This window comes from Sulfitobacter sp. 1A12157, from assembly GCF_043557345.1.
GTDB lineage: Bacteria > Pseudomonadota > Alphaproteobacteria > Rhodobacterales > Rhodobacteraceae > Sulfitobacter.
In genome coordinates, this window is sequence record NZ_JBIFFV010000006.1 from 1 (window position 1) to 55,471 (window position 55,471).

Consider the following 55,471-nt stretch of genomic DNA (forward strand, 5'->3'; position numbering starts at 1 on the left):
TTGATAAAGTCGGACATAAGGTCGGACTTACCATCGGAAAGAAACAAAGATCAGACGGCCGCCCCCGGAGGCTTACGATATTTTTAAAACCTGACGATCTATTCCGTCGTGTTGCAGCTCGCGAAACCTTAGCAATGTTGCGAGCCAAATTACACGCCACTAAGGCTTTAAGGTTGCGTGACGGAGCCAAATAGTGTACCTTAGAATGAAGCGATGGCATCCTGTTTGCGGGCAGCAGACTTCGATCTCGGCAGCACGTTTAAGCTACATGCATAGGCTCAAAAAGACTCAAACACCTCGATTTGAGCTTCACTGCAGAGAGAGGTCTCAACTTTAAGACCTTTACTTGAACAGGCTCTATGCTTCGCATAATTTTTTGATCTTACGTACTCAGTGAATGAGATTGAGACCATCGGCCCGATAGGGTCGAACTGCGTAGCAGCTTTCAAACTATAGATGCTCGTTCCTCGCATCACTCGTTTGTTCGTTCCTCTCAAACTCCAAGAACCTTAACCACATTTAAAGCTTTTTTTAAGTTCTAGTCTTTATACCATTTTAGATTCAATAAATAACTCGATCCGACAGGATCGACCTGCCTAGCAGGTTATATGAGAAAAGATGCTCGTTCCTCGCATCATTCGTTTGTTCGTTCCTCTCAAACTCATACGACTATAAAATATTCACTTTAAACCTAAATCCTCTTAAGAACTAAAATTTTCAAATATCGCGTAGCGACTGCGCGAAGAATGAGTGCAGTATATATATACGTCAGCGCTTTTGTTCCAGGCGGCCACAATCGCCCGCCGCTTACAGACCAGCGCCCCATCTCACCGCCCGCACTCATATATCCCATCTTATTCTATAGAAACGCCGCAGTGTCGCGGCGTTACGGTGAGGCGTAGCAGCGAGCGAGAGGCACCAGTAGTGCGAAAATCAAATTTACGTAATCATAATAACTTTCAATTTAGGAGTCCGATTTATGCCTTCAACCGTCGAAACCATCTGCGCTTCACCAAAGTGCGTCGAAACGTTCAAGTTCAAATCCAATAAGAAGTTTTGCTCGAAGCAATGCAGAGACTCTGCTGGGCACATCAAGAGAATTTGCCATGAACCTAGGGATTTGAAGGTATTGCGAAAGCGAACTGACAAACGGGACGCAATCGAGGCATTCGATACGTCTTATAGGCTTGCAGAAGTATTCTTCGATCTCGTAACCGATCAAGAACGATTGAGCCTATGTTGGGAGGTTTTACTCCAAGCCCATCGTGGGAACACACGGCTGCGCAGAGCAATAACAACCCCCAAACTGCTGCGCCCGGAATGCGATAAAAAAATGATGTTGGTAAGTGGTATATCAATCGCAAGAAACATCGCTCAAATCATAGATAGGCTATGCAAACAGGTATTCGGAACTGGAACCGCCCAAACGCTTCGGGAAGGATCCTTCGAAATTAAGGAAGGTGTCGATCTAACTAGTATAGATGTATCATCGCTAATAAGTCGAAAGCAAAAGTTCTCGCCCGCCCCATACCCCAGTATAACGTGCCTCACGGCCAAACTATCTCAAAAGCCGTACTGGGTAAGCGCATACTACAAACAGGTCATTGAGCTGGATAAGAGAATCCCAGTTGCAGCCTAAGTTCGGCTGCCGAAACTGCTTCACCAAAGTGTTTATTGATAGTAAATCTCCCATAATCAATTTCAGGTGACCGATAGGGTATACCCTGGCGGACAAGAGCACTTGCCCACCCTACCCTGCACGTTAGCATTGGTTTGCCTCAACGGACATGCTATTATACGGACACTACCCTAAGGGACGATTCTGTACATGCATCAAACAATTCTATACGCTCGCGTATCAACCACTGATCAAACCGCACAGCATCAGCTGTCCCATGCAGAGAATGCGGGATTCAAGATTGACCGTGTCATCACTGATGACGGCATAAGTGGAGTTGCCATCCCCTTCCGCGACCGGCCTGAAGCTAAGCGACTGTTCGACATACTGCGGGCCGGTGACGTGCTGGTCGTCCGATGGGTGGACCGACTAGGCCGTAACTATGATGACGTTACTACTACAATACGCACCTTTGTACGAAAGGGAGTCATCATCCGGACTGTCATCAACAACTTTACATTTGATGGCTCTACAACAGACCCGATTCAGAAGGCCGTTAGGGATGCACTCATCGCCTTCATGGCAGCAACTGCACAGGCTCAGGCAGAAGCTACCAAAGAAGCCCAGAAAGCTGGCATTCTTCACGCGAGGGCAGACAGAACAAAGTATCGAGGGAAGAAGCCAAGTTTTGACCAGGCAACTTTCGAGAAGGTGCAAAGGCTACTAGAACTGGGAAGCCAATCTATCAGCAGCATTGCACGTGATTGCAACCTCTCACGACAGACTGTTCTGCGAATTAGAGACGACCCTGGGAATGCACGGAAGGCATTGAACAGATGGAACAGCTAGCAACTATCCTTTTGTCGAGTTCTCAAAAGTTCCTTAGGCCGCGAACAGATCGAGGTGGAACTCGGAATCTCCGGAAGGTAGCTTGCCGCTAACCTAACCCCCGCTCAATGCGACGATGCTTAAATTTAGAAACCAACCAGGACGCAATGACGAACTTTATAATCAAAGAACCAAGTATTGTCTTTGTTCACTTACCAAAAACTGGTGGAACGTCCGTGAGAGAAGCATTGGGCGAACTCGAAGGGCGGTACTTTGGACATATTCCAGAGAAATTTCGAAAACGGCGATGCCTAGCAATTGTCCGTGAACCCAGGGCTCGGTTCCTGTCCGCGTTTCGGATGTTCAAGTTCGGCAACAAGCTCGACGATGATTATTACGGCAAGCCGCGATGGCCCGACCTTTCAATTTCAGAAGCGCTAGATGTGCTGGAAGACCCTTGGATAGGCTTTGATAGAAGCTATCGAAGCCTACCATGGAATCTCAAGCATCACATTATTCCGCAGACGCATGAGTTTAACTGCCTACACCACGTAGATACAGTCCTAAGATTCGAAACACTAGAACAGGACTTCACTCGATTCTGTGCAGAACAGGGGATATCTGCCGAACTGCCTAGCCTTCGCGCCTCGCGCGGGAGTAGAGAAGATGAGGGCGTATGGAGCGCTAGGGATGAAGAGCGATTTAACCGGTTGTTTGCGGACGACTATCGCGCGCTTAACTACGCCCCCCACCTTACTACCGACAAGAAAAGACAATATGATTTTAGCTGCCTAAAACCTCAGACAGACACAGTCTATGATCTTTGGTCCACTTATTTTTCAGACGAAAAAATTTTCATAGATGAGGCTGCAAGGGCGCTTCCGGATGATACCTGCGCACTCGAACCATTTGCGGATGAGATCATCCCGGGGAAGCCAACTAACGCTTGGGCTGGGAGGTCCAAGAATCTGGTGGTACATTTTCAAAAGCTTCAACCGGAATTTTCTGGTGCTTCCCGCCTGTCGCACCTGCTGGCATGTACGATCGTTGTGCTGCGCAGAGCCCCGAACTGCACGAAAGCCCTTAGGCTCTTTTGGCGAATTATGGACGAACAATTCGAGGCAATCCGTTCGGAGCTTTCCCTCCGCTGGCTAGTTTCAGTAGCGGATACAGTCGCGGATATGGGCCGAAGCCCGGGGGAACGAGCGGTCGGTATGAATGCCAGTATATACGCGAATACCGCGAAACTGCATGAGACCGAACTTAAGCTTTTTTACCCCAAACGCCCCTGGCCACCCCGCAAAAGATTTTCAACAGGGAGCAACCTTTTTGACGGAATGTTGACCTATTGGACCGAGAAAGGCGACATGATCGATAATATGTTTCGCCGGTCATTGGATATCGCTGCCCTAGAGCCAACTGCTGGAAAAATCTTAATCGAGGTGATCGAAAGATTAAGCCTCGGCCCGACGGTTTACCGAAGGTTCAAGCGCATATCTGGAGTGAAGGGCCCGCCAATGATAGACGATAAAATTAGAGAACGAATCCAGCGGATAATGAAGAAAAATGCCTGACTTGATTGCAGATAATCGTAGCGGCTCTGATATGAACTTTACTTCTAGGCCGGCGCTATGTGTGACGATAGGATGAATAAGGGGCGGAAACCAGACATTCTGTGCATAGGTGCGCAGAAAGCAGGAACCTCATGGCTGCATGTCACCTTAGCTTCGCGCGAGGACGTTTGGGTGCCGCCGTTCAAAGAACTGCATTTCTTTGACCATAAGTTCATCGCTGAATGTCGACGGTGGGCACCGTGGCATGTAAAGCAAGGATTGAAATCTGCCCGTGATCGGCATCTGAAGCAGACCCTGCCCCCTGACGAATCTTATTTGGAATACCTAGATCGCCTCCAAACCCCTCCAATTTTGAACGGTACGTGGTACAAGTATGTTTTCTCGAGAGCGTCGGAAAACCAGAAGTGCCTTGATGTCACACCCGAATATTCTTGTATCCCAGACGAGGGCGTCGATTTTTTCAAGCGCTTTTTGCCGCATAGCAAGCTAATCTACATCATTCGGAATCCTCTGGATCGCCTGAAATCTCAGTTGGGGATGAATGCACATCGTAGGAAGAAACTACCGTCTTCCTTAGAAGATTGGAATGAACTGTTAGAAATGCCCGCACTCCAAACCAGAGGCGACTACCTCAACTACATCCCTCGGTGGAGCTCACGATTTACAGCCGAGCAGCTGTTATTCCTACCTTTTGGACGAATAAAGAGCGACCCTCACGGCACCCTTCGGACGATTGAGCAGCACTGCGACTTGCCCCCTGCCGATTATCCTCATGCTGAAGAGAAGGTTCACCGGACGGAACCGATCAACATGCCCGAAATGGTTATCGCGCGCTTGAATGAACTAGCAGCACCGCAGAACCAATTCATACGGGATCATTTCGGCGAAGCCTTCTATAAAGATACATGAGTGTCCAACATGCTGAATGCTATACGCGGTGCCAGGAGATTCATTCTCAGTGGAAATCTCTTGCTAACTACGCGCCAATGAAACATTCGGCATGGATCCAATCGCAGAAAGGTCGAGCTCATATTGAACGTCCATACGCGTCTGAAGCTCATCGTCTATCTGAACAATCTCGGTCAAAAGCTTTGCGTTCTTTAAATGCTCGCAAGCTTTGCTTGAAATATCATGCCGCGTGCGGCGATCAAGAAGATCGTTTTCGATGCCTAGGAGAGATGAGAAGAACGAAGGCATTATTTCATCAGGTTTTTCAAAATTCCACACTGTTACCTCTGCTCTTGGGCATGCATCTCTTATGCGTGTTACGAGATTAGCCCAGGAGTGTACCGGAGTAGCCCCAGTAATGGGCGCAGTTAAAAAATCCTCATCAGCAAGAAGCGAGGTGAAACATTCCGCCTGGGGTGCTATCGCCAAATGTATTTTAATATCTCGATCTGAAAAAGCATGGCCGATGTTTTGAACCCGACGTTTTGCTTTTGGGAACATAGTTTTCTTAGTAAGCATATCCTCTAATGGACCTAATAGCGCGTGCTCGCTAATAACAATATGCTGAAATTTATCGAGGGCCTTCTTACCCTTTAGAACGGGCTCTATCGCATTTTGCAACAATCCTAAGTTGTCAGTTGCAACTATCGCTGCCCGAAGATGTTCTACATACTCTTTGCGAGATATTGCTTTAGTAGAGACGCTTGTTAGAAGCTTTCGCAAATGGTCTGAAACGCAATCTGTAACACTCGTCGCGACTCGATTTGCTCCTAAATGGACCGAAGCCGTTCTCTGATTAGAGGTCATCTAACTCAGGGAACCCATGCTGGGAAATAGTATCGCGGCCTTCAGCAATTGATCTGGCAGTTGCAGCTTGCTGTGTAGCTTGATGAATGAGAATTTTGTATTTTAGCTCCAACGCAGCGAGACCCGGTTGAAGTCGTGTTAATTCATCACTGGTTAACCCGCTCGCGGCGTCATCCGAAGCTACGATCTCGTGGAGAAGTTCCGTGACTTCCTTTAAGCGAACTTGGATTAACTCACTATTCTCCGGTCTGAAGTTGTTTATCTTTAGCGAAATTTGGTTGTCTTCAGTGTCGATACTTAGCTGAAAAGTCATAGTTTACTTCCGTAGCCTGCACTATCTGCGCTACACATCTTTAGCATAGCTCTCCGGGTTACTTCCATCCGTTTTCCTTGTGAGGCTTCAAGTTCTAACCTGGCATTGCTGCGGGCTAAGTGGAACACCCTTGCTGTACTTGCCCCCCCCCCACCTGTGTCATCTTTCCCGGCCTCAAGGGGACATGTTCATCGTATGGTCATCCCGTCGGTGAAAACCAATATGCCTGCCTTGGTAGTAGAACATACCAGTACGGCTAATCTTTTTAGTTAAGTCAACTGATCCATGCGTCCTTCTAAAAGGACCTTACTGAACCGCATCGAGATCATCTGCAAACCTAGCTATGCGTTCCAGCTTGCTCATCTGCCAACCGTCACGACCTCACCGCGCAAGAGGCATCAAGCGCCTTCGTCGGAAGGCTGGCCTTCGAGCGCCAACAAGCGCAAGTAATAGTCACGCGATTCGTCAATAAACCCAAACAACTTAACGTACATTATCAGTATTGCCTCCAGTTTTCTCACGCGTTCGCTTTCAGTCATCGAGCAATCCTCCTGCATCGGTCTACGTTCGTCACAAAAGGTTAAAACATTATTAACTAGCAGCGGTTCTTCTCATCTGAAATTTGAAAATAGCGCCTCAGAGACGGCGGTCGAACGCGACACCCACTTTGGCGTAGCTAGACCCAAATCCCGTCACTCATACCCAAAAGCTTCCATCATCCTCTGCTCAGCATACACGAAAGCAGCTTCTACCCGACTACCAGGAGCATCCGGAAACTTCTCCATGATGCGGAGCCGTAGTTCACTCTTCGTGTTTTCAATTTCGTTGAAGATAAGATACTGATATACGCAGATAGCATAGTACTCGATCTCGGTCTGATCTTCGGACCAAGGCACTGACCTTCCCTCTCTAAACCGCTGATCCTGTTCCGCAGAATTTCTTGGCATGGGCAAGCGTCGATTTACCCAAGCCTGAAGTACTCTTTCATTGATTAAGCCCATACCCCCTTAGACCTCGCCTAAGCGGTTACAGACCGCTTCAGCGGCGCCAGATTCTAAAAATCTCCAAAGGGTATTACCGCCACGGTCTCCGCCCATGTCACCCCACCGTTCACTGCGGATGATGTAGTGGAAGAGCGCTCTAAGCTGTCGGATCGTTAGATACTGAGCGCCACCCAGGGTATCTAGAAGTTTATGGAAAACTGCACTGCCCTCTCCTGCCTCCAAGTCCTTGCACACGAAACCGCAGACATATCCGGCTGAGAGAAAAAGCTGCCATTCCGACCAATCGACCGGACGGCCAAAACCATCAGTAGTTTCATACTTTTCGATCAAGCATTGCAGCACCCAGCGCATGTGGCGAACTTGGTTCACACTGACCTTTTCTTCAATGCTGTCCGAAGAACTGTCGAAACTTAAACAAGGATCATCTGAAAGAGGCAGTATTTTTCGTTTCATATCTCTTTTTCTATTCTCTGTCATCATAAACTACTTTGTGGCTAGCTTCTATAAAATCTCGTCGCGATGAATATCGGAACTACAAGACCGTTACCGATAAATTAAATTTTCAAAACCCATGATGATGGTCGCTGGTATGAAATTTTTCTCGGGGCTAGCGAATAAATTTTTTGCATTTAGAAGAAAGTCCGCCGAGCAACTACAACTTTTCAAAAGTTGTTGAGAAAACACACTAGTACCACGTCTTTTGCATCCAGGCCTTCAGAATTTCGCCATCAAAGCCAGCGCCATACCGAGCAGCGACCTCTGTAGAGCTATGACCTAAAAGAACTTTCGAAATTTCTTCAGGGCATCCGGTACTGCGAAGCTCATCTTTCTTCTTATGGCGAAGACTATGCACTGTCTTCTTTGGCTCGGTAATAACTTTCCGGACGTATTTCATCAGCGCGGCACTACACGCAGTGTTACCCCCACCCCGCCCATACCTTGCAAACACGGGGTTAGAAGCGACTTTGCCAGCCATGCATCTCTCAAGCGCCTTTGAAGCCCGTGGCGATAATGGGATGCGGCGGCGACTACTTTTAGTCTTGAGCGAACGTATCTCGTTGTCTTGGATCGTCAGACAATGTTTTCGTAAATCTACGTCTTTGACTTGAAGCCCAGAGATTTCAGCGATCCTTGCACCCGTGTCGCTCAGCAGCATGTAGATTAAATGCAAATCGGTCTTCGGAGGTATAGATCGTAAGATCGTTTCCGCTTCCACCTTAGACAATGGGAGGCGGTCGCCTTTGTTATTCCCCGCGCCCTTTACTTTAAGGTTGTGAAACGGATTTACAACATTCACACCCTTCTCGTTAATAGCATAGTTTATTACAGCTTTTACGATGTTGATGTATCTAACCGCACTGTTTGCAGACACTCGCTGAAGCAGTTGATCTCTGTATTGAGTTGCGTCAGCCCTGCTTAAGAAATGTATGGAACGCCTCTTCACCTTATTAATCCCCAGCGCGCTTAGAAGATCACTTTCTGCTCGACGAAGGGAATTTGCCATTTTTTTATTGTTCGATGCTCCCTTGAAGTTTTGGTAGATTTCGAAGGCTTCAGACAACGAAACGCATGGTTCCTCAGGGCTTAATCTGGCCCCGTGTAGAGGCGGCAGGTTTGCGGACTGTAGCCAACCTCTGGAGATGCCGCCTGGTAAGTCGTTCCGATTGAAGTCGGCGAGAATTTCCGCAGCTCGGTCTCCGAAGTGCTGACGAACCATTACCAAAGTCTTCTCTCGAGGACCTCTAGCACGGCATTGGTCAAAAACCGCCTCGACTTCCCCCTCAACCTCGGGAAGTGCCCGTAGCATGCTTCTGTAGTCGCCCCCTAGATAGCGATACACATGCGTCTTGCCCAAGATTTCGACTAAATCCTTTGGAACGTTCCGGCGGAACTCATACGCGCCCGAACTTCTCTGACGAACATAGCGAGGAAGTTTGGTCATTGAATATCCTGATGCAACAGGCGCCGAGAAGCTACACCTATGCCCATGAGGGGCGCAAAAAGGATACAATATTTTTCGCTGAACTTCTAGATCATTGTTATAAAACAACAACCTAGTGACATATGGCTCCGGCGGTAGGGATCGAACCTACGACCAATTGATTAACAGTCAACTGCTCTACCGCTGAGCTACGCCGGAATGCCTATGTCTGTCTTTCGGGCAACGCCCTCGGACAGCGGCTCTTTAACGCGGGCGGTCCCGGGTGCGCAAGAGCAATTGGCCGATTGAAGCGAATTTTTTTCGATTATCTGCAAACGCTCCTGAAATGCGCCCCTCGGCCCGGTTCCACACCGGGGTCGGGCGTCACAGGTCCGTGACACACCTCCCCCGGCGCTGAGGGCTGCGCGGGTTACGGGTGAAACTGGGCTCGTATGAACAACCTAGTGTCTTGAAAGGGAAAACATGACCCTCCTATCCCCCTACCAGCCGCAGATGCTCTCGCTTTTCCGCAGCATGGCACGACCAAGAACCTTAGCTTCCCTGCCGGGCCGATGAACGGCGTGTCGATCGCCTCGATGGGCGGAATCTCGGGCGTGGTCGAATGGGGCTTTGGCGTCTTGCTGGTGGTCGGCCTGTTCTCGCGCCTGTCGGCCTTTATCCTGAGCGGCTTGACGGCGGTGGCCTATTTCATCGCGCAGATGCCGCAGCGGTTCTTTCCGCTGCTGGATGGCGGTAATCCGGCGGCGCTTTACAGCTTTGGCATTCTCCACCTCGCGGCCGCCGGGCCGGGGCCATGGCCGGTCGACGCGATGCGCGGGCAAGGCTGAAAATAAAACGGCATGGCCCCGGAACGGGCCATGCCAATCTCACAAGGGCAGAGACGCGCGGATCAGAAGCCCGCCGCCTGCCCGTCTTTGCGCGGATCGGACCCGGCGGAATATCCGCCCTCGGGCAGACGCTGCACCAGCTGCGCGCCGCCGAAGCCGAAAGCGTTGTCCGGCGCTTCGACATGGACGACATGGCCCAGATCGCGCAGCCCTTGCAAAAGCTCGGGCGCCATGGCCGGTTCGCAAGCCACCTCCAGCCCCGACAGGATGCGCCAGCGCGGCGCGTCGGCGGCGACCTGAACGTCCTGACCCCAAAGCTGCGTGCGCAGCAGCAGTTGCATATGGCCTTGGGCCTGGATCGGGCCGCCCATCATCCCATAGGCCATCAGGGGCTGGCCGTTCTTCATCGCAAAGCCCGGGATGATCGTATGGAAGGGCCGCTTGCCCCCTGCCACGATATTCTGATGCCCCGGCTCGGTGGTGAAACCAAAGCCGCGGTTCTGCATCGACACGCCCGTCCCCGGCACCACCACGCCCGAGCCGAAGCCTGCGTAGTTCGACTGGATGAAGCTGACCATCATGCCCGAGGCATCCGCCGTGCTCATCAGAACCGTGCCGCCTTGCTTGGGCGCGCCCGCACCGAAGTCCTGCGCCTTCTCGGTCGAGATCAGCGCGGCGCGCGACTTGAGGTATGCCGGATCGAGCAGCGCCTTTTCGTCCACCTCGGTCATAGCGCTGCGATCCGCCACATAGGCATGCAGATCGCTATAGGCGAGTTTGCAGGCTTCGATCTGCAAATGCACCGCCATCAGGTCGTCTGCGCCATGCGCGCGGATGTCGCTATGCTCCAGAATGCCGAGCGCCATCAGCGCGGCGATCCCCTGCCCGTTTGGCGGGATTTCATGCAATTCCACATCGTCGAAGCTCTGGCTGATCGTGCCGCACCATTCGGGCTTGTTGGCCGCCAAATCCGCCATGGTCATCGCGCCGCCATTGGCCTCGGCATGGGCCACGATCTCTTCGGCGATCTCCCCTTCGTAAAAGGCGCGGCCCTTGGTCTCGGCGATCAGCCGCAGGGTGCGGGCCGCGCCGGGATTGCGGAACCGCTCCCCCGCTTTCGGGGCGCAGCCCTCCGGTAGGAAGGTCTCGGCAAAGCCCGGTTGCTTGCCCAGAACCTCGGCCCCGCGCGCCCAGAGCGTCGCAATGGTGGGCGAGACGAGGAATCCCTCCTCGGCATAGCGGATCGCCGGGGCCAGCACCGTCGCCAGATCGAGCTTGCCGAACTTTTCCATCAATTCGACCCAAGCGCTGACCGCGCCCGGCACGGTGACACTGTCCCAACCATGCTCGACCATGCCATCGGGAAACCGCTCAGGCGACCAAGCGGCGGGCGCGCGGCCCGAGGCATTGAGCCCATGCAGCTTCTCACCGTCCCACAGGATGCAGAAAGCGTCAGAACCCAGCCCGTTGCCCGTGGGCTCCACCACTGTCAGCGCCGCAGCGGTAGCGATCGCCGCATCCACCGCGTTGCCCCCCTGCTGCATCATCAAAAGACCGGCCTGCGTGGCCAGGGGCTGAGAGGTCGCGACGACATTGTCGGCAACCACGGGAGATCGGTGGGACGGGTAAATGGGATCGTGACGAAGCATGGCTGTCCTTTGCTTGGGTAAGGCCAGCGGCGCGGTCAAACCGGCCGCCTTTGGCGTTGCCGGCAAAGTGAACGTGAATGCATCTGCATGCAACTACCCAGCGGGATAATTCCGCGGGGCTGAAGCGCTTGTCGGTGGCGTTGTTACCCGCGGCTGCCCGCGGACCTGCGCGCCTTGAGTCGGAGCAACTTGCGGTGGTGGCGGAAACTCCGCTCGCAGTGGCCCGGGGTGAAGATCATGACCCAAAGCGCCCAAAGAACGCTCTCCTCCCGGTATTGCCACGCCCTTGCACAGAGCGACTGATCGGCATCGGAGAAAATGCAATTATGCAGGATGCGAGACCAGTCTCTTACGTTAACCAACATCTGGAACCTCCCTTTCGCCAAGCGGTGGGGCGCCTCGCCGCCATCGCCAAGGATTTGGTCCCCCCGGATGGTTAGAATGTTGGCTGAAAATTCTGCCGAGAATAAGGCGGAGGGCTGGTGAGACCGTGCCGGGGTGTGACGGAATTGCCAATCAGGGGTACGATAAGGGCGCGTGCGATGACGGCCCTATGTGGGGCGGCGCTGTCATGTAGGTTTTGGTGGCGGAGACGAAGGGATTCGAACCCTCGAGACCCTTCCGGGCCTACTCCCTTAGCAGGGGAGCGCCTTCGACCACTCGGCCACGTCTCCGTCGACCCGTCTAAAGAGGTCGCGCCCGAGGGGCAAGGCGAAATTCGCGGGAAATTCTGCATTTCTTGCGGTGGGTTTCTTTTTCGGCTCTCGTATCTGCCGCCCTGCGACGGAATGCTGCGCTATTAACCGTGCTGCTGCGCAGAAACAGCCGCGCCCATCCCCTTCGTAGGCGGAATTTTCCGGCCATTTGGTGCGGCTGTAGCAACTTACACGGCAGCGTGATTAACTTGTGAAACGGTGCGAGGGAGTGGATAACCATTTGATTAGTTACATAAAAACAGAACCCCGCCCTCCTTCGAACAAGCGAAACGCCCCGCCTGGCCCCCAACCTTGCGACCGCAGCGAAACCTTCACGGGGGACCGCCCGTTACTTCACCACAAACGATGACATCGCAATGACGCGATAGAAACGGAAACCTGAAGGAACACGCTATGAAACTCATCATGACCACCGCCGCCGCCGCTTTGATTTCCACCGCTGCCGTTGCCGACAACTCCACCCGTCACAACGACATTTTCCTCGACACTTCGGTGAGCGCAGACGCGGGCGATGTCTATGGCAACAATGACCGGATGCGGAACCCGAACGCCTCGACCAAGGCGAATGACATCATGCTGAACACTGCCGACAACGCCAAGGACCGCGACACCGTAATGAGCACGCGCAGCGCCCTGCGCAGCCCCGGTGAAGGCTATGTCTACGGTGGCTTCGGCCCGGGCAATGACAGCAAGTAAGCTGTTGCCCCGACAAACAAAAAGCCCGGCAGCGCGCGCTGCCGGGTTTTTTATGTGGGCGGAGGCCTTGCCCCCTGCCCCGCCGATCAGGTGTTGAACAGGAAGTGCAGCACGTCACCGTCTTTGACGATATAGCCCTTGCCTTCGGCCCGCATCTTGCCCGCTTCTTTCGCAGGGCCTTCCCCGCCAAGGCTCACGAAATCATCATAGGCGATGGTCTCAGCGCGGATGAAACCTTTCTCGAAATCACCATGGATGACGCCAGCCGCCTTGGGCGCAGAGGTGCCGGACTTGATGGTCCAGGCGCGCGCTTCCTTGGGGCCGACGGTGAAATAGGTCTCGAGATGCAACAACTCGTAGCCCGCGCGGATCAGACGGTCGAGCCCGGCCTCCTTCAGGCCCATCTCTTCGAGGAACATCTCGGCCTCTTCGGTTTCAAGCTGGCTGATCTCTTCCTCGATCTGGGCGGAAATCACGACATGGGAATTGCCCTGTGCGGCGGCCATCTCGGCGACTTTGGCGGAATGCTCATTGCCGTCGGCGGCCTCGGATTCGCCCACGTTGCAGACGTAGAGCACCGGTTTGGTCGTCAGCAGTTGGAGCATGCGCCACGCTTTGGCGTCCTCCTCGTCCACCTCGACCACGCGGGCGGGCTTGCCGTCTTCCAGCGCTTCCAGCGCCATGCGCATCAGGCGTTCTTGCTGGACCGCTTCCTTGTCGCCACCGCGCACTTTGCGGACGATGTTCTGCAGCCGTTTTTCGATGCTCTCGATGTCGGCCAGCATCAGTTCGGTGTCGATGGTCTCGGCATCGGCCACCGGGTCAACGCGGCCTTCGACATGGGTCACGTCACCGTCTTCAAAACAACGCAGCACATGGGCGATGGCGTCGACTTCGCGGATATTGGCGAGGAACTGGTTGCCCAGACCTTCGCCCTTGGACGCGCCCTTCACCAGACCGGCAATGTCGACGAAGGTCATGCGCGTGGGGATGATGCTTTTCGAACTGGCGATCTCGGCTAGTCTGTCGAGCCGCGCATCGGGCACTGCCACCTCGCCGACGTTGGGCTCGATGGTGCAGAACGGAAAATTCGCGGCCTGCGCCGCAGCGGTGCGGGTCAGCGCGTTGAAAAGGGTCGATTTGCCGACGTTCGGCAGACCGACGATGCCCATTTTGAAACCCATGACGATACCCCTATAAAAGCTGCGCGTGTGTTAGGGGTACGGGCCGTAAAGCGCAAGGCTCAGCGCGCGCGTCGGTCCTGATGCGCCTGATAGATCAGGATCCAAGCCAGCAGGATGAACATCGGATGCGTCAGTCCGCCCGAAAAGATGATCGCGGGCAGCCAGATCAGAAACACCACGATGGACAGGATCGGCCGTCCGATCAGCAGGATCGACAGCGGCGGCAGGAAAAGGGCGAGTACATAATTCATGGCTCATGAGATAGGAGGCTTTGGGCGAAATGGAAGGGCGCGGCCTGCCATAGGCGCCCGCGCGGCGAATTTTGCCGCCCCCTGCCCCGCGGTGGATTGATTTTCACTGCGACATTCGGCATTGCCGAGGAAAGCACCAAATGAGGCAAGCCACATGACCCGTATCGACGCCAAATTCGAAGATCTCCGCGCCCGCGGCAAAAAGGCGTTTGTCTCATACGTGATGGCGGGCGACCCGGATTTCGACCGTTCGCTGGAAATCGTGCGCGGCCTGCCCGCCGCCGGGGTGGACATCATCGAACTTGGCCTGCCCTTCACCGATCCGATGGCCGATGGCCCGACGATCCAGCTTGCCGGTCAACGCGCCCTCGAAGGGGGCATGACGCTGAACCGCACGCTGGAAATGGTCCGCGCCTTTCGGGAAAATGACGACACGACGCCGATCGTGCTGATGGGCTATTACAACCCGATCTACTCCATGGGCGTCGAAACCTTCCTGAAAGAAGCCAAAGACGCCGGGATCGACGGGTTGATCGTGGTCGATCTGCCGCCCGAAGAAGACATCGAGCTTTGCCTGCCCGCGCAGGACGCCGGGTTGAATTTCATCCGCCTCGCGACCCCCACAACCGATGACAAGCGCCTGCCGCGCGTGGTGCAGAACACCTCGGGCTTTGTCTATTATGTCTCGATCACCGGCATCACCGGCTCGGCCGAAGCCAATGCCGCGGATGTCTCGCCCGAGGTGGCGCGCATTCAAAAGGCCAGCGGCCTGCCTGTCATCGTGGGCTTTGGCGTCAACACGCCCGAGAAAGCCCGCGCCATCGCCGAAGTGGCCGACGGTGTGGTGATCGGTTCGGCCATCGTCAGCCGGATCGCCAATGGCGACAGCGCAGAGGATGTGCTGAGCTTTGTGAAATCACTGGCCGACGGGGCGCATTCAGCCTAAGCCCCTTCGCTTCAGGAAACGAGCCCACGCCCGCGCAGCCCCATTGGCCGCGCGGGCTTTTTCGTTGCCGCAGCCTTCCCAATTGCCAAGCCCCCCACCAGTTGCTACCAAAAGTTAACCCATTCAGCACAGGTGGCCCATGCCCGTCATCACCAACATTGACGATCTCAAACGCATCTACAAACGCCGCGTCCCCCAGATGTTCTATGACTACGCGGAATCGGGCAGCTGGACCGAGCAGACCTTCCGCGAGAATTGCAGCGATTTTGACCAAATCCGTCTGCGCCAGAGGGTCGCCGTGGATATGTCGGGGCGCAGCACCGCGACGCAGATGATCGGCGAGGATGTGGCCATGCCGGTGGCCCTCGCCCCAGTGGGCCTGACGGGGATGCAATGCGCCGACGGGGAAATCAAAGCCGCGCGCGCAGCCGAAGCCTTTGGCGTGCCCTTCACCCTCTCGACCATGTCCATCAACTCCATCGAAGACGTGGCAGAGGCGACGACAAAACCCTTTTGGTTTCAACTCTATACCATGCGCGATCAGGACTATGTCAGCCGCCTGATCCAGCGCGCGAAAGACGCGAACTGCTCGGCCCTCGTCATCACGCTCGATCTGCAAATCCTCGGACAGCGCCACAAAGACCTGAAAAACGGCCTTTCCGCCCCGCCCAAACTGACGGTTAAAACACTCGCCAACCTCGCCACCAAATGGGGCTGGGGACGCGAGATGCTGGGCGCGAAACGGCGGCATTTCGGCAATATCGTGGGCCATGTGCATGGGGTCACCGACAACGCCGACCTTGGCGCTTGGACGGCGGAACAGTTCGACCCCTCGCTTGATTGGGACAAGATCGCCAAGATCAAAGAGCAATGGGGCGGCAAGGTCATTCTCAAGGGCATTCTGGATGCCGAGGACGCGCGCATGGCGCTGAAAGTCGGGGCCGATGCGATCATCGTAAGCAACCACGGCGGGCGGCAGCTCGATGGGGCGCTAAGCTCGATCCGCATGTTGCCAGAGATCCTCGACGCGGTGGGCAATCAGATCGAAGTGCATCTCGATGGCGGTATCCGCTCGGGTCAGGACGTGCTCAAAGCCATGGCGATGGGGGCCAAGGGCACCTACATCGGGCGCGCCTTCATCTATGGGCTGGGCGCGATGGGCCAGCCGGGCGTGACCCGCGCGCTGGAGGTGATCCACCGCGAGCTGGACCTGACCATGGCGCTCTGCGGAGAGACGCAAATTGCCAATCTCGGGCGGCACAACCTGCTGATCCCGCGCAACTTCGGCGGTGACTGGCAGGAACGTCCGCGCGATCCGGGCACATGCTGATCTTTCTCAGCCGCAACCTTACCTTTCTCGCCACGCCGAAAACCGGGACCACCGCTGTCGAAATGGCGCTGAAACCCGAGGCCGAGATCATCTTTTCGCGGGGGCGCAAACATGTAACCGCCCTGCGTTATCGGCGGCGCGTGCTGCCCTTTTTGCAGGAGACCTTCTCGGCCTCTCCCGAGGCCGTGGCGGTGATGCGCAACCCTGTCGAGCAAATCCGAAGCTGGTATCGCTACCGCAGCCAACCCCGGCTGGATGGCAAACCGCTCAGCACCAAGGGGCTCAGTTTCGAGGACTTCGCGCTCGAAGTCATATCCGACGCGCCGCCGCCCCGCGCGCAGATCGGCAGCCAGTTTTCCTTTCTGACCTCTGACCACGGCGACCTGCTGGTCGAGCACCTCTTCGCCTATGAACGCCAACCGGCCTTTCGCGATTTTCTGGCTGAAAGACTGGGGCGGGAGGTCAAGCTTAAACCCAAGAACGTCTCACCCGATCTGCCCGCGCCCCTGTCGCATGAGATCGAATCCCGCCTGCGCGCCGCACGCGCCAAGGAATTCGCCCTCTATGACCGGCTCATGGCGGCGGACGGGTATCTGCGCACGCCGCAGGAATAGCGCCGCCCCCGCCCTTTTGCCCTTTCCAGCCGGGCAAAACCGGTCTATACGCGCGGCTTCACGCGGGAATACAGCCTTGGAGGATTCCCGCCCTAACAAATTTGGAGACTAAAATGGCCGGAGAGATTCCTGATCTTGAAGCCTTGGAACGCACGGGGACAGGCAAGGGCGCCGCTCGTCAGGCACGCCGCGATGGCATGGTTCCGGGTATCGTGTTTGGTGGCGACAAAGAGCCGTTGCCGATCAACATCCCTTTCAACAAACTGCTGACCAAGCTGCGCGCAGGCCGCTTCAAAGCGACCCTGTTCAACCTCAAGGTTGAAGGCCACGACGACGTTCGTGTGATCTGCCGCGACGTTCAGCGCCACGTTGTCAAGGATCTGCCGACGCACATCGACCTGATGCGCCTCAAGCGGACCACCAAGATCAACCTGTTCATCAACGTCGAAGTCAAAGGCGAAGAAGAATGCCCCGGCCTGAAAAAGGGTGGCGTGCTCACTCTGGTCCGTCCGGAAGTTGAACTGGTCGTCACCGCCGCGGACATCCCCGAGCATGTGACCGTCGACGTCACCGGCCTCGAAATCGGCGACAGCGCGACCATCAGCCGCGTCGACCTGCCCGAAGGTGTGAAACCCACGATCGACCGCGACTTCGTCGTCGCCACGATCTCTGCACCTGCTGGTCTGGCCGCGTCGGAAGACGAAGATGACGACACGGCAGCGGACGAAGTGCCGACAACCGAAATGGGCCCGCCCGACGGTGAATGATAGCGCGCCGCAAGGCCGTGCTGAAACGGGGTCGCATCACGCGGCCCCGTTTTGCGTTGGGGCCCCGATTTCTTTTAAAGAAATCGCCCCCGGAATCTTTCAAAGATTCCAGCCCCCGCGCGCCATTTCACTCCCCCGCCCCAGTTGTTAGACTGCGTCCAACCACAGGAGATGCCCCATGAAACTGATCGTCGGCCTCGGCAACCCGGGCGGAAAATATGCCCGCAACCGCCATAACATCGGCTTCATGGCGCTGGACCGCATTGCCGATGACCACGGGTTTTCCCCGTGGAAGGGCAAGTTTCAAGGCAGCGTCAGCGAGGGGCGTTTCGGCTCTGACCGGGCGGTGCTGCTCAAGCCGGAAACCTTTATGAACAACTCCGGCCAATCGGTGCAGGCGGCGGTGAAGTTCTACAAGATCGACCCCGCCGATGTGATCGTCTTCCACGATGAATTGGACCTCGCCCCCGGTAAGGTCAAATGCAAGACCGGCGGCGGCCATGCAGGCCACAACGGGCTGCGTTCGATCCACGCGCATATCGGGGCGGACTATGACCGCGTGCGCATGGGCATCGGCCACCCCGGCCATAAGGACGCGGTGGCGGGCTATGTGCTGCGCGATTTCCCCAAGGCTGACGAGGGCTGGCTGAATGATGTGCTGCGCGGCGTCTCTGACGGAGCGGCGGACCTTGCGCGGGGCGACACCGGGCGGTTCATGAATGCCGTGGCGCTGCGCGTGGCCCCGCCCCGCTCGGGCACCGGCAGCAAGGGCCCAAAGAAACCCACCGAAGCCCAGCCAAAGCCCGCCCCCAGCAAGCCCGAACCGGAGGCAGAGCCCCAATCGCCGCTGCAAAAGCTGATGGACCGTTTCCGCTGACGCTTTCCGCGCGACGCACCCCTCCTGACGCCCCTCCCCCCTGACGCCCCTCCTGACGCAATGTCGGGCTGGCCCCCGCCCCCGCGCCGTGGTTCACTGCGGGCCAACAGGGGGGATATCATGCGTGCATTCGGAAAATGGCTGGGCCGGGTCTTGCTGGCGCTTTTGTTGGCGGCCATCGTCATCGGACTTTGGAAGCGGGAAGAGATCGAGCGGCTCCTGGCGGTGAACTCTCTCTTCTCCGAAGAGAAGATCGTGCACAACTTCAGCCATATGGACGGCGCTTTCCTCTCCGCCCCCGTCCCACGCGGGAACGGGCTGACGACCGAGCTTCCCTATGGCCCCGAAACCGAACTGCCCGAAGCGGTCGAGGACTGGATCGCGGCCCGTGACGTGACCGCGCTGGTGGTGCTGAAAGACGGCGCCATCGTTTATGAGAACTACTTCAAAGGCACCGGCCCCGAAGACCGCCGCATCAGCTGGTCCGTGGCGAAAAGCTATCTCTCGGCGCTCGTGGGCATCCTGCTGGAGGAGGGCCAGATCGCATCCCTCGACGATCCGGTGATCAAATATGCCCCCAGCCTGAAGGGCAGCGCCTATGACGGGGCCAGCCTGCGCAACGTGCTGCATATGGCCAGCGGCGTCACCTTTGACGAAGATTATCTGGACTACGATTCAGACATCAATCGCATGGGCCGGGTGGTGGCACTTGGCGGCAAGCTCGACGATTTCACCGCCGAATTGTCCGAGACCTTCACCGCGCCGGGCAGCCAGTGGCAATATGTGTCGATCGACACCCATGTGTTCGGCATGGTGGTGCGGGGCGCCACCGGGCGCAGCGTCCCGGAGTTGCTGAGCGAGAAGGTCATCGCGCCCTTGGGGCTGGAACATGCGCCCTATTACATCGTCGATGGCTCCGGCACCGCCTTCGTGCTCGGCGGGCTGAACATGACCACGCGCGACTATGCCCGTTTCGGCCAGATGTTCGCCCAAGGCGGGCAGTGGAACGGCCAGCAAATCGTGCCCGAAGACTGGGTGAAGGAATCGACCAGCCCCACCGCCCCCACCGCCGAGGGACGCATCGGTTACGGCTACCAATGGTGGATCCCGCAAGGCGCGCCTGAGGGGGAATATATGGCGCGCGGCGTCTATGGGCAGTACATCTATGTCGACAGCGCCCGTGATGTGGTCATCGCCACCAATGCCGCCGATCGCAAATTCCGTGAGGCCGGGGTGGCGGAACAAAACATCGAGATTTTCCGCCAGATCGCGGCCTCACTCGACTAGGAAAGCTGAGACAGAAAGGAAGCCATGACCCCGGACGACAGCATCAACGTTCTGAACCAGCCCCTTGCCATCTGCGGGACCGATCCGGTCACGGGCTTTTTCCGCGATGGCCATTGCAACACCTGCGCGCAGGATCAGGGCAGCCATACGGTCTGCGCGGTGATGACGGCAGAATTTCTGGCCTATTCGAAATATGTCGGCAATGACCTCAGCACCCCGCGGCCTGAGTTCGGCTTTGCCGGGCTGAAGCCGGGCGACGCATGGTGCCTTTGTGCCGCGCGGTTCCTGCAAGCCGCGGATGAGGGCTGCGCCCCGCGGGTGCATCTGGCCGCCACCCATTTGCGCGCGCTCGATATCGTGCCGCTAGAAGTGCTGCGCGCCCATGCCATCGACCCGAGTGAGGAATAACCATGCGCCTGCGTCTCTTGCCGCTCCTGCTGTTTTTGCCCGTCACGGCTTGGGCGGAAACCACGCTCCGCCCCGCCGATAGCGCTCGGCTCGACGATTTCGATTCCGCCTTTGGCGATGCCATGATGCAAGCGCTAAACGGGGGCGACGCCGGGGATGTGGCGGCGCTGACCCGTGCGCTTTCCGGCAAACCTCAGGTCGCATTCTCCGCCGATTTGCAGGGCGATTGGTCGTGCCGAACGATCAAGCTGGGCGGGATCAGCCCGCTTGTGGCCTATTCGCCGTTCAAATGCCGCTTTACCGCCAGCGATCGCGGTTTCACCTTTGAAAAACTCACCGGTTCGCAGCTTACGAAGGGCGAGATCACCCTGCGCGAAGGCCGCGCGATCTATGCCGGGGTGGGCTATGTCCGGGGCGAAACGCCGCCCGATTATGCCGATCTGCCCGCGGATTTCACCTCTGGCGGCAAGGTGCAAAGCGACGTGGCCGTGTTCCAGCGGGTCAGCCCCACCCGCGCGCGGCTGCTCTTCCCGTCACCGGCAGTGGAAAGCGATTTCGATATTTTGGAACTGACGCGCTGAGGCGCCACGCCGCCCTTAGGCCGCGTGGCAGAGATGCAGTTTCGACTTGGGACGCGGCATCAGGGAATCGTCCATCAAGTCTTCGATAAAGGTGCTGAGAAGCTGGGTCCGCCCGGTCACGCCCGCCTTGCGGTAAATCGCATTGGTCTGCGCCTTGACGGTCCCTTCGGACGTGCCGCGCATTTCCGCAATATCGCGTGTATTCAAACCCTTGGTCAGGAAAATCGCCACATCCCGCTCGGCCGGGGTGAGGTGCCATTCGCGAAAGTGTTCTTCGAGCACATCGGCGAATTCCACCGTACAATGACGCAGCGCCGTCTCTGCCCGCTCGGCGCGCTGGAGGCTCATCCGCAGCGCCATCCAGCCCAGAACGACCCCGAGAATCAGACCCAAAACCTGAATACCCTTGTTCGGTCCAATGTCAGCCAGCGGGGTGCCGAAAAGCGTCACGCCGCGCCCCTCCAGTGCAAAAACAAGCACGAAATAGACAGTGGCATTGAACTGTAGAGCGGCGATAACCCACAGTGCGATCTTTTTCTTATTATTCATGGTGAAGCCTTGCCTTAGTATCCGCCGTATTTAACCGCGGCTCACCGAAGTGCAAGGGATGGCGGGCATGCGCCTTGATCAACCCTTAGTGATTTGGCACCCGCCCCGGGGGGCGAGTGCATTTCGTTAAGGCCAGTTTCAGGGTTAATCAGCCGGCCGGAAGACTGTTTTGTCGCAATGCCTTAGCAGGCATCAGGCCGGTCTTAGCGCGGGAAACGGTTCATCTTCTCGGCGTCTTGCGCGGCGGGGAAAACAGTGACGGTCACATCGGATGTATCCTCTGCGCGGAAGGTGCCGCTGTTGAAGATGTCCAACTTCACATTGTCGACCGCGTCGTTGCGGCTGGAGTAGGAAACGCCTGCGTCAGCTTTGTCGTTATAGCCGATTTTCTGGCCTTCCATGCCCTGTGCGAAAACGGCGGAGCCTGCGGTGGCAAGGATCAGGGCGGTGGTTGCGAGTGTCTTTTTCATGTCGTGTCCTTTCGGGGGAAAGTCAGGGTCGCGCAGTGATCAGCGCGGGAAACGGTTGACCGACGCGTCGCTCTGCGCGGTCGGGAAGACGGTGATGGTCACGTCCGAGAGGTCTTCGGCGCGCAGGATACCGTCTTTGAAAATTTTCAGCTTGGTCTCATCCACGGCTTCGCTGCGGCTGGAGTAGGAAACGCCGTTGTCGGTCTTGTCGTTGTAGCCGATGCGCTGGCCTTCCATGCCCTGAGCGAAAGCAGCGGTGCCTGCGGTAGCGAGGATCAGTGCGGTTGTTGCGAGTGTCTTTTTCATCGTTTTAGCCTTTCGGGGAGAAAGTTAGGGGGGAGGAGCCGTGGCCCGCGATTAGCGGACGAAACGGCCATCTTTCTGTGCGTCTTGCGTGGTGACGAAGACGGTTGCTGTTGCCTCGGCAGGTGTCTCGGCGCGCAGGTCGTCAAAGCTCAGAGCGTCGGAAGTGACGTTGCGTGTCGAATAGGCGGCATCTGCGTTATCTGCGGAATAGCCGACTTGCTGGCCTTCCATGCCCTGCGCGAAAGCGGCGGTGCCTGCTGTGGCAAGGATCAGTGCAGCGGTTGCGAATGCGTTTTTCATGTCGTGTTCCTTTCAGTCCCGGGTTGGGTTTCGAGCCGTTCATCGGTGACGCGGCGTTGTTGGGATGACAGGGAAAAGGGCATTCGAGGGGGGATTGGCTATCTGCCCCGGGTTTAAATCGTCCGATCTAAACCCCTGAAGGAGCACCATAAACTTTCGTTTACGGTGCCGATCGGGTGCCAAAAACGGGGGTGGATTGCCTTAGCGTCAAGCCTGTAAGGGCGAAACGGTGTTTCGCGGGCGGGCGCGCGGGCTGCAACCAAAGGCTAGCCGGTCTTTTCGCGCTATGAAAGTTTTTTCGCGCTTTTTCGGCAAAGAACTTCGCCCCCTGCCCAAAGTTTATGTGCAAATCACCTACCGCGCAGCGCCGCATATAAAGACGGGCCCGCGTTTTCACGCGGACCCGTCAAACTCGGCTCGGATTCGGATGGGGGATTTAGGCGAATTCACCCATATCGAAGTCCAATGCGCGGGCGACGGTGAAGATGTCCTTGTCGCCCCGGCCACACATGTTCATCACCAGCAGGTGGTCCTTCGGCAGTTCCGGCGCGATCTTCAGCACATGGGCCAGCGCGTGGCTCGGCTCAAGCGCCGGGATGATCCCTTCGAGCGCGCAGCACAGTTGGAACGCCTCCAGCGCCTCGCGGTCGGTGATCGAGACATATTGCGCCCGGCCAATGTCGTGCAGCCAGGAATGCTCTGGCCCGATGCCGGGATAGTCGAGCCCGGCAGAGATCGAATAGCCCTCAAGGATCTGCCCGTCGTCGTCTTGCAACAGATAGGTGCGGTTGCCATGCAGCACGCCCGGACGCCCACCGGTAAGCGAGGCGCAATGCTCCATCTTCTCGTCCACGCCCTTGCCGCCGGCCTCGACCCCGATGATGTTCACCGATTTGTCGTCAAGGAAGGGGTAGAACAGCCCCATGGCGTTCGACCCCCCGCCGATGGCGGCGATCACCGTATCGGGCAGACGGCCCTCGGCCGCCTCCATCTGCTCGCGCACCTCTTTGCCGATGATCGCCTGAAAATCGCGGACCATCGCCGGATAGGGGTGCGGCCCGGCCACGGTGCCGATGCAATAGAAAGTGTCGCGCACATTGGTCACCCAATCGCGCAGCGCGTCATTCATCGCGTCCTTCAGCGTGCCGCGACCGGAGGTCACCGGCACCACCTCGGCGCCCAGCAGGCGCATGCGGAAGACGTTGGGAGCCTGACGCTCAACATCATGCGCGCCCATATAGACCACGCATTTCAGGCCAAACTTGGCGCAGACCGTCGCGGTGGCCACACCGTGCTGGCCCGCGCCGGTCTCGGCGATGATGCGTTTCTTGCCCATCCGGCGGGCAAGGATGATCTGCCCCAGCACGTTGTTGATCTTATGCGCGCCGGTGTGGTTCAGCTCGTCGCGCTTCATATAGACCTTGGCGCCGCCCAGATGCTCGGTCAGCCGTTCGGCGTGATAAAGCGGGCTGGGGCGACCAACGTAATGAGTCCAGAGGTCGTGCATCTCGGCCCAGAAACTGTCGTCGGTCTTGGCCTTCTCATATTGCTCTTCCAGCTCAAGAATGAGCGGCATCAGCGTTTCCGAGACAAAGCGCCCGCCGAAATCGCCGAAACGACCCTGTTCGTCGGGGCCGGTCATGAAGCTGTTGAAAAGATCGTTGGCCATTGCGCCTCTCCTAGAATGTCGCGTCAGCCTTACCGCAGCCCGCCCGCCTGCGCCACCATGAGTTTCGGCAGGCGGAGGCGGGCGGCGTGAGGCGGCTAGTCGAACAGTTTGAACAACTCGCGTCTGACCGCATTCTCCAACTCATCCTTCACGATATCCTCGGTCGAGCGGGTGTCGTCGGGCGCGATGTTCAATTCTTCCTGTATCTTCTGGCGCAGGACATCCTCGGCCTGCTGCTTTTCTTCGGCAAAGTTCAGGTCGATCGCGGCACGCAGGTCGGCCTTGATCTCAGGGTCGGCCCATGGCCCCCTGATCCGAACCGGCACCGCCAGCCCCCCGCGCGACGCATTGACGCGCAGCGCCTTAGGCGTGACCGTATAGTCGAGCGTCTGCGCCCCCAGATCGACCTGCCCTGCCCCCGTCGCGTTGAAATTCGGCAGCAGCATCGACAGATCGTCGTTGCGCAAGACGCCCTTGGCGATGTCGAATGTCGCTTCCACGGAATCGAACACCGTGCTGCCACCTTCGGCATCGACGGAGCCGAGCAGCGCGTCCAAGTCGATCCCCGCAATCGTGCCGCGGCCCATGGTCAGCGCGCCGGAGCCGCTGAGCGAGCGCATAATCGCGTCGATCGACTGCCCCACCCCGAGGAACGACAGGTCCGCATCGCCCGCCCCGGTAAAGCGCGTCACCCCGGCGGTATCCTCCAGCAGGTCGCGCATCTGCACGTTCTGCGCTTGCAGCCTGCCGCCCACCGACAGGCTACCGCGGTTGTTCATCACGAACTCCCCCGCGACCTTGCCGCCATAGACGTTCATGTCCCTCAGATCAAAGACCATCCGCGAACGCTCATTGCGCAGCACAGCGCGGGTGGGGCCAAGGTCGAACTGCCCCAGATTGATGCTTTCCGCGCTCAGGGCGATGTTCCCGTCAAAAGCCGCGAGCCAATCGGCGTTGATCTCTTGCCGTGACCAGCCCTCTGTTTTCGCCGCGCCCGGGTTGCCGCTGCCGTCCGTCTCTGCCGTTTCCTCGGACAAGGCCGAGAGGTCCAGCGCCCCGGTGCGCAGGTTCGCGGTGATCCGGGGCGTGCCGTTCAGGGCCAGATCGGCCTGCCCGGTCAGGCTGTTGCCGCCCAAATCCGCCGCGATATTGCTCAGCGACAGACGCCGATCCGCCGTCAGGGTCAGCCCAGAGCGCAGATCGACCGACCGACCCAAACCGCGCGGCAGCGCGACTGCGCCCGTGCCGAGCGACGCCAGAAAGCGCGCCGTATCGGGGCTGTCGATCCGGATATCCCCCGCCAGCGCCCCATTGAGCGATCCGCGCCCGTCGAATGACGCTTCGCCTCCGCCCGTCGCAAGCTCCGCCCGCAGCGGCTGCACGCCGCCCTCCAGAAAATCCGCAAAACCTTCGATCCGCGCGGCAAGCTTAACCGGCTCGCCCGCTGGCGCCATGCTGGCGGTGATCTTCGCCGCCCCGCCCCGCTCGGGCCAGTCCAGCGCCAGATCGACACCATCATAACGCAGCAGGTCCGCCCCTTCGGCGTCATAGATCAGCGTGGCATCGGTCACCGTCAGCTTCTGGATGCTGAGCGGACGGCGGCTTGCGCTCGGCGCGCTCTCGGTCTCGATCCGCGCGCCGCTGGCACTGTCGGTGAACTGCCAGCTTGCGCGCCCATCAAGACGCTGCTCCAACCGGATCACCGGGCTTTGCGCTGCGATATTGGTGATGCGTATCTCACCACGCAAAAGCGCGCCCGCATCCACCCCGATCGCCGCATTGGCCGCCGTCAGCAGCGCGCCCTTGTCGGTCCAATCGGCATTGCCAACCTTAAGCCCGCCCGCGGTCACCCCCAGCACCGGCCAGAGCGTCACGCCCACATCCCCGGTGATCGACACTTCGCGCCCAGTCATCCGGCTGAGTTGATCGCTGGCGATCCGCGCGATCCGCTCTGCGGGCAGCAGGAACAACGCCCCCAGCATGATCACGACGATCAGCAACAGCGCGCCGATGACCCGTATAATCCATCTCATGGCTCTCTCCTCCTGCCTGGCGGCTCTTTCCCCGCTCATCCGCTTGCCTTATAGCCCAAGCCATGAGCACAAACCCACCCAATCTGCGCCCCGACCTCGCCCCGCAGGCGAAGATCAGCGATCCCGCCCGCCCCGGCCAGCCGACCATCGGCATGGTCAGCCTCGGTTGTCCCAAGGCATTGGTCGATTCCGAACGCATCCTGACCCGGCTTCGCGCCGAGGGCTATGGCGTCTCGCCCGATTACGCGGGCGCGGATGCGGTGATCGTGAACACCTGCGGCTTTCTCGACAGTGCCAAGGCCGAAAGCCTCGATGCCATCGGCGAGGCGCTCACGGAAAACGGCAAGGTGATCGTCACTGGCTGCCTCGGGGCCGAGCCTGACTACATCCGCGAACATCATCCCAAGATCCTCGCCGTCACGGGCCCGCATCAATACGAACAGGTGCTCGACGCGGTGCATGGCGCGGTGCCGCCCAGCCCCGATCCCTTCATCGACCTTCTGCCCGCGCAGCAGGTCTCCCTCACCCCGCGGCACTACAGCTACCTCAAGATTTCCGAGGGCTGTAACCACAAGTGCAAGTTCTGCATCATCCCCGACATGCGGGGCCGCCTACAATCGCGCCCCGCCCATGCGGTGCTGCGCGAGGCCGAGCGGCTGGTCGACAATGGCGTGAGGGAACTCTTGGTCATCAGCCAAGACACCTCCGCCTACGGGGTCGACATCAAACATGCCGAAGACCGCGGCCACCGTGCCCATATCACCGATCTGGCCCGTGATCTTGGCTCGCTCGGTGCATGGGTGCGGCTGCACTACGTTTACCCCTACCCGCATGTGCGAAAGCTGATCCCGCTGATGGCCGAGGGTCTGGTGCTGCCCTATCTCGACATCCCCTTCCAACACGCGCATCCCGATGTGCTGAAACGCATGGCCCGCCCCGCAGCGGCGTCGAAGACGCTGGACGAGATCGCCGCATGGCGCGACATCTGCCCCGACATCACCCTGCGCTCGACCTTCATCGTCGGCTACCCGGGTGAGACCGAGGCGGAGTTCCAGACCCTGCTCGATTGGCTCGACGAGGCGCAGCTCGACCGGGTCGGATGCTTCCAATACGAAAACGTCGAAGGCGCGCGGTCGAACGCGCTGCCGGATCATGTGGCGCCCGAGATTAAACAGGACCGTTGGGAGCGTTTCATGGAAAAGGCGCAGGCGATTTCAGAGGCCAAGCTCGCCGCCAAGGTCGGCAAACACCTCGACGTGATCGTGGATGAGATCGACGAAGACGCCGCCACCTGCCGCACCAAATCCGACGCGCCCGAGATCGACGGCAACCTTTTCATCGACGAGGATTTTCAGAACCTCAAAATCGGCGACATCGTCACTGTCGAAGTCGAAGAGGCCGGCGAATATGACCTTTGGGGACGTCAGATCACCTGACGCCCCCAAGGGCTGGTATCAGGCGTAAGCGCCCGCCGAATAGGTCAACTCATAGCTGTGGCTGTAAAGCTCGAAGACGATGCCGAAGGGGTCTTCGACATAGACCATGCGGTAGGGTTTCTCGCCCGGGAAATACTCCCGCACCGGCATCCGCTGCTTGCCGCCCGCCGCGATGATCCGCTCCAGCAGACCTTCGACATCGGGGTCTTGAATGGCGAAGTGGAAAGTGCCGTGGCGCTTGTGCTCCAGCTTTTCAGCGGGGGCGTAGTTGCCGGGGAATTCGAAGATTTCGATCCCGATGCCATCCGCTGTCGCCAGATGGGCGATGCGCAGCGATCCCCATCCGGGGCCAAAGACATCGGTGCACATGACGCCGATGGCGGTGTCTTCTTCCACCGCTTCTGTGGGCTGCATCACGACATAGAAGCCGAGCACTTCGGAATAGAATTTCACGGCGGCGTCGAGGTCCGGCACGGATAGGCCGATGTGAGAAAAGGTACGGGGGGTGGTCATATGCGGTCTCCTGTTTGCGCTAAGGTTGAGATAGACAAGCGCACCCCATATGTGAAATTATCAAACCTCATCAAAATCATAACGAACCGTTTGCCATGCTGAACGCCACTTGGCTTGAGACCTTCACCACCCTTTGCGAGACCGGCCATTTCACCCGCACGGCGCAGCGGCTCAACATGACCCAGCCGGGGGTGTCGCAGCACCTGCGCAAGCTCGAGGACCAGTTGGGCCAGCCGCTGATCGCGCGCGAAAAGTTTCACCCTGACCCCGGCGGGCGAAGCGCTGTTCGAAACCGGCCTTGCCCGCCGCCGAGAAGAGCAGCGCCTGCGCGAACGTATCGCGACGGACCTGCCCGACCGGGGCGTGGTGCATATCGCCTGCTCCGGCAGTTTCGCCATGCTGCTCCAGCCGCTGCTGCTGGCGTGGATGGCCCAAGCGCCCGACCTTTCCCTCCACCTCGAAGCCGCACCCCAAGCCACGATCCGCGCCGGGCTGCTCGATGGCCGCTTCGATCTGGGCGTGCTGGCCGATGACCCGGCCCATGCAAGGCTCGAGGCGCGGCATCTGGGGCGCGAGGAACTTTGCCTTGTGCTGCCGGTTAATGCCTTGGAACAGATAGAAAGTTTCGCCGATCTGGAAAGCCGCGGCTTCATCGCCCATCCCGATGGTTTTGCCTATGCCGACGATCTGCTCCAGCTAAATTTCCCGGACAGCTATCCGGGGGCCGACCGGATGCGCCTGCGCGGCTATGTGAACCAAATCGGCCAGATCCCGGCGGCGGTGGCGCGGGGCGTGGGCTATACGCTTTTGCCGCGCAGCGGGGTCGAAACCTTTGCCGCCAAGGACCGGCTCAGGCTGCTGCCTCTGCCCAAGCGGCGCTGGCATGACCTTTGGCTCGCCTCGCGGCGCGGACGGCTCTTGCCCGCGCGGATGGTAAAGACGGCGGACCTGATCGCAGAGGCGGCGGAACAGCTACGATAGCAGACGCATCACAGATATTGCGGAACAAAACACCCCCGCCACTAGATATATTACCAAGGAAGGGCGAGATTACGGAGAGACTTGAATATGTTCCCTTTCTGTTCTATATGTAGAACGCAGTAGCAGAGGAATGACCACATGTCTTTTCAACCTCAGTTTCCCGGCATCTTCGACCTTGAGCAGCAAGGCCGCCCGCCCCGTGGCAGCGACAGCGCGCAGCCCAAACAGGCCGACCGCCGCATGCCCGCGACCGAAAAGCAGATGCAATACGCCCGGTCCCTCGCCAAGCGAACGGGCGAAGAGCTTCCCAAAGGGATCGAAGCGGATCGCGCGGCGGTCTCGGAATGGATCGACGCCCATAAACCGCAGGCGCTGGAGGGGCCCTTTGCCGCCTATCCTTCCGCCAAACAGGTCGCCTTTGCTGAACGCATTGCGCGTTTGAAACGCCGCGATGTCCCGCAGGAGTGTTTTCGCGACAAGACCCTGATGTCGCGCTGGATCGACGGCAATAAACCGCGCTGATCCACCGGGCTCTGGGCTTTACCTTTCGTCACCCATGGCAGAGGGCGGTTTCGCTGCTACCTTTCTGCCATGGGCTATCCGACCTCCATCGCTGAGACTTTGGCCGACGGCACCGTGCATGTGCTGAGCCTTGGCTTCGCCATTCCCGCCAGCATCCTTTTGATGATCCATGCCGCCGGGCAAGAGGGGCAGTTGACCGCCACCGCGATCTACGCAGGCTGCATCCTTGCCTCCTTCACTGCCTCCGCCGTCTATCACCTTTTGCCCTTCGACCGCAGCCGCGCCTTTCTGGGCCGGGTCGATCATGCGGCGATCTATTTCAAGATTGCGGGCACCTATACGCCGCTGGTGATGGTGATCGGTTCGGGCTTTGCCTATGGCATCCTTGGCGTGGTCTGGGCGCTGGCGGTGATCGGCGCGGTGGCCAAGCTCTGGTTCTGGCGCACCGATGCGCGCGGATCACTCGCGCTCTACCTTGGTATGGGCTGGCTCTCGGTCCTGTTGATCTACCCGATGTGGCACAACCTGCCGGGGGCGGCGCTGGCGCTGGTGGCCGCGGGCGGGCTGACCTATTCCGCGGGCACCTTGGTCTATGCCCATCCCGGTATGCGCTATCAAAACGCGATCTGGCATGTCTTTGTGCTGGTCGCCACGGCCTGTTTCTTTGCCGCCATCGCGCTCAGCCTTTAGCCTGCGACCTCATCCAGATAGGCCCGCACGCAGGTCTGCACATGGCGAAACCGGTCGCCGCCCAGATGTTTGCCCCCGTACCAGCGGGTGACGACGATCAGATGATCGGTCAGCCCCTCGCGCTCCAACATCCGCACGATCACCATGCCCGCGCCGGATTCGCCATCGTCACCCTTAAGCGCGCCCCCATCCGAGAGCAGCACCGCCCAAGTGTTATGCGTGGCCTTGGCATAGGATTTGTCGCGTTTGAGGTCTTTCAACGCGGCATCGACCTCGGCCCGGTTCCGCGCGGGGCAGCCCGACACCGCGTATTTCGACCCGCGGTCGTTCAGCACCTGCCCCAGTTTGCGCAAGCCGTCACAGCCCCGCCATGGTGCGCCGCACGATATCAATGCGCGAACTGTTGGGCGGATGCGTGCCAAGGAAACGGTCGCCGGGATCGGGAATACGGGTAAAGAACTCGGCCCCGCGCAGCGGATTATAGCCCGCCCGTGCGGTGATGATCGTGCCCAAAGCGTCGGCCTCAAGCTCGAAATCCTTGGAATACCGGCGCGCGCCGACCTCCGCGCCCAACTCCTGCGCCGTGCGCACGGCAGTCGCATCGCCCCCGCTCAGCGTGGCGATACCGGCAAAGATCACCGCCCCTGCCATGGCATTCTGCTGTTGGCGCTCAATATGGCCCGCGATGTGATGCGCGGTCTCATGGCCCAGCACAAAGGCAAGCTCGTCTTCGTTACGGGCGTCAGCGATCAGCGCCAGCGTGAATGCCACGATGGGGCGGCCATTTTTGTCAAGCGTTTGGAAGGCGTTGGCCGGTTGACCGGGGCGGTCATCCACCACGATATTGAAATTGCAGTTCATCCCCGTGGTCCGGTTCCGACACTCCCGTTCGGCCACGGGTTCAAGCGTGCGGACCACCTGAACAAAGCTCCGCGCCGCCGCGCTCGCGCTCAGCCGTGGGCCTGCCTGCCCCGTGGTCTGCGGCCTGTCGACCGGAATCGGGCCTGTTTGGATCGGTGCCACCTCACAGGCCGAAAGCAGGGCGATGACGGCAAATGCGCCAAGGGCATTCAACAATTTCACGGCTGTTCCTCGCTCGGGTTTGCTTGAGCCCCCTGTCTATCACGCCGCCCTGCCGCCGCCACCCCCGTTCACGGAGCTTTGACGCCGCAACGGCGGTCTTGCGCTTGGCCCCACAACCCCTAATGTGCCCTCATGTTTACCATCGAGCATGAATTCGACGCCACCGTCATCACCCTGATCGACGAATCCGACGCCCCCCTGCGCGAGGACGTCACCGTCTCTGCCTTCGCGGGGCAGATCACGATCGAGCAATGGGACGCCCGAACCGACTGTGTGGCCAAGATCACCCTGTCCCCCGCGCAGCTGAGCGATCTGACGGCGGCACTGAACCTGCCCGAGGGCATCTACCGAAGCAATTCCTGAGGATCGTCACATGGCCACCGGCACAGACATTAAGACCTATTTCAACGGCGCATGGCATGACGGCGATCTGCCCACCATCAAAGCCGCCGACCACGGGGCATGGCTGGGCACCACCGTTTTCGACGGGGCGCGGCTGTTCGACGGGCTCGCCCCGGACCTTGAAGCGCATTGCGCGCGGATCAACCGCTCGGCCCGGGCGCTGATGATCACCCCCACGGTTGAGACCGACGAGATGGTCGAGATGTGCCGCGAGGGGCTGAAGAGCTATTCGCGCGATCAGGCGGTCTATATCCGCCCCATGTATTGGGCGCTGGCAGGCGACGAGCTGGGCATCGTGCCGCGCGAAGGTGCCACCGGCTTTGCCATCAGCCTAGAGGCCATCCCCATGGCCCCGCCCGAGGCCGCGACCACCCTCACCCGCACCCGCTTCCGCCGCCCGGTGCTGGAGGATAACGTCGTAAACGCCAAGGCGGGCTGTCTCTACCCCAACAACGCCCGGATGATGGTCGAGGCGCGGTCCAAGGGGTTTGGCAACGCACTGGTCGCCGATGCCATGGGCAATGTCGCCGAAAGCGCCAGCGCCAATGTCTTCATGGTCAAGGATGGCGAAGTTTTCACCCCCATCCCCAATGGCACCTTCCTTGCCGGGATCACCCGCGCGCGGCATATGTCGAACATGCGCGAGGCGGGGATGAAGGTGCATGAGACCGTCCTCAGCTTTGACGACTTCCATGCCGCCGATGAGGTTTTCCTGTCGGGCAATATGATGAAAGTCACGCCTGTCAGCGCCTTTGACGATACGCAATATGGCACCGGGGACAACCAGAACCCGGTCACGCGCCGGGTGCGCGAAATGTATTGGGACTGGGCTGCAAGTCAGCGCGGCTGAAGGCCTGGGCGGCAGCGGCGCGTGAAAGCGATTGCCAGCGCCGCCCGCCCGCGCCATGATCGCACCGCACCGGGAGGAGGTGCGGAGAGAGGGTTTGATGCGGAAATTCCTAGTGGTGTTGGACGATAGCACCGAATGTTTGAATGCCATGCGTTTCGCCGCCCTGCGCGCGGCGCGCACGGGGGGCGGCGTGGCCGTCCTGTCGGTGATCCCGCCCGAAGAGTTCAACCATTGGATCGGCGTCGGCGACCTGATGCGCGAAGAGGCCCGCGAACGGATCGAGGTGCATTTCGAAGTCTTCGCCAAATGGATGCGCGACAAACAGGGCGTCGATCCCGAGTTGATCATCCGCGAGGGCGAACCCACGGATGAGATCATTCAGCAACTTTCTGACGACCCCGACATCGGCGTTCTGGTGCTCGGCGCCAGCGGCGACCGCAAGAAAGGCCCCGGCCCGCTCGTCACGCAATTGTCGCGCTCCGCCGGTGCCCTGCCCGTCCCAATCACCATCGTGCCCGGCGATCTGAGCAAAGAACGGCTCGAAGCGATCACCTAAGCGCTCTGGCCCCCGCCCATTGATCGGCGCCGCAATTTAGAACGGTTCTAAACCTTGACTTGCCGCCCGCGCAGGCGCATATCAGTAGCCACGCCGAAAGCGAGGTACACCCCATGTTCATCCAGACCGAATCCACTCCGAACCCCGCAACGCTCAAGTTCCTGCCGGGTCAGACCGTGCTGGAGATGGGCACCGCCGATTTCCCCTCCCCCGAAGCCGGGGCGACGTCGCCACTGGCCCAACGGCTTTTTGCGGTCGAGGGCGTAACCGGCGTGTTCTTCGGCACCGATTTCGTCACCGTGACCAAGCAAGAGGCGGTGGAATGGGACCATGTGAAACCCGCCCTGCTGGGCGCCATTATGGAGCATTTCCAGTCCGGTGAGCCGGTCATGGCCTCCGACCACCAGCCAACCTCCGGCCATGCCGCTCATGACGGCGAAGATGGTGAGATCGTCGGCCAGATCAAAGAGTTGCTGGACAGCCGCGTGCGTCCCGCCGTGGCTCAGGACGGTGGCGACATCACCTTCCACGGCTTTGAACGGGGCGTTGTCTACCTGCATATGCAGGGCGCCTGCGCGGGCTGCCCCTCCTCGACCCTGACGTTGAAAATGGGCATCGAGAACCTGTTGCGCCACTACATCCCCGAGGTGACAGAGGTGCGCCCGGTTGCCTGAGCATGGCGCAAGCGGGCCGCTGATTCTGGCCTTCGACACATCGGCCGCGCATTGCGCGGCCGCTTTGCTGTCGGGCGACCGGATCTTGGCCTCCCGCACCGAGCCGATGACCAAGGGTCAGGCCGAGCGGATCATGGTCCTTTGCGCGGAATTGCTGAGCGAGGCCGGGCTCGCCTATGCCGACCTTACCGCGCTTGGCGTCGGCGTGGGGCCGGGGAATTTCACCGGCATCCGCATCGCCGTCTCCGCCGCGCGGGGGCTGGCGCTTGGCCTTGGCATTCCGGCAGTCGGCGTCGATGCTTTCGACGCGCTGCGTGAAGGCCATGACGGCCCCTGCGCCTGTGCGGTGGATGCCCGCCGCGATCAGGTATTTCTGCAAGGCTTTGACAACCCTGCCATTTCCACGCCTGCGCTCTATGATGCCACAGCCTTCCCGGCCTTCACCGGCCCGCTGATTGGCGCGGGCGGAGAGCCGCCCGCGATGCCCGTCGCCGAAGCCATCGCCCGCATTGCCGCGCGCCGTTTTGCCAGCAATCCGCCCCGGCCTGCGCCGCTTTACCTGCGCCCCGCCGATGCCGCCCCCGCCCGCGACGCCGCCCCGGTGCTGCTGCCGTGACACCGGCGGCCCTCGCCGCGCTCCACGCTGCGGCCTTCACCCAAGACAGGCCGTGGCAAGAGGCGGAGTTCGCAAGCCTGCTCGATAGCCCCTTCGTGCGCCTTTTCACCCGCCCCGGCGGCTTTGCCCTGACCCGCACCATCGCGGGCGAATCCGAATTGCTGACCCTTGCCGTGGACCCTGCGCAGCAGCGCCGGGGGCTGGGCCGGGCCCTGCTGCGCGACTGGCTGGCCGCCCTGCCCGCCGACTGCGAAAGCGCCTTTCTCGAAGTCGCCGCCGACAATCTGCCCGCCCGCGGGCTCTATGCGGATCAAGGCTTTGCCCAAATCGCCACCCGCCGTGCCTATTACGCGCGCAGCGGCGCCCCGCCCGTGGATGCCTGCATCCTGCAACGCATCTTGACCCATGGTCACGCTGGCGATCCGGGCGGCTTGCCCTCAAAAAGCGGTTGACCCTACCCCCCGCCTGCGCCCTAGATTATACCTGATCACATGATCCACAAACGCCGTGGCGGCAGCATCTGATTGACCGCCCGACACCACAACCCGGGAGACACCAAATGACCCTCATGACGAAATTCCTCGGCGCTGCTGCGGGCCTCGCGCTCACCGCCGGCGCGGCGGCAGCCGAACCGGCGCTGATCTTCGACCTCGGCGGTAAGTTCGACAAGAGCTTCAACGAAGCGGCCTTCAACGGTGCCTCCCGCTGGGCCGAAGAAACCGGCGGCAAATTCGCCGAGATCGAAATGCAGTCCGAAGCGCAGCGTGAGCAGGCTCTGCGCCGCTTCGCCGAATCCGGTGCCAACCCGATCATCACCATGGGCTTCGCCATGGCCGATCCGCTGGCGACCGTCGCACCCGACTACCCCGACACCAAGTTCGCCGTGATCGACGTGAACTGGCTCGACCTGCCCAACGTGCGTCAGGTCAGCTTTGCCGAACATGAGGGGTCCTACCTCGTCGGTGTCATGGCGGCGATGGCCTCTGAGAGCAACACCGTGGGCTTCGTCGGTGGCATGGACGTGCCGCTCATCCGTCACTTCGGCTGCGGCTATGCCCAAGGCGTCAAGGCGACGAACCCCGACGCCACCGTCATCGCCAACATGACCGGCACGACCCCCGCCGCCTGGAACGACCCGGTGAAGGGCTCCGAGATCACCAAGGCGCAGATCAACCAAGGCGCTGACGTGGTCTATGCCGCGGCGGGCGGCACCGGCGTGGGCGTGCTGCAAACCGCTGCCGACGAGGGCATCCTGTCGATCGGCGTGGACAGCAACCAGAACCACCTGCACCCGGGCAAGGTTCTGACTTCCATGCTGAAACGCGTCGATGTCGCCGTCTATGACGCGATGATGGCGGGCGAAGACCTTGAAGTCGGCGAAGTCGTGACCCTCGGCTTGGCCGAAGAAGGTGTCGGCGTTGCCATCGACGAACATAACCAAGAGCTTGTCACCGAAGAGATGAAGGCCGCTGTCGACGAAGCGCGCCAGAAGATCATCGACGGCGAGATCAAAGTGGTTTCCTACTATGAGAACGACAGCTGCCCGGCACTGGACTTCTGAGCCCGATTTATCCACAATCGACCCTCGGGGCCGCGCCGATCATCGGCGCGGCCCCTTTTAAAACCCCACAGCGTGACCGGGGCAGAGATGGACCAACGCCAGACCAAGGGCTGCCATGCCCGCAGGACCTTTTGACATGACCGATACCGCCCCCGCGATCGAACTCAAGGGCATCTCCAAGGCCTTCGGCCCGGTACAGGCCAACAAGGATATCTCGATCCGCGTCATGCCGGGCACGATCCACGGCATCATCGGCGAGAACGGCGCCGGCAAATCGACGCTGATGTCGATCCTCTATGGCTTCTACAAGGCCGACGCGGGCGAGATCTTCATCGGTGGCCGCAAGACCGATATCCCCGACAGCCAAGCCGCAATCGCCGCCGGCATCGGCATGGTGTTCCAGCACTTCAAGCTGGTCGAAAACTTCACCGTTCTGGAAAACATCATCCTCGGGGCCGAGGATGGCCGCCTCTTGAAGCCCTCGCTGTCGAAGGCGCGCAAGACGCTGATCGAACTGTCGAAGGACTACGGCCTGAACGTCGACCCCGACGCGCTGATCCAGGACATCGGCGTAGGCATGCAGCAGCGCGTGGAGATCCTGAAAGCACTCTACCGGCAGGCCGATATCCTCATCCTCGATGAGCCCACCGGCGTGCTGACCCCCGCCGAGGCCGACCAGTTGTTCCGCATCCTCGGGCGTCTGCGCTCCGAGGGCAAGACCATCATCCTGATCACCCACAAGCTGCGCGAGATCATGGAGATCACCGACACCGTGTCGGTCATGCGCCGCGGCCAGATGACCGCCACCGTGAAAACCGCCGAGACCTCGCCGCAGGAACTGGCCGAGCTGATGGTCGGGCGCAAGGTGCTGTTGCGCGTCAACAAGCAGCCCGCCACACCGGGCGAGGTGATCCTCGACATCAAGGGCCTGCGCGTCGTCGATGACAAGGGCGTCGAGCGGCTGCGCGGGATCGACCTGCAAATTCGCGCGGGCGAAGTGCTGGGCCTTGCAGGCGTCGCGGGCAACGGCCAGTCGGAACTCTTGGAAGTGCTGGGCGGCTATGCCGACGGCAGTGGCAGCGTCACGCTCAACGGCACCCCGCTTGACCTCTCGGGCAAGAAAAGCGACGGCCAGTCGCGCCGCGCCCGCGGCGTCGCCCATGTGCCCGAAGACCGCCAGCGCGAGGGTCTGATCATGGATTTTCAGGCTTGGGAGAACAACGTCTTCGGCTACCACCACGACGACCGTTTCAACAGCGGCATGCTGATGGACCACGCCGCGATCCGCGCCGACGCCGAAGACAAGATGGCCCGTTTCGACGTCCGCCCACCCGACCCGACGCTGGCGGCCAAGAACTTCTCGGGCGGCAACCAGCAGAAGATCGTTCTGGCCCGCGAGATCGAGCGCAACCCCGACCTGCTGCTGATCGGCCAGCCCACCCGCGGCGTCGACATCGGCGCCATCGAATTCATCCACGAGCAGATCATCGCGCTGCGCGATCAGGGCAAGGCGATCCTGCTGGTTTCGGTCGAGCTTGAAGAAATCCTCGCCCTGTCGGACCGCATCGCGGTGATGTTCGACGGGCAGATCATGGGCGAACGTGCCGCCGACCAGACCGACGAAAAGGAGCTTGGGCTGCTGATGGCCGGGATCACCGATACCGAGAACGAACACAGCGTGGCCGAGGTCGAGGCCAATCTCGCCCGGGCGGGCGGCGACGCGCGCAAGGAGGTCTGAGATGGACGTGATGCCGAAATGGGCCGAGGTGATCCTCGTGCCGCTGATCTCTTTGCTGCTAGCCGCCGTGCTCTCGGCGCTGGTCATCCTTTCGATCGGTGAAGACCCGGTCGCCGCCGTGAACCTGATGGTCAAAGGCGCGCTCGGCTCGACCTATGGCTGGGGCTACACGCTCTATTACGCCACCAACTTCATCTTCACCGGCCTCGCCGTCGCCGTGGCCTTTCACGCGCGGCTCTTTAACATCGGCGGTGAGGGTCAGGCGATGCTGGGCGGCTTGGGCGTGGCCTTGGCCGCGCTCTACATTCCCTGGCCGCATTGGACGCTGGCGCTGATCGGCTGTGGCGTCATGGCCGGCCTTCTGGGCGCGGTCTGGGCGGCGATCCCGGGCTGGCTACAGGCCAAGCGCGGCTCTCACGTCGTGATCACCACGATCATGTTCAACTTCATCGCCGCGGCACTGCTGAACTACGTTCTGGTGAACCTGATGCGCCCGCCCGGCAGCATGGACCCCGCGAGCGCCCGCTTCCCCGAGGCCGTGCATCTGCCGACCCTGCATGAGTTGCTGGCCCCCCTTGGCATCGCCTTCTCCAAATCCGCACCCGCCAACGTCTCGCTGCTGGTGGCCGTCGGCGCCTGCGTGGCGATCTGGATGCTGATCTGGCGCACCCGTCTGGGCTATGAAATCCGCGCCTACGGCCATTCGCAGCCGGCGGCGCGATACGCTGGCATTTCGCCCGTGCGCATCACCATGATCACCATGATCATCTCGGGCGCGCTGGCGGGGCTGATGGCGATCAACAACGTCATGGGCGAAAGCGAACGTCTGGTACTGAACGCGACCGAGGGCGCGGGCTTCATCGGCATCGCCGTGGCGCTGATGGGCCGCTCGCACCCCGTGGGCGTCTTCCTTGCCGCCCTGTTGTTCGGCTTCCTCTACCAGGGCGGCGCGGAACTGGCGCTCTGGACCTCGATCCCGCGCGAGCTGATCGTCGTGATCCAGGCGCTCGTGATCCTCTTCACCGGCGCGCTCGACAACATGGTGCGGATGCCGCTGGAGCGTCTCTTCTTGATGTTCCGCCGCCCCGGCCCGCCCAAACCCGGCCCCCGCAGCGCCCAGTCGGAGAGCGCGGAATGAGCCCCTATACCCCCCTGAGAAAGCGGGTCTGACCTATGGACTACATCACGCTCATCCAATTGCTCGACAGCACCGTGCGGCTTGCCACGCCGCTGCTTCTGGCCTGTCTTGCCGGTCTCTTTTCCGAACGCGCGGGCGTCTTCGACATCGGGCTCGAGGGAAAGATGCTGGCTGCGGCCTTCTTCTCGGCGGCGCTGGCGTCGATCACCGGCTCGGTCTGGATCGGTCTCGCGGCGGGCATCGCCTCCTCGCTGGCGCTCAGCGCCGTGCATGGCCTCGCCTCGATCACCTTCCGCGGCAACCAGCTGATTTCCGGCGTGGCGATCAACTTCCTCGCCGCGGGCATGACCGTGCTGATCGCGCAGGACTGGTTCGCCCAGGGCGGCCGCACGCCCTCGCTCTTTGGCGGCGCGCGGTTCGAGCCGATCACCCTGCCCTTCGCTGAGGAGATGGAGAGCGTGCCCGTCATCGGCCCGCTCTACGAAGAGCTGATCTCCGGCCATTCGATCCTCGTCTATGCCGCTTTCCTCGCAGTGCCGCTGACATGGTGGATCCTGTTCCGCACCCGCTTCGGCCTGCGCCTGCGCGCCGTGGGTGAGAACCCCGCCGCCGTCGACACCGCCGGTGTCTCGGTCGTGGGTCTGCGCTATGCCGCCGTGGCCATTGCGGGGCTGCTCTGCGGCGTGGCGGGCGCCTATCTCAGCACCGCGCTACAGGCGGGTTTCGTCAAGGACATGTCCGCAGGCCGCGGCTTCATCGCGCTGGCGGCACTCATCTTCGCCAAATGGCGGCCTTGGTACGCGCTTTGGGCCACGCTGCTCTTCGGCCTTTTCGGGGCGCTGGAAACCCGGCCTGACGTGATCCAGTCGGTCATCGGCATCAAGGTGCAGGGCCAGCTTCTGGGTGCCCTGCCCTACCTGATGACCGTGGTGATCCTCGCCGGTTTTGTCGGAAAAGCGATCCCGCCGCGCGCGGGTGGCGAGCCCTATGTGAAAGAACGCTGACACTTCCTTCCGGCCCTTGCACCCGAGGGCCGGATCGGCGCAACCTGTCAAAGTCGTCGCCTCACCGCGACAAGCTATGTTGAACTGCGCCGCCGTTCGGGGCTAGGAAACGTCATGCAAATCTACCTGCCCATTGCCGAAGTATCGGTCAACGCCTTCCTCCTTTTGGGGCTGGGCGGCATCGTGGGCATCCTGTCGGGCATGTTCGGCGTCGGCGGCGGCTTTCTGATCACGCCGCTGCTGTTCTTTGTCGGCATCCCGCCCGCCGTGGCGGTGGCGACTTCGACCAATCAGATCGTGGCCTCCTCCTTCTCGGCGCTTCTGGCGCATCTCAAGCGGAAGACGGTCGATTTCCGAATGGGCTGGGTTCTGCTGGCCGGGGGGCTGATCGGCTCCGGCATCGGCATGTTCATCTTCAACTACCTGAAATCGCTTGGCCAAGTCGATCTGCTGGTGACGCTTTGCTATGTCGTCTTCCTTGGCATCATCGGCGGGCTGATGTTCGTGGAATCGCTCCGCGCCATCCGCCGCACCCGCAAGGGGGGCCGGGTCAAACGCAAGAAGCACTATTGGGTACATGGGCTGCCGTTTAAAATCCGCTTTCGGGTTTCGGGCCTTTATATCTCGGTGATCCCGCCGGTGCTGGTGGGCGCGGCGGTCGGGATGCTCTCGGCGATCATGGGCGTGGGCGGCGGTTTCATCATGGTGCCCGCGATGATCTACCTGCTCGGCATGCCGACCAAAGTCGTCATCGGCACCTCGCTGTTGCAGATCATCTTCGTCACCGGCTTCACCACGATGCTCCATGCCACCACCAACCAGACGGTCGACATCGTGCTGGCAGTGCTCCTGCTGGTGGGCGGCGTGTTGGGCGCGCAGGTGGGGACGCGGATCGGCGTGCGGATGCAGGCCGAACAGCTGCGCATCCTGCTGGCGGTGCTGGTCTTGGCGGTCTGCGGCAAGCTGGCGCTCGACCTTCTGCTGGAACCTGCGGAACTCTATTCTCTCAGTCCGGTGGCCGCGGAATGATGCGCGCCGTGATCGCCTTTCTCGGCCTGTGTTTCACGGCCCTGACCGCCATGGCGGAAGAGGAAATCGTGCTTGGTCTCAGCCAGGCCGAAGTCTCCATCACCACCAATTTCGACGGGTCCGAGATCCTTGTCTACGGGGCCGTGAAACGCGAAGCGCCGATCCCCGAGGGCGCGCCGCTCGAAGTTGTCATCACCGTCTCTGGCCCATCGGCCCCGGTCATGGTGCGCCGGAAAGAGCGGCGTTTTGGCATCTGGGTGAACACCGCCGCGGTTGAGGTCGACCGCGCGCCAAGCTTCTACGCCGTCGTCACCTCCGGCCCGCTGGCCGAGGTGCTCAAACGCATCGAAGACCTGCGCCACCGCATCTCCATCCCCCGCGCCATCCGGTCGGTCGGCGCCCCGATGGAGATCGCGGACCCCACCCAGTTCACCGACGCGCTGATCCGCGTGCGGAAAGATGCCAACCTGTACCAAGTCATCGAAGACGGGGTGAAGGTGGATGAGCAAACCCTCTTCCGCGCCGCCGTCGCCCTGCCCGCCTCGCTCACCGAAGGGGCCTATGACACGCGGATTTTCCTCACGCGCGGCGGCGATGTGGTGGCGCAATATGAGACGATCATCGACGTGCGCAAGGTCGGGATGGAGCGTTGGCTGTTCAACCTCGCCCATCAGCAGGCGTTTCTCTACGGGCTGCTATCGCTCTTCATTGCGGTTGCCGCGGGCTGGGGCGCCTCTGCTGTCTTTGGGTTGCTGCGCCGCTAAGCCGCGCCATCCTCGGTCGCCTCAAGCGTCAGCGCCGCCGCGGGCGCCGCCCGCAGATCATCCACACGCAGCGGCCCCGACGGCTTGCTGAGCCGGTTGCGCACCACCCAGATCAGCCGCTCCTGCGCGCGGGTGATGGCGACGTAAGCCAGCCGTTTCCACAGCGGTTGCCCGGCCTCAGACCGCCCCATCCGCGCGGCGGCATAGAGATCGGGCGCGAAGACCTGCACGTTCTCCCACTGGCTGCCCTGCGCCTTGTGGATCGTCACCGCCGCCCCATGCAGGAAAGTCGCCCCCATACGTGCGGCGAAGGGGATAAAGGGTTCCTCCTCATCCGGCTTCTCGATCTTCACGATCGAGGCGGCACTCACCTGCGGGTCTTCGGCCCCGATCACATGCAAGCGGCTGAAGCCGGGCTTTCGCCCCTCGCCCAGATAGACCACCTGCGCGCCCTTGATCAGGCCGCGCGCCTCAAGGTCCAGCCGTTTCTTGCGGTGTTTCAGCGGCAGTTCGATCCCGTCGCAGATCAGCGGCTCGCCCGCCAGCAACGCATCTTCGGGCGCGCCATGCACGGCGCGAAAGGCGTTGATCAGCCGGATGCGCGTCGCGTTGCGCCAGACCAGCACCGGGCTGCGCGCCATCAAGTCCACCTCAACCCGCTGGCCCCAGACCACCCGGTCATCTTTCCGCGCCGCCTCCTCGACCATACGCTCGAAATCGTAGAACTCGAGCTGCGGATCGGCCAACGCATGGGCCAAGTCGAGGATCGGATTATCTGCCTCCTGCCGGTGAATGCGGTTGAGGTTCAACACCCGCTTCTCGGGCAGTTTCTCGAAAACCATGGTCCCCGACTGCCCCACCGGCGCCAACTGCGCCGGATCGCCGAACAACAAGAGCGTCGGGAAAATCTCCTTGAGATCCTCGAACTGCTTATCGTCCAGCATCGAGCTTTCATCGACAAAGCCGATGTCCAAAGGCTCCTCGCGCCGTTTCCAGCCGGTGATGAAATCGCTGCCGCGCAGCCCCGCCGCGGCCAGCGCCCCGGGCACGGACTTGTTGCCCGCAAAAAACGCCGCCGCCCGGTCAAGCGCCTGTTCGCTCAAGCCCTCGATCTCGGGCTTATCGCCATTGCCGGTCAGCCATTCGGCGATGCGCTCGTACTCGGGGTGATAGACCGGCGTGTAGAGGATGCGGTGGATCGTCGTCGCCGGCACCCCGCGCAGGCGCAGCACGCTTGCAGCCTTGTTGGTGGGCGCGAGGATCGCCAAGCTGCGCTTCTCGCGCTTCTTGCGCGATTCGTAGTCGCCCGAGACGATCTCGACCCCCGCCGCCTCCAGCGCGCGGTAAAGCTCGGCCAGCAGCAGGGTCTTGCCCGATCCGGCCTTCCCGGTCACCGCCATCACCTGATCCGGCCCGCCCGCAGGCGGCATCAAAAGCGAGTCGTCCAGACCAATGCCCGCCGAGCGCAGCATATCGGCCACCTTGTCATGGGCAGCGGCTTGGTCATCGGAATAGGTGAGCGCGGTAGATGTCATTGGGCGACCCTAAATGAGCCCCGCGCCGGGGGCCAGATGGCTTTGCCCCGCCCGCCTGCAATTCATGTGGATTATCCGCCTCAGACAACGATGAGCCCCCGGCTGAGTGCACGGGCGACAGCATGTGTGGTGTTGGATGCCCCCAGTTTGAAGCGGGCGCTTTCCACATAGGCCCGCAGCGTATGCTCCGAGATCGACAGACGGTCGGCCACCTGCGCGCGGCTATAGCCCACCGCCAGCAGGGTCATCGCATCCACCTCGCGCGGAGAGAGCGCCTGCACGGCACCCGGCGCCCGCTCCGGAGCCAACGCCAGCGCCTTTTCATTGAAGCAATGTGCCGCCCAGATCAAATCGCGCCGGTGCCGCGCGGTGAAAGCGGCCCAAACCCGATCGGTGCAACTGTGGTTCGTGGTGAAAAGCGCGAATTGCCCATGCGGCCCCCGGATCGGAACCGAGAACCCCTGATCGCCGACCCCATGGTCCAAAGCATCCCGGCGAAACTGCCGCGCCGCGCGCGAGGACCAATCGAGGTCTTTCCAATCCACCGGCTCGAACCGGCGATAGCAGCCTGCGACCACGGGATCGATGCGCAGGTAGTTATGCGCCTGATAGCGCTCAGACCAGAGCGCGCCATAGGTGCCGCAGCCATATTGCACCCCCGCCGTGTCGACCCAGTGATAGACGACGTGCAAAATGCCATAGTGATCGCGCAGGTCTTTGCAGGCCTGCCCAAGGGCGGGCTGGCCATCAGCCTGCGCCAGCCTTTCCCAAATCCGTTCCAGATGCGGCTCTATCCTCATGCGTCCGGCCCACGGCCCTTTCGCGTTGCAAGGACATCTCAGCCAAAGCGATCAGCGCCGCGTCGTCCAACTGTTCCGCCGTGCGCGGCAGTTGGTTCGCCATGGCAAACGCCCTGAGATCGGCCAAAACGTCCAATATCCAATCATCTCGCATGAGGGTCGCCCAGCTTTGGTTAATGGCAGATTAATACAACCATAGCATGTACGAAATTTTGCACCATCCGCGCTTTCTGCCCCCCCATAAATGGCGGGGTTTCGGGCGCTAAGCCGCTGTTTCTAAAGGGCGCCACGCAAAACCCCCGCAGCCGAAGCCACGGGGGTCTCATCTTTGCCAAAAAGTGACGCTCAGTCGCGGGCGACCAGCGTGTCCTCCAGCGTGCGCAGCCCGGTCGTCGGCGCTTGGACCAGCACCGACATATTGCCCGGCTTATGTTCGTTGCGCATCATCTTCATATGCGCTTCGGGCAGGTCGGCCCAGCTAAAGACCTCGGACATGCAGGGGTCGAGCCGCCGCTCCATCATCAGCTTGTTGGCGGCACTCGCCTGTTTGAGATGGGCAAAGTGGCTGCCCTGCAGGCGCTTCTGGTGCATCCACATGTAGCGCACGTCGAAGGTCAGGTTGAACCCAGAGGTGCCGGCGCAGATCACCACCATGCCGCCCTTTTTGACGACGAAGGTAGAGACTGGGAAGGTCGCCTCGCCGGGGTGCTCGAAGACCATATCGACATTCACGCCCTTGCCGGTGATGTCCCAGATCGCTTTGCCGAACTTACGCGCCTCTTTGAACCACTCGGCATATTCCGGCGTGTTCACCGTGGGCAATTGGCCCCAGCAGTTGAAGTCCTTGCGGTTCAGCACCCCCTTGGCGCCCAAATCCATCACGAACTGCCGCTTGCTCTCGTCCGAAATCACGCCGATCGCATTGGCGCCCGCGGTGTTGATGAGCTGGATCGCATAGGAGCCGAGGCCACCCGACGCCCCCCAAACCAGCACGTTCTGCCCGGGCTTGAGGTCATGCGGCTCATGGCCAAAAAGCATCCGGTAGGCGGTGGCCAGTGTCAGCGTGTAGCAGGCACTCTCTTCCCAGGTCAGATGCTTGGGCCGCGGCATCAGCTGCTGGCTCTGCACCCGGGTGAACTGCGCGAAGGAACCGTCCGGCGTCTCATAGCCCCAGATCCGCTGGCTGGGGGAATACATCGGGTCGCCGCCGTTGCATTCCTCGTCGTCACCGTCGTCTTGGTTGCAGTGGATCACCACCTCGTCGCCGACCTTCCAGCGGGTCACCTTGTCGCCCACCGCCCAGACGATGCCCGAGGCATCGGAGCCCGCGATGTGGTAAGGCTCGCCATGGCCGTCGAAGGGGCTGATCGGCACGCCGCGCGCGGCCCAGACACCATTGTAGTTGATGCCCGCCGCCATCACGAGAACCAGCACGTCTTGGCTGTCGAGCTTGGGCACATCGACCACCTCTTGCAGCATCGCGCTGTCCGGATCGCCGTGCCGTTCGCGGCGGATCGCCCAAGCATACATCTGTTTCGGGACATGCCCCATCGGGGGCATCTCGCCCACTTCATAGAGGTCCTTTTGCGGGGCGTCATATTCGGCGTGTTTCGTATCCAGTGCCATGTGGGCCTCCTGCCGGTGATCGGTGTCTACAAGGTCTGTGCCGCACCGCAGAATCGCGGCGGCTCCCTTTCGGGATATGATCCACCGCGCAACAATGCAACCCCTAGATGCCGACGTTTGTAATTTTATGACCCAGCAGTTGCAGCAATTTCTGCCGCATGTGCAGCATCATCCGCCGGAAAATGTGCAATGGAATTAGCGTAGAAGGCCAAAACGGGCGCCTGCCCTTCGACGATCTCCAGCCCCTCTGGGCCTTCGGAAATGACGCCACGTTTCTTCAGCCGCGCAACGGCGCGGGCGACCCGTTCGGGCAGGACTTCCGGCTTCGGCACCCGGTTGCGCGACGGCATCCGCTCCAAAGTCGCGGCCACTTCGGCCAGCAGATCGGCCTCCTGCATCGGACGCGCGGCCTGCAACATCACCCGCGCGATCAGCGGCACGGTCAGCACCGGCATCGCCTGCGCGATCCGGTCCATCAGCATTTCGGACAGTTCCGAGACCGGCACCCCTGCCCCGGTGCGGCGCAGCGACAGCGGATCGCCAAAGGTCACCGCCGCCGTGCCAAAACGCGTGTCGCGCCCGCGCAGCCGCCGCCACATCTTGCGCAGCACAAAGCCCGCGACCACCGTGATCCGCGCCCCGAAACGCCGGTCCCCGCGCTGCCCGGCCGCGATCAGCACACGGTCCTCCAGCACCCGGTCATAGTTGATCGCCACGGGCACAAAGATGATGTCGCGCTCGCCTTCGGGATCGAACCCATCCACGACATAGGACAGAAGCCCGACCTTCGGCGGCTGCAAGGCCCCGGTCAGGCTCAAGCCGCCCTCGGGATAGAACGCCTGCGTCACCCCGCCCGTGGTGGCCATCTGCACATAGCGCGCCAAGACCTTGCGATAGAGCGCCCCGCGCGACCGGCGGCGGATAAAATACGCCCCCATGGAACGGATCAGCGTGCTCAGCGGCCAAACCCGCGCCCATTCCCCCACCGCATAGCTCAGCGCCGAAGACCGCGCGGCCAGATAGGTCACCAACATATAATCCATGTTCGACCGGTGGTTCATGATGAAAACCACCGTGGCATCCCGCGGCAGCGCGGCGAAAGTTGTCTCGTTGCTGACCGCCGTCTCGACCCGGTAGACCGTATTGGTCAACAGCCGCGCCAGGCGGATGCCGAAACTGAAATAGGCAAAGGCCGAAAACCGCGGCACGATCTCGCGCGCATATTCCCGCGCCTTTTGAAAGGCCACGTTTTCGGGCACGCCGTTGCTGCGGGCGTAATTGACGATCTCTTGGCTGACCTCCGGATCATAGATCAGCCGCTGGATCATGTCGTGCCGCCGCGCCAATTTGAAGGGCTCGATGGGCCGGGTCAGCCGCTTGTTCAACCGCTCCACCGCCCGCTCAAGCCGACGGCGAAAGAACCAACGCACCGAAGGCAGCAGAAAATGGCTCAGCGCCGTGACGGCTGCGAAAACCACGATGAGGATGAACAGCCAAAGGGGCAATTGCACAGTCTGCGTCATGGCTTAACCCTTACAGAGCGCGGGCGAGAGGACAATATTTATCTGTTTCCCGCCCGCCCAAGCGACCCGAGTGATGCCGCAACGCAGCGAATTGACAGAGGCATATTATTTCCCCTATCAACGCAATGACGCAACTTTATTGCCAACCAGATTCAAGAGGCCACAATGACCCAACCGCAGAAAGACCGCCCCTGGCTCATTCGCACCTATGCGGGCCATTCCACCGCCGCCGCGTCCAACGCGCTTTACCGCTCGAACCTCGAGCGCGGGCAGACCGGCCTTTCCGTAGCCTTCGACCTGCCGACCCAAACCGGCTATGACAGCGACCACGTGCTCAGCCGTGGCGAGGTGGGCAAGGTGGGCGTGCCGGTCAACCACCTCGGCGATATGCGCGCGCTGTTTGACGGCATCCCGCTGGAACAGATGAACACCTCGATGACGATCAATGCCACCGCCCCTTGGCTGCTGGCACTCTATATCGCGGTGGCCGAGGAACAGGGCGCGGATGTCGCCAAACTGCAGGGCACGGTGCAAAACGACCTGATCAAGGAATACCTCAGCCGCGGCACCTATATCTGCCCGCCTGCGCCATCGCTTAAGATGATCGCGGATGTGGCCGAATTCTGCTATACGAATGTGCCGAAATGGAACCCGATGAACGTCTGTTCCTACCACCTGCAAGAGGCGGGCGCGACACCGGAACAGGAATTGGCCTTTGCACTGGCCACCGCCACCGCCGTGCTCGACGCGCTGAAACCCCGCGTCCCGGCAGAGGATTTCCCGAAATTGGTGGGCCGGATTTCCTTCTTCGTGAACGCAGGCATCCGTTTCGTCACCGAAATGTGCAAAATGCGCGCCTTTGTAGACCTTTGGGACGAGATTTGCCGCGAGCGCTATGGTGTCGAAGACCCCAAATTCCGTCGTTTCCGCTATGGGGTGCAGGTCAATTCGCTGGGGCTGACCGAACAACAGCCCGAGAATAACGTCTACCGTATTCTCATCGAAATGCTGGCCGTCACCCTGTCGAAAAAAGCCCGGGCCCGCGCCGTGCAATTGCCCGCATGGAACGAAGCCCTCGGCCTGCCCCGCCCGTGGGATCAACAATGGTCGATGCGGATGCAGCAGATCATGGCCCATGAAACGGACCTTTTGGAATTCGACGATCTATTCGACGGCAATCCGGCGGTCGATGCCAAGGTCGAATTGCTGAAGGAAGGCGCGCGGGCCGAATTGGCGAATCTCGACGGTATGGGCGGCGCGATTTCCGCAATTGATTACATGAAAGGACGTTTGGTCGAAAGCAATGCCGACCGGCTGCGCCGCATCGAAAGCGGCGAAACCGTGGTGGTCGGTGTCAACAAATGGCAGCAGGGCGCGCCCTCGCCCCTGATGACCGGCGCGGGCGATATCATGCAATCCGACCCCGGCGCCGAGGCCGACCAACTCGCCCGCCTCGACAGATGGCGCAGCGCGCGCGACGAGGGTGCCGTGAAACAGGCGCTGGCCGATCTGCGCGCCGCGGCACAAGCGGGCGAGAACATCATGCCCGCCTCCATCGCCGCTGCGAAAGCCGGGGTGACCACCGGCGAATGGGCCGCGCAGATGCGCGCCGTCCACGGGGAATATCGTGGCCCCACAGGGGTTTCCGCAGGTCAGTCCAACAAGACCGAAGGACTGGACGACCTGCGTGATGCGGTGGATGCGGTCAGCGACAAATTGGGCCGGAGGTTGAAATTCCTCGTTGGCAAACCGGGGCTCGACGGCCACTCGAACGGGGCCGAGCAGATCGCCGTCCGCGCCCGCGATTGCGGCATGGACATCAGCTATGAAGGCATCCGTCTGACACCTGCGGAGATCGTCGAAGCAGCACAAACGGAAGCCGCCCATGTGGTCGGCCTGTCGATCCTCTCGGGCTCCCATGTGCCCTTGGTCGAAGACCTGATGAAACGCATGGCCGAAGCCGGATTGACGCATGTTCCCGTCATCGTCGGCGGCATCATTCCCGAGGCCGACGCGACCCGTTTGCGCGCCGCCGGGGTGGCGCAGGTCTATACGCCGAAGGACTTTGAATTGAACGTCATCATGCAAGATATCATTACGCTCGCCGATCCCAAAGCGGTGGCGGCGGAATAGGCTGACACAAAATACATCGTGCAATTAACCTATTGGCTCTATAATTCCCTCTCCCAGCACAATCTGGAAAGGAAATATCAGATATGGAAAATGACCTGAAATCCATGAGCCGCAAGGAATTGGAGAAACTTCTGTCGGATGTCAAAAAGGCATTGCAGGCCGCACAGGCCCGCGAACGCCGCGCCGCACGCAAGGCGGCGCAAAAGGCAGCGGCGGAATATGGCTTTTCCCTGAATGAGTTAGCTGATGAAGCCCCCGCGCCGAAGAAGGCTAAGAAGCCGCGCAAGGCGCCCGGCGGTCCGAAATCGAAACCCCAGTTTGCCAATCCGGAAAACCCGTCCCAGACTTGGACTGGAAAAGGCCGCCAGCCGAATTGGTTTCGCGCCCAGGTAGATAAAGGCGCCGACCCGGAAACGATGCGGGTATAATACTTCCCCGAATACGGGAATTTCGCGCCGGTTGAATAGCAATTCACCGGCGTTTTTTATTGTTGACGGAAAAGTGAATTCGACAGTCATCCCCTGCACGGTGCCGAGCGGAAGTTAACGTCGCGCCGCCTGCCCTACCGCGGCCCCCCGGCCCCACGGCAGCCCTTGTGAAGCCCGCCGCGCGCAGGCAAAATGCGCCAAACATCAGGAGACAGAAATGACCGTCCATATTGGCGCGAAACCCGGCGATATCGCCGAAACCGTATTGATGCCCGGCGACCCCTACCGCGCGAAATGGGCGGCGGAAACCTTTCTCGAAGGGGCCGAACTGGTCAACGAAGTGCGCGGCATGCTGGGTTTTACCGGCACATGGCGCGGCAACCGGGTGACGATCCAAGGCTCGGGCATGGGCATGCCGTCGCTGTCGATCTACGCCAATGAGCTGATGACCGAATATGGCGCGCAGACCCTGATCCGCATCGGCTCTTGCGGCGGCATGCAATCTCATGTCGGCATCCGTGACGTGATCATCGCCATGACGGCGAGCACGATCACCTCGCCTTCCTCTGGCATTTTCCGCGAATTGAATTACGCGCCCTGCGCCGATTACGGCCTATTGAGCGCCGCCGTGGCCGCCGCCGAAAAGCTGGAGGCAAAGACCCATGTGGGCGGCATCTATTCTTCGGACGTCTTCTATGCGGAGCGCCCCGACCTTGACGAGCAGATGGTGCGCCATGGCATCCTCGGTGTCGAGATGGAAGCGGCGGAGCTTTACACGCTGGCCGCGCGGCACAAGCGGCGGGCATTGGCGGTGCTGACAGTAAGCGATCATCTCCAAACCGGCGAGGCGTTGCCATCGGAGGATCGGGAGAAGAGCTTTGGCGATATGGTCGAGATTGCGCTGGAGGCGGCCTTTGCCTGAGTGCGGCGCCTGCTGAGAGGGCGGGATTGGTATTTGAAAAAGGATGAAGGGGCGCGGCGGGGGTCGCGCCTTTTTTTCGTGGCTTGGCGGGTGGTGTGAGCGAGGGGGGTGCTTCATCGGCTGATGTTGGCGCGGAGGAGAGTGCGGAAGGTATTTGGGAAAGGATGAAGGAGGGGGGTGTGGCGCGTCTTTCAGGCGTGTTGGCCAGCGAGCCGGCCGGAGTAGAGGCAGCCGCCCAAGAAGGTGCCTTCGAGGGCGTTGTAGCCATGGTAGCCGCCGCCACCGAAGCCGCAGACCTCTCCGGCGGCGAAGAGGCCGGGGAGGATGGTGCCCGCCGGCGTAAGCACTCGGCCTTGGGTATCGCTGTGTAATCCGCCGAGCGATTTGCGGGTGAGGATGTTCAGGCGCACGGCGATGAGCGGGCCGTTGGCCGGGTCGAGAATGGCGTGGGGTTTGGCGGTGCGGATCAAGCGGTCGCCACGGTAGTTGCGGGCGCCGCGGATTGCGGTGATCTGGGCGTCTTTGGCGAAGGGATTGTCGAGCTGGCCGTCGCGGGCCGCGATTTGGGTGCGGATGTGCTCTGGGGCAAGGGGAGCGTCTGCTGTGAGGGCGTTCATCCGGGTGACAAGGGTCTCGAGGTCGTTGGCGACGATGAAGTCCGCGCCTTTTTCTTTGAAGGCCTCGACTGCGGCGGTTGCCCCCTTGCCGAGCCGTGCTTTCAAGACTTCGCCCCATTTGCCGGAGGTGAGATCGGGGTTCTGTTCGGAGCCCGAGAGGGCGAACTCCTTTTCGATGATCTTTTGGGTGAGGATGAACCAGCTGTGTTCGCCCGCTTGCAGGATGCGTTTGAGGGTCGAGAGCGTGTCAAAGCCGGGCAGGCAGGGTGCTTCCATCCGGTCGCCGCGCGCGTCGAACCACATCGAGGACGGCCCGGGCAGTATGCGGATGCCGTGGTTGGGCCAGATCGGGTCCCAGTTCTGGACGCCCTCGCAATAGTGCCACATGCGGTCTTCGTTGATCAGCCCCGCCCCGGCCTCGGCAGCGATGGCGTGCATCTTGCCGTCGACGTAGTCGGGCACGCCGCTGACCATCCGGCCCGGCGCGGGGCCGAGGCGGTCTTTCGGCCAATGTTGCCGCACCAGATCGTGGTTGGCGCCGATGCCGCCGGTGGTGAGGATGACAGCCTCGGCGGCATGGTCAAATTGGCCTGTGGCGTTGCGTGACGTGCTTTGACCGCGCGGGGCGTCACTGTCTTCCAGCACCTCGCCCGCCACGCCGGTGACCGCGCCATCCGTTGCAACCAGCCTCGTGACGCGGTGGCGGAAGGCGAGGCGCAGTTTGCCCGCTGCCGCATATTCCTGCATCAGCCGGGCGAAGGGGGCGACGACGCCGGTGCCGGTGCCCCAGGTGATGTGGAAGCGCGGGACAGAGTTGCCGGGCCATGCGCCCCTGCCCCGCCGCGCTCGGCCCAGCCGACGACCGGGAACCAGCGCAGGCCGAAACCTTGCAACCATGCGCGCATGTCGCCCGCCGCCCAGTCGATGAAACCTTCCGCCAGCTTGCGGGGGTTGGCGTCCTCGGCCCGGTCGAACTGCGCCGAGCCCATCCAGTCGCGATAGGCAAGCTCGGCGCTGTCGCGGATGCCCATGCGGCGTTGTTCGGGCGTGTCGACCATGAAGAGACCGCCGAGCGACCAATAGGCCTGCCCGCCAAGGCTTTGCGGGGCTTCCTGGTCCAGCAGAAGCACGCGGCGGCCGCGCAACACAGCCTCATGCGCGGCGACCATGCCGGCCAGACCCGCGCCCACGACGATCACATCTGCTTTAAAACGCGCACCCATTGCCGCCCCCCCCTGTTCCGGCAAGCTTGCGGTGCTCTGGGGGCAAAAGCAAGTCACAGGCGCGGGGTGTCGAGCCCTTTGAGACAGCGGTCGGGCGGGCCTTCGCTGCGGTAGGCTTCGGCCCCGCAGGCGACGCAGTGGTATTTGCGCAGGGCGCCCTTGTCCCCTGCCCGGTCTTCGCGCCAGCGGCAGTCGCGCGTGGGCGCGTTGCGACGGGCAAAGGTCAGCACGATCACAAAGACGATAACGATGACGAAGGGCAGGATCATGGGAAAACCAAAGGCCCGGCGCTTGGCCGGGCCTTGTTGTTTTTAGACGGTCCGTTCGACCATCAGCTTCTTGATATTGGCGATCGCCGCTGCCGGGTTCAGCCCCTTGGGGCAAGTCTTGGCGCAGTTCATGATCGTGTGGCAGCGGTAGAGCTTGAACGGATCCTCAAGGTCATCCAGACGCTCGCCCGTCGCCTCATCCCGGCTGTCGATGATCCAGCGGTAGGCATGCAGGAGCGCCGCCGGCCCGAGGTAGCGGTCGCCGTTCCACCAGTAGCTGGGGCAGGAGGTCGAGCAGCAGGCGCACATGATGCACTCGTAAAGACCGTCGAGCTTGGCGCGGTCGTCGATCGACTGTTTCCACTCCTTGCGCGGCTCGGGCGTATCGGTCTCGAGCCAGGGCTGGATCGAGGCGTGCTGGGCGTAGAAATGCGTGAGGTCGGGGATCAGGTCTTTGACCACCGGCATATGCGGCAGCGGGTAGATCTTCACCACGCCGTTGATCTCTTCCATGCCGTAGGTGCAGGCCAGCGTGTTGATCCCATCGATGTTCATCGCGCAGGAGCCACAGATGCCTTCGCGGCAGGAGCGGCGGAAGGTCAGCGTCGGGTCGATCTCGTTCTTGATCTTGATCAGCGCGTCGAGAATCATCGGCCCGCAATCGTCCATGTCAACGAAATAGGTGTCGAGCGCCGGGTTCTTCCCGTCGTCGGGGTTCCAGCGATAGATGTGGAACTCGCGCAGGTTGGTCGCCCCTTCGGGCTTGGGCCATGTCTTCCCGCTGGTCATGCGGGAGTTTTTCGGAAGCGTCAGTTGAACCATTATGCGTCTCCTAAAGCGTCAGACCAGCTGCGGGCGCGGCGGCCAGCAGGCAGGTACGGGTCTCGGGGCGCGACAGGATGGTGCGCACGGTGCCCGTTGTTGTGTCATCCACGCCAACCACGGTGGCGCGGGCCAATTCGCGCAGCTCCAGCGCGTCGGCATTGTCGATGATGCAATCGGTGAAGGGGGTGATCAGCTCTTTCGGCACCTGCGGGAAACGGGTGGCCAGAACCTCGGTCACCACGCCTTTGGAGGTCTGGCGGGCGGTGTCATCCACCGCCTGCTGAACCTCCACACAGGCCGACAGGCCGAGCAGTGTGGCCGCGATGAGTGCTGTGCGGACCATCAATACACCCGTGCCTTGGGGGCGATCTTTTTCATGTCGATGCCGCCTTCATCCTCTTTGGTCAGCGGATCAAGGTGCACGGCGCGGTAGGTCAGCTTGGCCTCGTTGCCGTCGAACCAGGCCAGCGAATGCTTGCGCCATTCGTCGTCGTTCCGATCCGGGTAATCCTCATGCGCATGCGCGCCCCGGCTCTCTTTCCGGGCGGCGGCGGCGGTGATCGTGGCGGTGGCGTTGGGCATCAGGTTGGTCAGCTCCAGCGTCTCCATCAGGTCGGAGTTCCACACGAGGCTGCGGTCGGTGACATGCAGATCGTTCAGCTTGTCGGCCACGTCGATCATCTTCTTGCGGCCTTCCTCCAGCGTCTTGTCGGTGCGGAAAACGGCAGCATCGGCCTGCATGGTCTTTTGCATCTCAAGGCGCAGTTCGGCGGTCGGCGTGCCGCCCTTGGCATTGCGCAAACCGTCGAAGCGATCGAAAGCCTTCTCGACCGATTTGAGGTTCGGCGCGGGGACCGGGCTGTCGGCGTCGACAATCTTGGCGGCGCGGATTGCAGCGGCGCGGCCAAAGACCACGAGGTCGATAAGCGAGTTGGAGCCCAGACGGTTGGCCCCATGTACAGAGGCACAGCCCGCCTCGCCCACGGCCATCAGCCCGGGTGCGATGGCATCGGGGTTATCGGCGGTCGGGTTCAGCACCTCGCCCCAATAGTTCGTGGGGATGCCGCCCATGTTGTAGTGCACGGTTGGCAGCACCGGGATCGGCTCTTTGGTGAGGTCCACACCGGCAAAGATCCGTGCGGATTCCGAGATGCCCGGCAGGCGCAGGTCCAGCGTTTCCGGCGGCAGGTGGTTGAGGTGCAGGTGGATGTGATCCTTATTCTCACCCACACCGCGGCCTTCGCGGATCTCCATGGTCATGCAGCGCGATACCACGTCACGGCTGGCCAAGTCCTTGTAGGTTGGCGCATAGCGCTCCATAAAGCGCTCGCCCTCGGAGTTGGTCAGATACCCGCCCTCGCCGCGCGCACCTTCGGTGATCAGGCAGCCCGCGCCATAGATGCCGGTGGGGTGGAACTGGACGAACTCCATGTCCTGCAGCGGCAGGCCCGCACGGGCCGCCATGCCGCCGCCGTCGCCGGTGCAGGTGTGCGCGGAGGTGGCCGAGAAGTAGGCACGG

The 55,471-nt window shown here is 60.8% G+C and carries 58 protein-coding genes, 2 tRNA genes and 2 pseudogenes (1 of these 62 cut by a window edge); 33 read left to right on the forward strand and 29 right to left on the reverse strand.

Going from position 1 to position 55,471, the window contains the following annotated elements; translation table 11 throughout:
- The 4 genes from ACGYLC_RS11350 to ACGYLC_RS11365 form a co-directional block, all read left to right on the forward strand.
- The coding region (locus ACGYLC_RS11350; RefSeq protein WP_394423029.1) for a hypothetical protein at positions 1–194 on the forward strand (194 nt) is incomplete at its 5' end.
- A 1,634-nt stretch (positions 195–1,828) separates the two neighbouring features.
- Positions 1,829–2,467 carry a recombinase family protein gene (locus ACGYLC_RS11355; protein ID WP_394423030.1) on the forward strand — a complete coding sequence of 213 codons (639 nt, stop codon included), beginning with the start codon at positions 1,829–1,831 and terminating at the stop codon, positions 2,465–2,467.
- A gap of 146 nt (positions 2,468–2,613) precedes the next feature.
- Positions 2,614–4,020 carry a sulfotransferase family 2 domain-containing protein gene (locus ACGYLC_RS11360; RefSeq protein ID WP_394423031.1) on the forward strand — a complete coding sequence of 469 codons (1,407 nt, stop codon included), beginning with the start codon at positions 2,614–2,616 and terminating at the stop codon, positions 4,018–4,020.
- A 72-nt stretch (positions 4,021–4,092) separates the two neighbouring features.
- Complete coding sequence (locus ACGYLC_RS11365; RefSeq protein WP_394423198.1) at positions 4,093–4,929, forward strand: sulfotransferase family protein; 837 nt, start codon at positions 4,093–4,095, stop codon at positions 4,927–4,929.
- Between the two features lie 63 nt (positions 4,930–4,992).
- Here ACGYLC_RS11365 and ACGYLC_RS11370 read toward each other — a convergent pair whose 3' ends face one another.
- The 6 genes from ACGYLC_RS11370 to ACGYLC_RS11395 form a co-directional block, all read right to left on the reverse strand.
- Entirely contained in the window at positions 4,993–5,775 is a 783-nt protein-coding gene (locus ACGYLC_RS11370; RefSeq protein ID WP_394423032.1) for a hypothetical protein, read from the reverse strand.
- The gene (locus ACGYLC_RS11375; protein WP_394423033.1) at positions 5,765–6,088 is read right to left on the reverse strand and encodes a hypothetical protein; all 324 of its coding nucleotides are present in this window, start codon (positions 6,086–6,088) and stop codon (positions 5,765–5,767) included. The genes ACGYLC_RS11370 and ACGYLC_RS11375 overlap by 11 nt, the downstream gene beginning before the upstream one ends.
- 398 nt (positions 6,089–6,486) lie before the next feature.
- The gene (locus ACGYLC_RS11380) at positions 6,487–6,627 is read right to left on the reverse strand and encodes a hypothetical protein (protein WP_394423034.1); all 141 of its coding nucleotides are present in this window, start codon (positions 6,625–6,627) and stop codon (positions 6,487–6,489) included.
- A 468-nt stretch (positions 6,628–7,095) separates the two neighbouring features.
- Entirely contained in the window at positions 7,096–7,569 is a 474-nt protein-coding gene (locus ACGYLC_RS11385) for a hypothetical protein (protein WP_394423035.1), read from the reverse strand.
- A gap of 208 nt (positions 7,570–7,777) precedes the next feature.
- Positions 7,778–9,034: a tyrosine-type recombinase/integrase gene (locus ACGYLC_RS11390; RefSeq protein WP_394423036.1), complete on the reverse strand. Its 1,257-nt coding sequence runs from the start codon at positions 9,032–9,034 to the stop codon at positions 7,778–7,780.
- A gap of 123 nt (positions 9,035–9,157) precedes the next feature.
- Positions 9,158–9,232 (reverse strand) — tRNA-Asn (locus tag ACGYLC_RS11395).
- A 362-nt stretch (positions 9,233–9,594) separates the two neighbouring features.
- On the opposite strand from ACGYLC_RS11395, the gene ACGYLC_RS11400 reads away from it, so the two are divergent.
- The gene (locus tag ACGYLC_RS11400; RefSeq protein WP_394423037.1) at positions 9,595–9,861 is read left to right on the forward strand and encodes a DoxX family protein; all 267 of its coding nucleotides are present in this window, start codon (positions 9,595–9,597) and stop codon (positions 9,859–9,861) included.
- 62 nt (positions 9,862–9,923) lie between these two features.
- Here the strand turns inward: ACGYLC_RS11400 and ACGYLC_RS11405 are convergent, their stop codons facing one another.
- Together ACGYLC_RS11405 and ACGYLC_RS11410 are read right to left on the reverse strand one after the other, a co-directional pair.
- On the reverse strand, positions 9,924–11,510 hold the full coding sequence (locus ACGYLC_RS11405) for a gamma-glutamyltransferase family protein (protein ID WP_394423038.1): 1,587 nt from the start codon (positions 11,508–11,510) through the stop codon (positions 9,924–9,926).
- Positions 11,511–12,094: 584 nt separating this feature from the next.
- Positions 12,095–12,184 (reverse strand) — tRNA-Ser (locus ACGYLC_RS11410).
- Positions 12,185–12,619: 435 nt separating this feature from the next.
- Here ACGYLC_RS11410 and ACGYLC_RS11415 point away from each other — a divergent pair.
- A complete protein-coding gene (locus ACGYLC_RS11415) occupies positions 12,620–12,922 on the forward strand; it encodes a hypothetical protein (RefSeq protein WP_394398974.1) in 303 nt (100 codons plus the stop codon).
- An 86-nt stretch (positions 12,923–13,008) separates the two neighbouring features.
- On the opposite strand, the gene ychF is transcribed toward ACGYLC_RS11415, so the two are convergent.
- Positions 13,009–14,106 (reverse strand): redox-regulated ATPase YchF, encoded by a 1,098-nt coding sequence (gene ychF, locus ACGYLC_RS11420; RefSeq protein ID WP_394423039.1) that lies wholly within the window; start codon positions 14,104–14,106, stop codon positions 13,009–13,011.
- A 59-nt stretch (positions 14,107–14,165) separates the two neighbouring features.
- Positions 14,166–14,357, reverse strand: a complete 192-nt coding sequence (locus ACGYLC_RS11425; RefSeq protein WP_067261693.1) for a hypothetical protein — start codon at positions 14,355–14,357, stop codon at positions 14,166–14,168.
- Between the two features lie 154 nt (positions 14,358–14,511).
- Between ACGYLC_RS11425 and trpA the strand changes: the two genes are divergently transcribed.
- The 8 genes from trpA to ACGYLC_RS11465 all read left to right on the forward strand — a co-directional run bounded on the left by trpA (position 14,512) and on the right by ACGYLC_RS11465 (position 21,167).
- Positions 14,512–15,303, forward strand: a complete 792-nt coding sequence (gene trpA, locus ACGYLC_RS11430) for a tryptophan synthase subunit alpha (RefSeq protein ID WP_394398978.1) — start codon at positions 14,512–14,514, stop codon at positions 15,301–15,303.
- A 139-nt stretch (positions 15,304–15,442) separates the two neighbouring features.
- Positions 15,443–16,633: an L-lactate dehydrogenase gene (locus ACGYLC_RS11435; protein WP_394423040.1), complete on the forward strand. Its 1,191-nt coding sequence runs from the start codon at positions 15,443–15,445 to the stop codon at positions 16,631–16,633.
- Positions 16,627–17,247 carry a hypothetical protein gene (locus ACGYLC_RS11440; RefSeq protein ID WP_394423041.1) on the forward strand — a complete coding sequence of 207 codons (621 nt, stop codon included), beginning with the start codon at positions 16,627–16,629 and terminating at the stop codon, positions 17,245–17,247. Before ACGYLC_RS11435 ends, ACGYLC_RS11440 begins: the two co-directional genes overlap by 7 nt.
- Positions 17,248–17,360: 113 nt before the next feature.
- Entirely contained in the window at positions 17,361–18,014 is a 654-nt protein-coding gene (locus ACGYLC_RS11445) for a 50S ribosomal protein L25/general stress protein Ctc (RefSeq protein ID WP_394423042.1), read from the forward strand.
- 178 nt (positions 18,015–18,192) lie between these two features.
- Entirely contained in the window at positions 18,193–18,891 is a 699-nt protein-coding gene (gene pth, locus ACGYLC_RS11450) for an aminoacyl-tRNA hydrolase (protein WP_394423043.1), read from the forward strand.
- A gap of 120 nt (positions 18,892–19,011) precedes the next feature.
- Positions 19,012–20,178 (forward strand): serine hydrolase domain-containing protein, encoded by a 1,167-nt coding sequence (locus tag ACGYLC_RS11455; protein WP_394423044.1) that lies wholly within the window; start codon positions 19,012–19,014, stop codon positions 20,176–20,178.
- A gap of 24 nt (positions 20,179–20,202) precedes the next feature.
- Complete coding sequence (locus ACGYLC_RS11460; protein WP_394423045.1) at positions 20,203–20,586, forward strand: DUF2237 family protein; 384 nt, start codon at positions 20,203–20,205, stop codon at positions 20,584–20,586.
- Between the two features lie 2 nt (positions 20,587–20,588).
- Positions 20,589–21,167 carry a DUF4893 domain-containing protein gene (locus ACGYLC_RS11465; RefSeq protein ID WP_394423046.1) on the forward strand — a complete coding sequence of 193 codons (579 nt, stop codon included), beginning with the start codon at positions 20,589–20,591 and terminating at the stop codon, positions 21,165–21,167.
- 15 nt (positions 21,168–21,182) lie between these two features.
- On the opposite strand, the gene ACGYLC_RS11470 is transcribed toward ACGYLC_RS11465, so the two are convergent.
- The 6 genes from ACGYLC_RS11470 to ACGYLC_RS11495 all read right to left on the reverse strand — a co-directional run bounded on the left by ACGYLC_RS11470 (position 21,183) and on the right by ACGYLC_RS11495 (position 26,494).
- Positions 21,183–21,716 carry a LuxR C-terminal-related transcriptional regulator gene (locus ACGYLC_RS11470; protein ID WP_209217422.1) on the reverse strand — a complete coding sequence of 178 codons (534 nt, stop codon included), beginning with the start codon at positions 21,714–21,716 and terminating at the stop codon, positions 21,183–21,185.
- 203 nt (positions 21,717–21,919) lie between these two features.
- On the reverse strand, positions 21,920–22,186 hold the full coding sequence (locus ACGYLC_RS11475) for a tryptophan synthase subunit beta (protein ID WP_394423047.1): 267 nt from the start codon (positions 22,184–22,186) through the stop codon (positions 21,920–21,922).
- Between the two features lie 39 nt (positions 22,187–22,225).
- Entirely contained in the window at positions 22,226–22,492 is a 267-nt protein-coding gene (locus tag ACGYLC_RS11480; protein ID WP_394423048.1) for a tryptophan synthase subunit beta, read from the reverse strand.
- 51 nt (positions 22,493–22,543) lie between these two features.
- Positions 22,544–22,792: a tryptophan synthase subunit beta gene (locus tag ACGYLC_RS11485; protein WP_394423049.1), complete on the reverse strand. Its 249-nt coding sequence runs from the start codon at positions 22,790–22,792 to the stop codon at positions 22,544–22,546.
- Positions 22,793–23,228: 436 nt separating this feature from the next.
- On the reverse strand, positions 23,229–24,461 hold the full coding sequence (trpB, locus tag ACGYLC_RS11490; RefSeq protein ID WP_394399000.1) for a tryptophan synthase subunit beta: 1,233 nt from the start codon (positions 24,459–24,461) through the stop codon (positions 23,229–23,231).
- A gap of 95 nt (positions 24,462–24,556) precedes the next feature.
- Positions 24,557–26,494, reverse strand: coding sequence for an AsmA family protein (locus ACGYLC_RS11495; protein ID WP_394423050.1), 1,938 nt, complete (start codon positions 26,492–26,494; stop codon positions 24,557–24,559).
- A gap of 62 nt (positions 26,495–26,556) precedes the next feature.
- On the opposite strand from ACGYLC_RS11495, the gene rimO reads away from it, so the two are divergent.
- On the forward strand, positions 26,557–27,930 hold the full coding sequence (rimO, locus tag ACGYLC_RS11500) for a 30S ribosomal protein S12 methylthiotransferase RimO (protein ID WP_394423051.1): 1,374 nt from the start codon (positions 26,557–26,559) through the stop codon (positions 27,928–27,930).
- A gap of 18 nt (positions 27,931–27,948) precedes the next feature.
- Here rimO and ACGYLC_RS11505 read toward each other — a convergent pair whose 3' ends face one another.
- Positions 27,949–28,443 carry a lactoylglutathione lyase family protein gene (locus tag ACGYLC_RS11505; protein WP_394399006.1) on the reverse strand — a complete coding sequence of 165 codons (495 nt, stop codon included), beginning with the start codon at positions 28,441–28,443 and terminating at the stop codon, positions 27,949–27,951.
- Positions 28,444–28,538: 95 nt separating this feature from the next.
- On the opposite strand from ACGYLC_RS11505, the pseudogene ACGYLC_RS11510 reads away from it, so the two are divergent.
- The 3 genes and pseudogenes from ACGYLC_RS11510 (at position 28,539) to ACGYLC_RS11520 (ending at position 30,636) form a co-directional block, all read left to right on the forward strand.
- Positions 28,539–29,424, forward strand: a pseudogene (locus ACGYLC_RS11510) (LysR family transcriptional regulator).
- A gap of 138 nt (positions 29,425–29,562) precedes the next feature.
- Positions 29,563–29,946: a hypothetical protein gene (locus tag ACGYLC_RS11515; protein WP_394423052.1), complete on the forward strand. Its 384-nt coding sequence runs from the start codon at positions 29,563–29,565 to the stop codon at positions 29,944–29,946.
- 69 nt (positions 29,947–30,015) lie between these two features.
- Positions 30,016–30,636 (forward strand): hemolysin III family protein, encoded by a 621-nt coding sequence (locus tag ACGYLC_RS11520; RefSeq protein WP_067261538.1) that lies wholly within the window; start codon positions 30,016–30,018, stop codon positions 30,634–30,636.
- Here the strand turns inward: ACGYLC_RS11520 and ACGYLC_RS11525 are convergent.
- Positions 30,633–30,989, reverse strand: coding sequence for a YigZ family protein (locus ACGYLC_RS11525; RefSeq protein WP_394399014.1), 357 nt, complete (start codon positions 30,987–30,989; stop codon positions 30,633–30,635). The two genes, ACGYLC_RS11520 and ACGYLC_RS11525, sit on opposite strands and share 4 nt — an antisense overlap.
- A 4-nt stretch (positions 30,990–30,993) precedes the next feature.
- On the reverse strand, positions 30,994–31,719 hold the full coding sequence (locus ACGYLC_RS11530) for a M48 family metallopeptidase (RefSeq protein WP_394423053.1): 726 nt from the start codon (positions 31,717–31,719) through the stop codon (positions 30,994–30,996).
- Positions 31,720–31,851: 132 nt separating this feature from the next.
- Here ACGYLC_RS11530 and ACGYLC_RS11535 point away from each other — a divergent pair, with 132 nt between their 5' ends.
- The 12 genes from ACGYLC_RS11535 (at position 31,852) to ACGYLC_RS11590 (ending at position 42,051) form a co-directional block, all read left to right on the forward strand.
- Positions 31,852–32,082, forward strand: a complete 231-nt coding sequence (locus tag ACGYLC_RS11535; protein WP_394423054.1) for a hypothetical protein — start codon at positions 31,852–31,854, stop codon at positions 32,080–32,082.
- Positions 32,083–32,092: 10 nt separating this feature from the next.
- Entirely contained in the window at positions 32,093–32,971 is an 879-nt protein-coding gene (locus ACGYLC_RS11540) for a branched-chain amino acid aminotransferase (protein ID WP_394423055.1), read from the forward strand.
- 97 nt (positions 32,972–33,068) lie between these two features.
- A complete protein-coding gene (locus ACGYLC_RS11545; RefSeq protein WP_040700546.1) occupies positions 33,069–33,527 on the forward strand; it encodes a universal stress protein in 459 nt (152 codons plus the stop codon).
- A gap of 113 nt (positions 33,528–33,640) precedes the next feature.
- On the forward strand, positions 33,641–34,201 hold the full coding sequence (locus ACGYLC_RS11550) for a NifU family protein (RefSeq protein WP_394423056.1): 561 nt from the start codon (positions 33,641–33,643) through the stop codon (positions 34,199–34,201).
- A complete protein-coding gene (gene tsaB, locus ACGYLC_RS11555; protein WP_394423057.1) occupies positions 34,194–34,817 on the forward strand; it encodes a tRNA (adenosine(37)-N6)-threonylcarbamoyltransferase complex dimerization subunit type 1 TsaB in 624 nt (207 codons plus the stop codon). The genes ACGYLC_RS11550 and tsaB overlap by 8 nt, the downstream gene beginning before the upstream one ends.
- Positions 34,814–35,269, forward strand: a complete 456-nt coding sequence (locus ACGYLC_RS11560; RefSeq protein WP_394423058.1) for a GNAT family N-acetyltransferase — start codon at positions 34,814–34,816, stop codon at positions 35,267–35,269. The genes tsaB and ACGYLC_RS11560 overlap by 4 nt, the downstream gene beginning before the upstream one ends.
- 107 nt (positions 35,270–35,376) lie before the next feature.
- Complete coding sequence (locus tag ACGYLC_RS11565) at positions 35,377–36,378, forward strand: BMP family protein (protein ID WP_394399023.1); 1,002 nt, start codon at positions 35,377–35,379, stop codon at positions 36,376–36,378.
- Positions 36,379–36,514: 136 nt separating this feature from the next.
- Complete coding sequence (locus ACGYLC_RS11570; RefSeq protein WP_394423059.1) at positions 36,515–38,116, forward strand: ABC transporter ATP-binding protein; 1,602 nt, start codon at positions 36,515–36,517, stop codon at positions 38,114–38,116.
- 1 nt (position 38,117) lies between these two features.
- Entirely contained in the window at positions 38,118–39,254 is a 1,137-nt protein-coding gene (locus ACGYLC_RS11575; protein WP_394423060.1) for an ABC transporter permease, read from the forward strand.
- A 35-nt stretch (positions 39,255–39,289) separates the two neighbouring features.
- Positions 39,290–40,258, forward strand: a complete 969-nt coding sequence (locus ACGYLC_RS11580) for an ABC transporter permease (RefSeq protein ID WP_394423061.1) — start codon at positions 39,290–39,292, stop codon at positions 40,256–40,258.
- A 114-nt stretch (positions 40,259–40,372) separates the two neighbouring features.
- Positions 40,373–41,287 carry a sulfite exporter TauE/SafE family protein gene (locus ACGYLC_RS11585; RefSeq protein ID WP_067261874.1) on the forward strand — a complete coding sequence of 305 codons (915 nt, stop codon included), beginning with the start codon at positions 40,373–40,375 and terminating at the stop codon, positions 41,285–41,287.
- Positions 41,284–42,051: a TIGR02186 family protein gene (locus ACGYLC_RS11590; RefSeq protein ID WP_394399031.1), complete on the forward strand. Its 768-nt coding sequence runs from the start codon at positions 41,284–41,286 to the stop codon at positions 42,049–42,051. The genes ACGYLC_RS11585 and ACGYLC_RS11590 overlap by 4 nt, the downstream gene beginning before the upstream one ends.
- Here the strand turns inward: ACGYLC_RS11590 and ACGYLC_RS11595 are convergent.
- The 5 genes from ACGYLC_RS11595 to ACGYLC_RS11615 form a co-directional block, all read right to left on the reverse strand.
- Positions 42,048–43,586 (reverse strand): ATP-dependent RecD-like DNA helicase, encoded by a 1,539-nt coding sequence (locus ACGYLC_RS11595; protein ID WP_394423062.1) that lies wholly within the window; start codon positions 43,584–43,586, stop codon positions 42,048–42,050. The two genes, ACGYLC_RS11590 and ACGYLC_RS11595, sit on opposite strands and share 4 nt — an antisense overlap.
- Positions 43,587–43,666: 80 nt before the next feature.
- Positions 43,667–44,386, reverse strand: a complete 720-nt coding sequence (locus ACGYLC_RS11600) for a LuxR family transcriptional regulator (RefSeq protein WP_067261877.1) — start codon at positions 44,384–44,386, stop codon at positions 43,667–43,669.
- Positions 44,334–44,540 carry a hypothetical protein gene (locus ACGYLC_RS11605; protein WP_394399035.1) on the reverse strand — a complete coding sequence of 69 codons (207 nt, stop codon included), beginning with the start codon at positions 44,538–44,540 and terminating at the stop codon, positions 44,334–44,336. The genes ACGYLC_RS11600 and ACGYLC_RS11605 overlap by 53 nt, the downstream gene beginning before the upstream one ends.
- Before the next feature lie 191 nt (positions 44,541–44,731).
- A complete protein-coding gene (ccrA, locus tag ACGYLC_RS11610) occupies positions 44,732–46,012 on the reverse strand; it encodes a crotonyl-CoA carboxylase/reductase (RefSeq protein ID WP_209217441.1) in 1,281 nt (426 codons plus the stop codon).
- 125 nt (positions 46,013–46,137) lie between these two features.
- On the reverse strand, positions 46,138–47,535 hold the full coding sequence (locus tag ACGYLC_RS11615) for a 1-acyl-sn-glycerol-3-phosphate acyltransferase (RefSeq protein WP_394423063.1): 1,398 nt from the start codon (positions 47,533–47,535) through the stop codon (positions 46,138–46,140).
- 165 nt (positions 47,536–47,700) lie between these two features.
- Between ACGYLC_RS11615 and ACGYLC_RS11620 the strand changes: the two genes are divergently transcribed.
- From ACGYLC_RS11620 to deoD, 3 genes are all read left to right on the forward strand, one after another.
- Positions 47,701–49,668: a methylmalonyl-CoA mutase family protein gene (locus tag ACGYLC_RS11620; protein ID WP_394423064.1), complete on the forward strand. Its 1,968-nt coding sequence runs from the start codon at positions 47,701–47,703 to the stop codon at positions 49,666–49,668.
- An 83-nt stretch (positions 49,669–49,751) separates the two neighbouring features.
- Positions 49,752–50,096 (forward strand): H-NS family nucleoid-associated regulatory protein, encoded by a 345-nt coding sequence (locus ACGYLC_RS11625; RefSeq protein WP_394423065.1) that lies wholly within the window; start codon positions 49,752–49,754, stop codon positions 50,094–50,096.
- 217 nt (positions 50,097–50,313) lie between these two features.
- On the forward strand, positions 50,314–51,018 hold the full coding sequence (gene deoD, locus ACGYLC_RS11630; RefSeq protein ID WP_209217445.1) for a purine-nucleoside phosphorylase: 705 nt from the start codon (positions 50,314–50,316) through the stop codon (positions 51,016–51,018).
- A gap of 191 nt (positions 51,019–51,209) precedes the next feature.
- Here the strand turns inward: deoD and ACGYLC_RS11635 are convergent.
- The 5 genes and pseudogenes from ACGYLC_RS11635 to sdhA form a co-directional block, all read right to left on the reverse strand.
- A pseudogene (locus tag ACGYLC_RS11635) lies at positions 51,210–52,858 on the reverse strand (FAD-binding dehydrogenase).
- A gap of 53 nt (positions 52,859–52,911) precedes the next feature.
- On the reverse strand, positions 52,912–53,127 hold the full coding sequence (locus tag ACGYLC_RS11640) for a hypothetical protein (protein WP_394423066.1): 216 nt from the start codon (positions 53,125–53,127) through the stop codon (positions 52,912–52,914).
- A 42-nt stretch (positions 53,128–53,169) separates the two neighbouring features.
- Entirely contained in the window at positions 53,170–53,949 is a 780-nt protein-coding gene (locus ACGYLC_RS11645) for a succinate dehydrogenase iron-sulfur subunit (RefSeq protein ID WP_067261891.1), read from the reverse strand.
- A 10-nt stretch (positions 53,950–53,959) separates the two neighbouring features.
- Positions 53,960–54,295, reverse strand: a complete 336-nt coding sequence (locus ACGYLC_RS11650) for a hypothetical protein (protein WP_209217447.1) — start codon at positions 54,293–54,295, stop codon at positions 53,960–53,962.
- Positions 54,295–55,471 carry the 3' portion of a succinate dehydrogenase flavoprotein subunit gene (gene sdhA, locus ACGYLC_RS11655; RefSeq protein WP_394423067.1) on the reverse strand. The gene runs 629 nt beyond the window's last position, so only the last 1,177 of its 1,806 coding nucleotides appear in the window; its start codon lies off the right edge, out of view; the stop codon is at positions 54,295–54,297. Before sdhA ends, ACGYLC_RS11650 begins: the two co-directional genes overlap by 1 nt.

Coding starts and splice junctions, on each gene's coding strand:
- ACGYLC_RS11455 (WP_394423044.1), top strand. CDS start 19,012: ATGCGTGCATTCGGAAAATGGCTGGGCCGGGTCTTGCTGGCGCTTTTG.
- ACGYLC_RS11465 (WP_394423046.1), top strand. CDS start 20,589: ATGCGCCTGCGTCTCTTGCCGCTCCTGCTGTTTTTGCCCGTCACGGCT.
- trpA (WP_394398978.1), top strand. CDS start 14,512: ATGACCCGTATCGACGCCAAATTCGAAGATCTCCGCGCCCGCGGCAAA.
- ACGYLC_RS11620 (WP_394423064.1), top strand. CDS start 47,701: ATGACCCAACCGCAGAAAGACCGCCCCTGGCTCATTCGCACCTATGCG.
- ACGYLC_RS11435 (WP_394423040.1), top strand. CDS start 15,443: ATGCCCGTCATCACCAACATTGACGATCTCAAACGCATCTACAAACGC.
- ACGYLC_RS11600 (WP_067261877.1), bottom strand. CDS start 44,386: ATGAGGATAGAGCCGCATCTGGAACGGATTTGGGAAAGGCTGGCGCAG.
- ACGYLC_RS11540 (WP_394423055.1), top strand. CDS start 32,093: ATGGCCACCGGCACAGACATTAAGACCTATTTCAACGGCGCATGGCAT.
- ACGYLC_RS11640 (WP_394423066.1), bottom strand. CDS start 53,127: ATGATCCTGCCCTTCGTCATCGTTATCGTCTTTGTGATCGTGCTGACC.
- ACGYLC_RS11415 (WP_394398974.1), top strand. CDS start 12,620: ATGAAACTCATCATGACCACCGCCGCCGCCGCTTTGATTTCCACCGCT.
- ACGYLC_RS11595 (WP_394423062.1), bottom strand. CDS start 43,586: ATGACATCTACCGCGCTCACCTATTCCGATGACCAAGCCGCTGCCCAT.
- ACGYLC_RS11470 (WP_209217422.1), bottom strand. CDS start 21,716: ATGAATAATAAGAAAAAGATCGCACTGTGGGTTATCGCCGCTCTACAG.
- ACGYLC_RS11360 (WP_394423031.1), top strand. CDS start 2,614: ATGACGAACTTTATAATCAAAGAACCAAGTATTGTCTTTGTTCACTTA.
- ACGYLC_RS11460 (WP_394423045.1), top strand. CDS start 20,203: ATGACCCCGGACGACAGCATCAACGTTCTGAACCAGCCCCTTGCCATC.
- ACGYLC_RS11625 (WP_394423065.1), top strand. CDS start 49,752: ATGGAAAATGACCTGAAATCCATGAGCCGCAAGGAATTGGAGAAACTT.
- ACGYLC_RS11375 (WP_394423033.1), bottom strand. CDS start 6,088: ATGACTTTTCAGCTAAGTATCGACACTGAAGACAACCAAATTTCGCTA.
- ACGYLC_RS11565 (WP_394399023.1), top strand. CDS start 35,377: ATGACCCTCATGACGAAATTCCTCGGCGCTGCTGCGGGCCTCGCGCTC.
- ccrA (WP_209217441.1), bottom strand. CDS start 46,012: ATGGCACTGGATACGAAACACGCCGAATATGACGCCCCGCAAAAGGAC.
- ACGYLC_RS11585 (WP_067261874.1), top strand. CDS start 40,373: ATGCAAATCTACCTGCCCATTGCCGAAGTATCGGTCAACGCCTTCCTC.
- ACGYLC_RS11425 (WP_067261693.1), bottom strand. CDS start 14,357: ATGAATTATGTACTCGCCCTTTTCCTGCCGCCGCTGTCGATCCTGCTG.
- ychF (WP_394423039.1), bottom strand. CDS start 14,106: ATGGGTTTCAAAATGGGCATCGTCGGTCTGCCGAACGTCGGCAAATCG.
- ACGYLC_RS11535 (WP_394423054.1), top strand. CDS start 31,852: ATGTTTACCATCGAGCATGAATTCGACGCCACCGTCATCACCCTGATC.
- ACGYLC_RS11495 (WP_394423050.1), bottom strand. CDS start 26,494: ATGAGATGGATTATACGGGTCATCGGCGCGCTGTTGCTGATCGTCGTG.
- ACGYLC_RS11475 (WP_394423047.1), bottom strand. CDS start 22,186: ATGAAAAAGACACTCGCAACCACCGCCCTGATCCTTGCCACCGCAGGC.
- ACGYLC_RS11365 (WP_394423198.1), top strand. CDS start 4,093: ATGAATAAGGGGCGGAAACCAGACATTCTGTGCATAGGTGCGCAGAAA.
- ACGYLC_RS11485 (WP_394423049.1), bottom strand. CDS start 22,792: ATGAAAAACGCATTCGCAACCGCTGCACTGATCCTTGCCACAGCAGGC.
- ACGYLC_RS11440 (WP_394423041.1), top strand. CDS start 16,627: ATGCTGATCTTTCTCAGCCGCAACCTTACCTTTCTCGCCACGCCGAAA.
- ACGYLC_RS11405 (WP_394423038.1), bottom strand. CDS start 11,510: ATGCTTCGTCACGATCCCATTTACCCGTCCCACCGATCTCCCGTGGTT.
- ACGYLC_RS11370 (WP_394423032.1), bottom strand. CDS start 5,775: ATGACCTCTAATCAGAGAACGGCTTCGGTCCATTTAGGAGCAAATCGA.
- ACGYLC_RS11355 (WP_394423030.1), top strand. CDS start 1,829: ATGCATCAAACAATTCTATACGCTCGCGTATCAACCACTGATCAAACC.
- ACGYLC_RS11575 (WP_394423060.1), top strand. CDS start 38,118: ATGGACGTGATGCCGAAATGGGCCGAGGTGATCCTCGTGCCGCTGATC.
- rimO (WP_394423051.1), top strand. CDS start 26,557: ATGAGCACAAACCCACCCAATCTGCGCCCCGACCTCGCCCCGCAGGCG.
- ACGYLC_RS11515 (WP_394423052.1), top strand. CDS start 29,563: ATGTCTTTTCAACCTCAGTTTCCCGGCATCTTCGACCTTGAGCAGCAA.
- ACGYLC_RS11605 (WP_394399035.1), bottom strand. CDS start 44,540: ATGCGAGATGATTGGATATTGGACGTTTTGGCCGATCTCAGGGCGTTT.
- ACGYLC_RS11615 (WP_394423063.1), bottom strand. CDS start 47,535: ATGACGCAGACTGTGCAATTGCCCCTTTGGCTGTTCATCCTCATCGTG.
- ACGYLC_RS11505 (WP_394399006.1), bottom strand. CDS start 28,443: ATGACCACCCCCCGTACCTTTTCTCACATCGGCCTATCCGTGCCGGAC.
- trpB (WP_394399000.1), bottom strand. CDS start 24,461: ATGGCCAACGATCTTTTCAACAGCTTCATGACCGGCCCCGACGAACAG.
- ACGYLC_RS11580 (WP_394423061.1), top strand. CDS start 39,290: ATGGACTACATCACGCTCATCCAATTGCTCGACAGCACCGTGCGGCTT.
- ACGYLC_RS11380 (WP_394423034.1), bottom strand. CDS start 6,627: ATGACTGAAAGCGAACGCGTGAGAAAACTGGAGGCAATACTGATAATG.
- ACGYLC_RS11650 (WP_209217447.1), bottom strand. CDS start 54,295: ATGGTCCGCACAGCACTCATCGCGGCCACACTGCTCGGCCTGTCGGCC.
- ACGYLC_RS11550 (WP_394423056.1), top strand. CDS start 33,641: ATGTTCATCCAGACCGAATCCACTCCGAACCCCGCAACGCTCAAGTTC.
- ACGYLC_RS11545 (WP_040700546.1), top strand. CDS start 33,069: ATGCGGAAATTCCTAGTGGTGTTGGACGATAGCACCGAATGTTTGAAT.
- ACGYLC_RS11520 (WP_067261538.1), top strand. CDS start 30,016: ATGGGCTATCCGACCTCCATCGCTGAGACTTTGGCCGACGGCACCGTG.
- ACGYLC_RS11445 (WP_394423042.1), top strand. CDS start 17,361: ATGGCCGGAGAGATTCCTGATCTTGAAGCCTTGGAACGCACGGGGACA.
- ACGYLC_RS11480 (WP_394423048.1), bottom strand. CDS start 22,492: ATGAAAAAGACACTCGCAACAACCGCACTGATCCTCGCTACCGCAGGC.
- deoD (WP_209217445.1), top strand. CDS start 50,314: ATGACCGTCCATATTGGCGCGAAACCCGGCGATATCGCCGAAACCGTA.
- ACGYLC_RS11590 (WP_394399031.1), top strand. CDS start 41,284: ATGATGCGCGCCGTGATCGCCTTTCTCGGCCTGTGTTTCACGGCCCTG.
- ACGYLC_RS11645 (WP_067261891.1), bottom strand. CDS start 53,949: ATGGTTCAACTGACGCTTCCGAAAAACTCCCGCATGACCAGCGGGAAG.
- ACGYLC_RS11385 (WP_394423035.1), bottom strand. CDS start 7,569: ATGACAGAGAATAGAAAAAGAGATATGAAACGAAAAATACTGCCTCTT.
- ACGYLC_RS11570 (WP_394423059.1), top strand. CDS start 36,515: ATGACCGATACCGCCCCCGCGATCGAACTCAAGGGCATCTCCAAGGCC.
- pth (WP_394423043.1), top strand. CDS start 18,193: ATGAAACTGATCGTCGGCCTCGGCAACCCGGGCGGAAAATATGCCCGC.
- ACGYLC_RS11390 (WP_394423036.1), bottom strand. CDS start 9,034: ATGACCAAACTTCCTCGCTATGTTCGTCAGAGAAGTTCGGGCGCGTAT.